The organism is Siminovitchia sp. FSL W7-1587, from assembly GCF_037963795.1.
Taxonomy (GTDB): Bacteria; Bacillota; Bacilli; order Bacillales; family Bacillaceae_C; genus Siminovitchia; species Siminovitchia thermophila.
Window position 1 is genome coordinate 2299505 of sequence record NZ_CP150169.1, and the last position, 57671, is coordinate 2357175.

A 57671-nucleotide genomic window follows, 5' to 3' on the forward strand; every position below is an offset into this window, starting at 1 on the left:
CCCTTGGTTAACTGTCTCATTTTAGTTTACCGTTTTATTTGTAAAATGAAAAATAAAAGACAAGCCCGTTTGGGCTTGCCGGATGTCATTATAAAAAATGTATTCTAGTTCCTATTCGAAGTATTAATCTTCAAATTGATAAAGAGCCGTACTCAAATAGCGCTCGCCATTACTTGGAATAATCGCTAACACTTTCTTGCCCTTTCCAAGTTTCTTAGCCACGGACAAAGCAGCTGAAATGGCTGCCCCTGAAGAAATCCCGCCAAGAATTCCTTCCTCTTTAGCTGCTCTCCTTGCCTGTTCAAATGCTTCTTCCGTCGTCACTTGAATGATTTCTTCATAAACTTCCGTATTAAGAATAGATGGAACAAAACCGGCTCCGATCCCTTGAATTTTATGCGGGCCAGGCTTTCCACCCGATAAAACTGGTGAATCTTTCGGTTCAACAGCATAAATTTTAATGTCGGGGTATTTTTCTTTCAGGACTTCTCCGGCTCCTGTAATCGTTCCGCCCGTTCCTATTCCGGAAATGAATGCGTCCAACTGATCTCCCATTTGCTCCACAATTTCTTTTCCGGTAGTTTCTCTGTGAACTTTTGGATTTGCTTCGTTTTCAAATTGTTGCGGTAAGAAGTAGCCATGTTCTTTTGCAAGCTCGAAAGCTTTTGTTATCGCTCCGTTCATGCCCTCCGCTCCGGGAGTCAATACGAGTTCCGCACCGTATGCGCGCAACAAGTTGCGCCGCTCTAAACTCATCGTATCCGGCATGACAAGAATGGCCTTATATCCTTTGGCGGCCGCCACCATCGCCAAGCCAATTCCTGTATTGCCGCTTGTCGGCTCGATGAGTGTATCTCCTTCTTTTAATTTCCCTTGGGCTTCAGCTTCTTCAATCATCGCTAAAGCAATCCGGTCTTTCACACTGCTTCCCGGGTTCATATATTCCAATTTCAAGTAAACTTCTGCGCTGTCTTCTTCAACTATTCGATTTAGCTTGACGATCGGGGTGTTGCCAATAAGTTCCGTAATCGAGTTCGCTATTTGCGCCATTTCTCTCCACCTCTAATTCCGAGTAATTGTATTGGTTTATTTAAACTTACCATGTTGTTTCCCCAGTGTCAATGATGACATGCGCCTTTTCACCTATGCTTCAAGAAGTTTTCTTATTTCGTTGCCTCATGTAAAATGTCTTCCAAATCGGCTTTTGTAAAATGGTATTCGGCGTTGCAAAAATGGCATTGTGTATCCGCTTTGCCGTCTTCCTCTATCATATCTTGTATTTCCTCTTTACCGAGGCTGATAATTGCCCGGGCGAACCGCTCTTTAGAGCAATTGCATTCAAATTGAATGGGCAATTTTTCAAGGACTTTAACATGTTCTTTGCCAATTAAGCGAAAAAGTAATTCCTCGGGGGTCAATCCCTGTTGAATCAATTTGGAAACAGGAGGAGTTTGTTGGAGCCGCTCCTCAAGCTCTGAAATAATCTCTTCATCCGTTCCGGGCATCAACTGGATAATGAAGCCGCCAGCAGCCAAAATGGAGTTGTCGGGATTCACAAGAACACCCACTCCGACAGAAGAAGGAGTTTGTTCCGACGTGGCAAAATAATAAGTAAAATCCTCTCCAAGCTCCCCTGAAACGAGCGGCACCTGACCGGAAAAATGATCACGCAGCCCGATATCCTTTACAACCGTAAGTGTCCCGCTTGTTCCCACGGCGCGGCGAACATCCAGCTTGCCCAGCTCGTTTAAGTCAAAGTGGATTTGCGGGTTTGCCACATAGCCCCTTACATGGCCCTTTGCATTAGCATCAATGATGATGGGTCCAAGCGGGCCATCACCTTCCACCTTGATGGTCAGCTTCTCTTCCCCTTTTAACATTGTTCCCATCATCACTCCGGCAGTCATTGCCCGCCCTAGCGCTGCTGAAGCGGTTGGCCACGTATGATGCCGGGATTGGGCTTCGTTGACTGTTTCCGTACTGGCAGCAGCATAAGCCCTTACTTGACCATCATAAGCCAAGGCTTTCACGACATAGTCATTCATGAGAAGCTCTCCTTTTCAATCCAATAAATTTCTTTTGTAAATGAGATGTAAACCTTTTAAGGTTAAATCATGGTCAATGATATCGATCATATTCGTTTCTGAAGCAATTAGATTTGCCAATCCGCCAGTAGCAATGACCGTTGGCCTCTTTTTACTTTTCTCAATAATCCGCTTAACGATACCCTCTACTTGTCCAACAAAACCAAAAAGAATCCCTGCCTGCATCGCTGCGACGGTGTTTTTCCCAATGATTTCATCAACATGGGTAATTTCAATTCTGGGAAGCTTTGCGGCTTTCGAATACAAGGCCTCAGTCGAGATTCCTATGCCGGGGGCAATCACCCCGCCCGTATATTCAGCTTTATCATTAATATAGCAAAAGGTCGTGGCTGTTCCGAAATCCACAATTACAAGCGGACTGCCGTACACGTGAATTCCGGCAACGGCATTGACAATCCGGTCCGCTCCAACCTCCCGGGGATTTTCGTATTTAATGTTCAGGCCTGTTTTAATACCCGGGCCGACGATTAACGGTTTGACATTAAAATACTTTTCGCACATTTTCTCCAAAGTAAACATGAGTGGCGGTACTACGGATGAAATAATAATACCGTTAATATGCTCAAAACGAAGGCCGACATGTTCAAATAAAGACTTGATGACCATGCCGACTTCGTCTTCTGTTTTATGGCGGCTTGTTTCTATTCGCCAATGATATTTTAAATGGTCGTTTTCATAAACGCCAAGGACAGTATTCGTATTTCCCACATCCAAGACAAAAATCAACACTCTCACCACTTTTATGACAGACTTTTTTCTCACACATCATACCATAATTGTGATTTGGATGTAGATAGAGAATCACATTTTTCAGAAAAAAACTTCCCCTCTTACATTTCCGATCACATCCGCTCATCATGGTGATGAGAGTTGCTTTGGGCTCAACACGAATACGACCACTCGTTGCACAAAAAGACACCGAACCCAATCGGTGTCTTTTGTATTATTAGTCATCTTTGCGTGATGGTGGATCTTTAGGATCATTATGATCAGGCGGAGCAATCGGATCATCCGGCCGTTGTTCCTCAATGGCCAATGAATCCGTTGAATCGTCTTTCGGCTGGATCGTCACTTTTGGCTCCTCGCCTTCGGATTCAACTTTCTGGTCATCACTTTCCGGATCAATTGTCTTTTTCGTTGCTTCAGGCAATTTTCCGGTATCAAACAAGCTCCTGATTTGTTCCGCATCAAGCGTTTCTACTTTCAATAACGTTTGTGCGATCAGCTCAAGCTTATCTCGATGCTCAGTGAGAATGGCTCGCGCCCGCTCGTAGCATTCTTTAATAATCCTTTGAATTTCCTTATCAATTTCATAAGCGATTTCATCAGAATAGTTTTGCTCATTATGCAAATCACGACCAAGGAACACTTGGCCTTGCGGCTGGCCGAATTGAAGGGGGCCAAGCTTTTCGCTCATCCCAAATTCAGTGACCATCCGGCGGGCAATGTTCGTGGCACGTTGAAAGTCGTTATGCGCTCCTGTAGAAACTTCTCCGAACACAATTTCTTCCGCCACACGTCCGCCTAACAAGCCGACGATCTTATCTAAAAGTTCCGGTTTCGTCATAAAGTAACGATCTTCCTTCGGCAGCATAACCGCATAGCCGCCCGCTTGGCCTCGAGGTACAATGGTCACTTTATGGACCATCTCCGCTTCATCAAGGACAAGACCGATCACCGTATGGCCGCCTTCATGATACGCCACAATGTTTCGCTCTTTTTCCGAAATCACCCTGCTCTTTTTAGCAGGTCCGGCTATGACGCGGTCCGTTGCTTCATCCACATCGGTCATGTCAATTTTCTTCTTGTTGCGCCGTGCGGCTATAAGCGCAGCCTCGTTAAGCAGGTTTTCCAGATCGGCACCTGAAAACCCGGGTGTCCGCATGGCAATTGCTTTTAGATCAACCGAATCATCTAAAGGCTTATTGCGGGCATGGACTTTAAGTACAGCTTCCCGGCCGTTCACATCAGGGCGGTCTACCGTAATTTGCCGGTCAAAACGTCCTGGCCGGAGTAAAGCTGGATCCAGGATATCCGGCCGGTTCGTCGCTGCAATGATGATAATTCCTTCATTTGCGCCAAAACCGTCCATTTCAACGAGTAATTGGTTGAGCGTCTGCTCCCGTTCATCATGGCCGCCGCCTAGTCCGGCGCCACGCTGACGTCCGACAGCGTCAATTTCGTCGATGAAAATCATACAAGGTGCATTTTTCTTCGCATTTTCAAATAAATCACGTACACGGGACGCACCAACCCCGACAAACATTTCAACAAAATCAGATCCACTGATGGAGAAAAAAGGAACTCCCGCTTCTCCGGCAACTGCCCTTGCAAGAAGCGTTTTACCTGTTCCCGGCGGTCCTACAAGCAAAATCCCTTTTGGGATACGGGCTCCCAGTTCCGAGAACTTGCGCGGATCTTTTAAGAAATCAACAACCTCAACAAGCTCTTGCTTCTCTTCGTCGGCCCCAGCAACATCCTTAAAACGGACTTTCTTCTTTTCTTCCGTGTAAAGCCTTGCCTTGCTTTTCCCAAAATTCATTACACGGCTTCCCCCGCCTTGCGCTTGGTTGAGAAGGAAGAAGAACAAAATAAAGATGATGATAAATGGAATAATCGTCGTAAAGAACGAGACCCATCCGCTCGTTTCCTTGGCAGGCAATACTTCAACGTTGGCCGCTGCTTTATCAATGCGGTCAAGCATAGCCGGGCTGTTCATCACATACGTCGTGAACTGTTTATCTTTTTCAGTGCCTTTTAAATGGCCGATTATTTCATAAACGCCTCTTTCAGGCTGGATGGAAAACTTATCTATGTCCCCGTTTTCTAAATGATTGACAAATTTGTTATACGATATATTTTCTGTCGTCTCATTGGTATTGTTGAACCAACTGACAATTCCAATCAGAACGAGAAAGATGAGTAAATAAAAGATCGTATTTTTAAAGATCCGGTTCATCCCTAGCCTCCTCCCACGGTAAAAAAACTATATTCAATAGTATCATAGACATTTCAGACTTTACAACCACATTGGCTCGCCAAATTGCATCCTTATTCATTCTTTAACATTATTGCCATATACCTCTCTTTTCAAAACCCCTATATAAGGAAGGTTCCGGTATTTCTCTGCATAATCGAGTCCATAGCCGACAACAAACGAGTTTGGAACAACAAAACCAACGTAATCTGCATGTATGTCTGCTTTGCGGCCCGATGGCTTATCTAATAAAGTGACAATTTTGATCGAGTTTGCCTTTCTGTACCTGAATAGTTCCACAAGATAACTCAATGTCAATCCACTGTCAATAATATCTTCAATAATTAAAATATCCCTGCCTTCAACGGGTGTGTTCAAGTCTTTCAAGATTTTTACTTCTCCGGAAGAAGTGGTCGATCTGCCATAACTGGACACGTCCATAAAGTCCATCTCCAAATATGTATCCACTCTTTTTAACAGGTCCGCCATAAATGGCATAGCCCCTTTTAACACACCGATGGCCAACGGAAAACGGCCATCATACTCTTTTGTCAGTTGACTGGCAATTTCTTTAATTTTCGCCTCAATTTCTTCTTCGGTAATGAGTATTTTTTCAATGTCATTTTTCATGTACTTTGCTGCCTCCCAGGCTTTTTGCAATGCATATGTAATAGGATTCGTTCATTTGAGGAGAGAGATCATAGCAAGATTTTTTCACTCCGGGCACCCATAAAATACGGCCTGCGGCATCCGAGACAATCGGCCAACTGTCCCGCTTTGCCAAGGGAACCTTTTCATCAATAAAAATATCTTTGATTTTTTTGCTCCCATTCATGCCTTTCAGTCTCATTCGATCACCGGGAACCCGTGTCCTGACCATGAGCGGAAGTTGGATAGAAGCCGGATCCAGAATGACAAAGTCGTCCTTTTCCTGAGTACGCTGGCCGCTGACTTTATCCAATTGAATGGTGAATTGGCTCGGGATGTAAACCTTATCCCCGGCATGTAGATGATAGTGATATTCCAAGGGCAGTTCCTTTTTGTCAAATGTAAACCGGCACTTTTCGTAAGACCGGATGATATGCAACCCAAGGGGAAGTTGTAGCGTTGCAGATGGGTGATCTCCTTTTAATAAACGGTCTATTGACGATAAATGGCGAGTTGTAATCAGGCCGATTTTTTTCTTGTAAAGATAGCTTAATATTAGATGAATACCTCTTCTTTGTAAAGGCAAAGGCACTTTTAAAAAAGCAGGAATATTGACAAGAATTTCTCTTTTATCTTTTTTTAAAACGGTCTCCATTTCCCGTTTTGCAAGCTCTTCCAGAAATTTCTCATCTTGTAACACTTCTTCGCTGAATCGCTGAAAATGTTCATGCGCTTTTTCGTTTTCTCTTTTCAAAACGGGGAGCACATCCAGTCGAAAGCGGTTCCTCGTATAATCGGGGTGGTTATTGCTTGGGTCCCTCCTGGGCTCCAACTGGTAAAAAATACAATATTCTTCAATTTGTTCTTTCGTTACACCGAGGAGCGGACGTATGAGCATTCCCGGCGAAAAGGGGCGCATAGCTTGAATCCCTGCGCGAGCTTTGCCGCTGCTTCCCCGTGTCAATCGCATCAAAATGGTTTCCATCTGATCGTCAGCATGTTGTCCAACAGCCAACTTATTGGCCTGGATTTGCTTCATGACATCCGCCAAAAACAGATAACGATATTTCCTGGCCGTCTCTTGCATGCCTGCGCGATCTTGCTCCATTTTTTGTTTAATATCGATAGAGGCTGAAAAAAAAGGGATGTTGTTCTTTTCGCAATACGAGCGCACATATTCAAGGTCCGCCTTGGATTCCTTGCCGCGAAGCATATGGTCTACATGGGTTGCTGCAAGTTCAATTTGAAACTTGTTTCTTCTTTTTACCAAAAAGTGAAGGAGCGCCATCGAATCGGGACCGCCCGAAACAGCAGCACACACTTTGTCACCATATGTGATCAATCCATGTTTTTCAATAAAAGCGAGCGTTTTCCTTTCAAATTCCAGCATATTACCTATTCCCTTATTTAGATTCAAAAAACAATTCCCTCTGCACATAGTTTAACACTTTTGGCCAAAATAAGGTATGAAACTGCTGTTATAATAAAAATAAATATATGTACAATCCGTAGAGAAAAGAAGTGACAAAAATAACTGCCGCTGTCTCCATGAGGGAGCCCTTTTTTCGACTTCTCTTCTGTTTGACACGCCTGTTTTTCATGGCGGTCCGGCTCATGATGGATAACATTTCCTTCTTCATTTGTTCGGCTGACGCATATTGCCCCGTTAATGCTTTTTCCAATATCTCTTGGTAGCGGGACAGTTCCGCCGACTTTTGAATGTATGCTCTTAGCTGGTGAATCCCGCCGCTATTTTTCTGGAAGCGATTTGGGTAAAATAAATTAATCATCACCATCGCTGTTGAAAAAAGATCGTAAGACGGTTCGGCCTTTCTTGATCCCAGACCCCAATATCCCCGGTCAAAAAATTCAGTGAACTCTTTTACAGCACGCCCCCTTCTAGTCGTTCCTCCAACATCGATACAGCGGATTTTTGCCGGGTTGACGGATACGATTAAATTTTCCGGTTTTATATCACAAAAGATCCAACCTAGACGATGCAGCTGCTCCAAATGATGCAGTAGTTGAACAATCATCACGCCTGCCCAAGAAGTCCCCTTTTGCCGAATAAATGATAGCAAATTTGGGCCGTTTATGTATTCCATCGCATAAAAAGGAATGCTTTTTTCACGCGGCTGTTCCCAATCATCAACATCCAAAAGGGAAGGTCCAAGGACAGATCCCTGGACCTTTGCAAGTTCCTTTAAGACATTGACCTCCGATATGATTGACATACTATCGTCACTCATCTTTATGGCGGTATAACCGCCTGCGCCTTCAGCAAGATAGACAATTCCGTTGGCACCGCTCCCCAGTTTTTTTATAATGACGTATCTGTTGTGATGCCACTTCCCTCGTATGACCGTGCCCGGAAGGACATTACATCGATTCGTCCAGGATTTGTTCGTCATCATCTCTGGCGAACAGCCCCCTTAATGAGCGTTTTTTCTTGAACATGCCAATCGCTTCTCGGACGGCTGGACCTGTGGGTGTGATGCCGCCAGCCGTTAATTTTGGAAACACACTCGTCAGCGCATCCAGCTTTGGCGTCCAATCCACCAATTGTTCTGTGTCAACTCGTTTCCCGGGAAATATACAGACAGAAAATTGATTATTTCCTGTCCGGGCATTCAAACTTAAAGATAAATCGAGCAGTGCTTCCTTTACGGTTGGCAATTTGAATTTCATGCTTGCACTCGTATCAATAAGAACAGCCACTTGCAGTTCGGCAGTTTCACCAAGCTCATCAACCACATCCATGACTTCTCCTCTTTGCTCCGGAGGAAGCTCTTCAAGGGAAGTTTCTTTGCTCAATATTTGTCGCAGTTCCCGATTTACTACTCCTTGCAATGTTTGTGTCATCGCTTTTCTTGTTACCATTTGAACGGTTTCGGATAGGTTTTCCGAATAAACGATTTGGCTGATGCCCCCACCTGCTTGGGCAATGCCTTCAATTTCCGTAATCCCTTTTTCATCGATCGAGTCATTTTCAAGCACGCCGATCACATTGACAGTGATCCCATGCTCTTGGGCCAAGGCTGCCATGGCAACCGGATCCTCGCCCTTATTGGAACAGCCGTCCGTGATCAAAAGCATTTGTTTTAAAGTGCCTGCTTTCACAATTATTACCTCCATTTTCGGCTCTTATCATGCCTGATAACTTTTACCAGCGTCGCCGGAAATAGGGGTTTTTATACTAGCTGACACTTGAAATCTTTCTTGTTGCCTTGTTGATTGGAATGGCTGCCCATTTTGGTGTGTTATGCTTAATTTTTGCAGTGATAATCGTCATATCATCCGGAATGGCACCGGAGCGGGTTCTGATCACCTCTTCCATGATTAAATCTGCAATTGCCTGCGGTTCATCAGTCTGGATCTCCCGCAACTTCCTTTTCATCCATAATTCATAATTTTCTACATGCTTTGGCCCTTCAAAGACACCATCACTCATCATGACGAGCAAGTCGCCCGGCTTCAATTGTTCATTGACAATATCAACATCAAAGTCATCCAGAATCCCTATCGGCAAGTTCCCGGCCTCTATTTTTTTAATTTTATTCCCCCTTTTGACAAAGCTTGGAGCAGAACCTACTTTAATGAATTTTGCTTCTATCGTCTGTAAGTCGATCATGGCCAAATCAAGAGTGGAAAACATTTCGTCATCTGTCCGTAAAGAAAGGACAGAGTTGATTGATTTGATCGCCACTTTTTCTTCGATTCCGGACTGCAATATCTTTTGAAGTAATTTCAATGTTTCATTGCTTTCCTGATGGGCTCTTTCGCCATTGCCCATTCCATCGCTGATCGCAAGGGCAAATTTTCCCGAACCAAGCTCAATTGTTGAGTAGCTGTCTCCTGATAAGAACCCACCGCCCTTTGCCGCATGGGCCACACCAGTTTCAACCGCATAGGCTTTTGCGGACCTAAGCGTTACGTAATGAAACCCTTGCGGGAAGTCAGCCGTTTCCCGATGTTTCACGATAATGGTCTCGTTAAAAATATCTGACAAAAGTGGGGCGATGATTTTCTCCGCCTCCCCGTTTCCGTACCAGCCGGGGATCATAAGATCAATATCAATCCCACCCGGTTCCAAACTGTATATTTCAACTTGTTCAATATCGATCCCAAAGTCCTGAAGAGATTCCAAAAGAAGTTCTTCCTGTCGATGATGATTGTTTTGCTCGCGTTTCATCTCTTTTGCAAAATCAATCATCACCTCTGAAACGCCCATTAGCTGCTCGGCCACAAGCTTCCGGCTCTCCTGCACCTGCTTTTGCAACCTCTTATTCGCTTGATAAAACACAAGTTCCTGATGGATCACATCCCTTACCTTTCCAGCCTTGCTGCAATGCTTTTCCAGCGGCCGATACACTTGTACGGGGATAAAACCGGTTTTATCGTCCATTTCATGCATAACTTGCTTCATTAATTCATATGTTTTATCAAACTGCGCTCCCCAGCATTGGGATTTTTTATGACAAGTTTGGCATGTCTTTTCTGTCACCTTGCTTAAAAACAGGTCATACTCTTGTTCTTCCTTTTCAGGATCAGCCCATTTCTCGGGTTGCGAAAAACTGGTTGACAGCGCTTTGAACACAGAGGAAAATTGCTCCACCCTGCGAACAGTTATGTCCCTTACCTTTCGGGCGTATTGTTGTTGATGAAGCGCATGTTCCGCAGTACCGGGGATATGGCGCGCCAATCGTTCTGTGAAAGGCAAAGGGGTTAAAAATAACAACAGCACAGCTAGAATGGACTCATACATGGAAATGCTTAACGCGCCTCCTTGGCTTCCGTACATTCCTAGAAGCAACGTGGCAATCATGAGACCAATGGCGGTTCCAGCCCGTTTCCCTTCCTTCAAAAGGCCGCCGAGCAGACCGGCAAAAGCAAGCAAACTCATCTGATAAAAGCTGGACATGTCCGCCAAGCTGAAAATCAGCCCTGTTACAACACCGACGGTCGATCCTACCGCTGCCCCCGCGGTAAAAGCAAAAACCAAAACAAGATAACGCGACATAATATGTTCAATGGACAAGTCATATATCGTCCAGCCAATCGTCCCGGTCATCACAGAAGCAAGCATAATCATCAAGCTGATCACTTCTTCCGTTTTTAAAGCTTTCGTCTTCCTTAGTGTCGTCAAAAATGGAATGCTTTGCATGAATATAAAAACGAGCACAAAGGCTAATCCCGCTTCCACGCCAGCCATCATGAGATCATAATTTTGTAAAATTTGTCCGTTCTGGAAATATGTAACTGAGCATTTGATCAAAAAAGAAATACAGAACACATAGTAAGGAACAGCCTTTATAGGTGCTTCGTGGATTTTTTCCATCATTCTGAATGAAATTAAAAATAGAATACTTGCTGTAAAAATAAAGATCACATTGCTGAGGGATATGGTCAATGCCCCGGCCATCAATCCCAGCAGGACAAGCGGCGATCTTCGCCTTCGCAACATATAGGCACAAGCGAAAAACGGGAGGGCAAATGGGCTGAGCTGCGATAATATTAAAGCTCGTCCAAGCAAAAAGCCGACCAGCACCATAGCAATCCCTTTATCCAAAAAAACGTATTCCAGCTTTTTCCGAACATTTCTTAGTCCTTTAAAAAGATCGAAGTCCGCTTTCTCCAATTCCATATTTCCAACAGTTCCGATCAGCATCTGTTCTCCCTTACCCATCTTCATCTCCCCCGATTCCAAATATTGAAGCCCATTATATAGCGGCGATGAATAAAAGTTTGTCATTTTTATGGATAACAAAGACAGAATCGTTCGACTCTTTCAGATACAAATATCCGACATTATAAAAAACCCTTTTGTCTTCTTAATGGCGCGGTTTTTTGGCTGATTTTCCCATCAAGTTTCATACGATCCTTCCGTTGTTCCGCCAAAATATGTTGTACTTTTGCCGATAATGAACACGAATTATTAAAAATAAGCAAGAAAGCAAGACAACCTTTGCCGAGTGAGATAAAGAGGAGTCGAAACAGGTTATGGAACGTAGCCGCTCACCTGGACTTCACGCCGGCATTCCACCGCCAGGCTTTCTTCAAGGGTTAAAAGGCATGATCGCAACACATGAAAGTGAATGGTCGTGGGTGAATGGGCATTGGTGAATGGATTTGAGTGGAACATATTCCAGTGTCAAAACCTATCCTCAGAATGAAAACATTTAAAAAATTTCTGGAGCATGGGGATCCAATATCGATTGGATTGAAACTCTTCGCTTTCATGTTCGTATAAGTTACTAAGATGGAAAGTGACAAGGGGATTGAAAATATTGCGAGATACAAGAGAAACAGTGATCAGTATGTCTATGGCGGAAAAGATCATATGGTACGTTATTTTCTCTGTCGGAGGTATGACGTTAGGCTATTTTTTCACTAGAATTGTACATTGGCTGATAGATTTAGAATGGTTTATGAAATGGATCGGTGATTCTAATACATTTGTGTTCCTGATGAACCTTCTTGAAAAAATACAAAGCTTTACGGGAGATTGGTCCAGTGTATTGCTGTCCGTCATAGGTTTATTATGTGGTTTGTTTCTTGTTCATTGGCTAATGGAACAGAACATTTCAATTAAGATGACAGATGCAACAGTCACTGTTCAAAATAAGTTACTGAATATGGAAATCCTTCGAAAAGACATCCAGCATGTTTTCCTTGATAATGGAGAATTGGTTATTGTCGGATTTTCGGGACATGAACTTTTACGTGAGCCGCATGATACGAGCAAACACAAGATTGAACAAGCTTTTAACAAGCATGGCTATCCTTGGAGAAGTGAGGGAGATCCGTATAAAGATCACTATCAATTATGGTTTGAGGATTCTCCAGATTTATTAATACCTGAAAACGCGCTTATGAAAGCGAGAGAAAAAGCGATTGAAAACGACGATGAAGAAGCAATGAGAGATTTGAAAAGTGAGCTGGCAAAACTAAATATCGTTGTTCGCGATGAAGATGGTTTACAATACTGGCGCAATGTTTGAGGAAGATATCGTAGATGAGCGCTTGATAAAATCAAGCGGGAGCATCCGATCAGAACCGTTGCCGTTTCTCCTTCAATTGATCGGCCAAAATGGATTGGAATGGCTTGAACAATATTCATTAGCGGAACAGGGATAACAAAAAACCCCATGGATATTATTTACATAGATCATGCTTCGCTCCAATATTTACCATAAAAAAATAGGAGGATCTCCAAGAGATTCTCCCATTTAACGTCCGTACCTGCTATATGGAAAGTGACAGCAAGTTATTAGCCACGCCTTGAGCCACGGCCGCCCCGTTTGGACTCAGTATGGCGTTTTAACGATGATAAACGATCTTCACTTTCTTTCAAAAAGCGATTCATTTTTTGTTCAAAACTTTCTTTGGTGCGAAAATCATTCATCCTGCCATGACGCGGGCGTTGACCGGAGTGAGATTGTGACTGGGGCTGATCTTTCGCTTTGCGGATAGATAATCCAATCTTTCCGTCCTTCTCAACATTTAAAACCCTGACAAGTACTTCATCACCGACTTTTAAATGCTCATTAATGTCCTTCACATAATTATCGGCCACTTCACTTATGTGGACAAGTCCGGTTGAGCCTTCGGGCAACTCCACAAAAGCCCCAAAATGAGTAATGCCTGTTACCTTACCTTGTAACTTGCTGCCTACCTCGATCGACATAAAAAAATTTTTCCTCCTTAAAGTGTATAAAAAAATAAAGCTTTACTTTATATTATAGCTAACTGCAAAAAAAAGTGTCAATATGAGCTCTTTTTCTCTTTTTCTTTCTTTTCGGAATTTGGGATATTAAAGATGATTTCTCCTTTATCAGAGAGGAAGTATTCGCTTCTGGCGAGCTTGGCAATATATTCGTCATCATTCAATTTGGCAATTTCATTTTCAAGTATGAGTTGCTCTTTTTCCAGCTTGGCCAATTTTTCTTCCATTTGCACCTTTTCCATTTTTTTTTCCGCTAAACTTTCTTCTCGTGACATCAGCGTAGAAATTAATAAGGCGCTGACTGCGATGGCCATGACAAAGAAAACGGTAAGCCGCCGAAACAATAACTTTCTCCTTCTAGCTGCCGAACGGGCTGCAACCTCCTGCTGTTTTGTATAACTGTTTTCAAGAGAAGCAATAGCCTGTCTTTGCTTGGTTCCCATCCTGTCTCTGTCGCCTCCTATCTCTTTCTACGAAGAAATTCTATGATTTTACTTACTTTATTCTTCGTGTTTTGAAAAAACCCTTCTAAAGAGCTTCCCATTTTCACGACAAACTTTTCCACTTTTTTTGGAACGATCATCTTTCCGATCCATAATATTGGTCGAAAGACAGTCGTTACCAACCATTTTAACACTTTCCCAACTGTTTTTACAAGCGCTAATCCAACTGAAAGGAGAGAGATCACGATATATTTGATCAGTAAAAACAGGCCCCTGACCGGTTGATAGATGAGGAGATGAACAAGCTTTTTTATGATGTGAACGGCTGCTTTGACAAGGCGAATGACCCATTCAAGCAAACGTTCATAACTCTGCTTGAACAAAGCCTGGTAAGCGGCAAACCCAAGACAAAGGGCGAGGAGCAAATAAATCCTCAATTCACCCGAATTGACCAAAAAAAGAATGTAAAAAATAAGGATGCCTTGAATAAACCAAAATAGCAAATCATTAATAAATACGATCCAACGCTTGCGGTTTACACGGTTTAAAAAGCGCTGGTACGTATCAAGCATGGCTCCAAATAGACTTCCCATGACAATCATGGCAAGTAATGTTTGGAATTGGACGGATAAACTCATTTGAATAACTTGCCAAAGAACCCTTTAGCTTTTCCTCCGTCGTGATCATCAAGATATACGATGTCATACACTTTGCCCTTGATGGATACGACCCCTTTGGTCACATCGAGATTTTTCATTTGCAAGTTTTGACCCCGAATGGCCAGAAATCCCATGACGGTTTCCAGCAAAAATTCCTCATTATCAAAGCTTTCAACTTGCTTTACACCCGTTATATCAATCAATCTGCGGCCGCGCATAATCAAATCATGCTCTGGAGCCGGCTTCGTTCCGGTTTGCGTTGAATCATAATATTGGCTCATCTTCATCCCCTCTTTTTCATACCGTTTGTGATAAATGTATGTATCGGGGGAATGAAATAGAACAAGCCTTCTTTCCAGTTTCTACAGGTTTTTTATTGTTCCAGCCGTTCTTCATTTACCAATGTGTACATGGCGGCGGCATCTTCTTTTTTCGTAGAATCCTTTAATTCTTTCACTTTGACAGTGACAAGCTTCTGCCCGAAACGGATCGTCAGTTCATCACCCGCTTTTACGCTTGAACTTGCTTTTGCCTGCTGATCATTGATGTGGATCCTGCCCTTATCGGCCATTTCTTTCGCTACAGGCCTTCTTTTGATAAGTCGGGAAACTTTAAGAAATTTATCTAAACGCATCTCGGTCAAACCATTCACCTGCCTTGTTTTTTGGCTTCATCCCAATACTGGTCAAGTTGTTCGAGTGATACATCACTATGTGGACGCCCGCTCTCTTTCACTTTGGACTCCACATACGTAAACCGGCGATAAAACTTTTCGTTTGCCTGCTGAAGGGCTTCTTCCGGATGAATGCCGGCCAGCCTTGCTGCATTGACAACCGCAAAAAGCACATCTCCCATTTCATCAAGCTGAGCCTCTTTGTTTTCTTTCGCCAATTCATCCGCAAATTCCTGCACTTCTTCCTTTACTTTTGTTAAGGCATCTTCAGCACATTCCCAGTCAAAACCGATTTTTGCTGCCAGTTTTTGATATGTATAAGCGCGAAGCAAGGCGGGAATTCCCTTTTCAGCATGATCGAGCAAGGAAGCCCCTTCGTCCTGAGCGTTTTTTTCAGCAGCTTTAATTTGCTCCCAGTTGGCTGCAACAGCTTCAGATGTTTCTGCGTGGACATGACCAAAGACATGTGGATGGCGGCGAATCATTTTCTTGGAAATACTTTCAATGACATCTTCAATGGAAAACATTCCATCATCTTCCCCTATTTGAGCATGCAGCATCACTTGGAGCAATACATCACCAAGTTCCTCCACCATGTCATCTATATGATCGCGGTCAATCGCATCGAGCAGTTCATATGCTTCTTCAATCAAGTATTTCTTTAAAGACTTGTTTGTCTGCTTTTTATCCCATGGACAGCCATTTGGACCTCGAAGTTCGGCTATTATCTCCCTTAATGACGAAAATTCTTTTAATGTTTCCTCCCGGCACGTCAGCGGAGGGACATAAAGACTCGTCAAGTTGTCCACGGCTGCCTGCCTGTCCAATTCGTAAAGAGGAATCTCTTTGAGACTTTCCCGGCTGCTGCCCCCTGCTGTAACAATAATCACGCTATGATCATCCGGGTATTTTTCCATAAGGGTCAGTTTAACTTCGGAAGCAACGAACTGGTCGTATACTTGAGCGATGATGACATGCTGCCCGATGTTAATATCATCCCGGCGAAGCATTGTCGCATCAAGCAACTGAAATCCTGTAATCGGGTCGATTTTAACAGCTGAAAAAAGGCTATCAAGAAAGCTTTGCCCGCCGCCGATCGTAATTTGAATCCCTTGTTGCGGACCGTTTTGAAGCAACATTTGGACAGTCTTTTCGGCCACAAGCGGATGTCCCGGCACAGCATACACCAGTTCTTTTTTCCGGGCTTCATCCAGCAGCTTTTCGGTGATTTCTTCATAAACCGCCTCAAAGGTGTCATGTTTTTCATATACGTCATCAAATGCTTGAAAAACGATTCCTTCCGCTTTCAATTCATTTACAACGGGATGCTCCTTTGTTCGAAAGAAAAGCCGGTCTGTTTCTTTCAACTTTTTATAGACACCGAGCGGAAGCTGGTCAAGCTCTCCCGCTCCCAAGCCAACGACAAATATTTCGTTCATTTCCTTCTCCCTTCTTCTGTTGTTCTCCATCGGAAAGCAGTTGCTTTCGCATAAAACGGAACATGCTTTAATTCCTCATTGTCGAACAGGTTACTGTAAAGTAAAAACGATATATAAATGAATCCGCCGACTAACACTCCGCCAAGTGCCGCTACAGTACTCCACAGCCTTCCTTCAAGCCCACATACTTCAAAAAGAAACAGCCATACCTGAAGTACAGCGGTCATGGCGGTACAGGCCATCAACAATCGGGGCAAGGTTTTGAATATGACCATGTGTACAGGAAACCGTTTTTTTAACTCGTTTAACAGTAAAATGAAAATGACGCCCATCCCTATATTGGTAGCCAAAGCGGCGCCAAATGCTCCATATTGTGGAACAAGCCATGTGTTTAATACATATTTGCACGCAATTCCTACGAGTAAATACTTTGCCGGAACGAGCGCCGCTCCCATCCCTTGCAATATTCCGGTAAACGTCATAACCATAGATGCGAAGAAAATGGCGGCGGCAAGTATACCAAGTGTTAAGGAGCCATCCTGGTTTTTAAAAAGCATCATGTTGGTTGGCTTAATAATGTTCATTAACCCGATTGCCGCCCCTGCCCCTATAACAGCACTCAGTTTTATAGTTGATTCCATCTTTTTTTGGAGGATTCCTATATTTCCTTGGGACCAGGCGGCGGCTATGGCTGGAACAAGGGCTAACGACATTGCCCCTACGATAGTCGTTCCAAGCTGTATAAGCGGCTGCCCCCGGTCAAAAACGCCTTTTAACACTTTTGCATCCACACTCTCCATACCGGAATGGAGCAAAAGAGAATACATATTCAACGAATCAACAAGTTGAAATAAAATAAGCAGAAGGCCGCTAAAACAAATCGCCGTCCCGTGTACAAGAACCAATTTTCCCACCGCAACAAACTCATGAAAAGGAAGGCGGACGGCATTTATGAAGATTCTGATGTTCCTTCCGGCAAATATAGCCAGTAAGACAGCACCCGCCGCACTTCCTACAACTGCGCCTGCCCAAGTACCCCGCCCCACTTCATAAAAGGAATATCCTTTATCCACTAAAAGAAAGGAGATGAGTAAAATGGCCGCGACCCGGAAGACCTGCTCTATCACCTGGGCTAAAGCAGTTGGCACCATATTGCCGTTCCCTTGAAATATCCCCCGCCACAGAGACAGAAAGGGAAGCAGCAAAAAAGGAAACGCGGTTACTTGAATAACGGGTCCCAACAGAGGATCGCCCATCCAGCGAGCAATCATATTTGCGCCAAAGAAAAAAAAGGAAAACAAGCCGAGTCCCACAAACATTAAAACGATAAATGCGGCTTGAAGCTTATTTATGACACTTTGTTTATTTTGCTGATCTTTTGCAGCGACTATTCTTGAAATAATAACAGGAAAGCCGGTTGAAGCAAGCACATAAGCGATTCCGTATAGTGGGTAAACTTGCTGGTAAATATAAAAACCCGTGTCACCAACGATATTCTGAAAAGGGACGCGGTACACGGCACTCAATATTTTAATAAACAGCGCTGCTGCCGCCAATATAAAGGCGCCTTTGATAAATGGTCTCGTTTCTTCTGGCAAGCTACCTCTCGCCTTTCTACAAAAAATCTCCATTTATTATAGCATAAGAAAAAGGCTTGGCGGACGCCAAGCCCTCTTCCAATATTGTTTTATGAGCATTACGATTCCATTTGTCGAGCCAAAAAGCTGGCTGCCGTTTCGGCAGATTTTTGTTCAATTTCACCGATTACCTTATCTTTGGAAAAAATAATTACAGCGCCGATCGGATCGCCCCCCGCTATAATAGGGGCAATCGTATAAGAGGAAAGTTCTTCCTCATGCCCCTCGACAAGCGAAACGGAGCCCGGATTCGTTTCCAGTTTGGCCGAACGGTTCGCCATAGCCTCTTCAATCATATCGCTATTATTTTTATTCATATAGTCCTTTTTCGGCCCGCCGGCGACCGCAATAACTGCATCCCGGTCACAAATAAGGACGGGGCTCCCCAGGCTGTCAAATAAAGCTTCTCCGTATTCTTTTGCAAAATCGCCCAATTCGTTAATCGGGGAATATTTCTTTAGGATAACTTCCCCTTCGCGATCCACAAATATTTCCAGCGGATCACCTTCCCTGATTCGCAATGTTCTGCGGATTTCTTTTGGTATGACTACTCTTCCCAAATCATCAATACGACGAACAATACCTGTTGCCTTCATCATAGTTGCCTCTCTTTCATCAGATGACTGAGTTTTTTAAGTAAATGCTACTTTGTATAGGTTCCCACAAAAACGTTTTTCAATTCATTTCCATATGTGATTGAAAATAGTATCTTTCAAAATCAGGGTTTTATTCAAATGATGTGCATTTTTTGGATCAATTTCATAAAATCTTGATCGGCTGGAGAGCGCTTTTATTATGGCTGGGGAACTTTTTTGGCCTCTCCCAGTTCTTTAATCATTTCAAGCGCGATGGCAAACCACTCGTCCGTTTTCATCCGGCTCGTTTGAATCGTGATTTTCAGACGGGTTCCTTCCATGCCAAGACCCACGTTCCTTCCATGTTTGGTTGTTGCCTGGAGAACGCGCCTGCCTTCCATTTCACTTGTTCCTTCTTCCGAAAAATAAATGGAGACTTCTGTTTTAGATTGTTTTATGGCTTCCAATTTGATTTTTCGTGCATACACTTTCATTTCCGCAACTTTAAACAAGTATTCTACCTGATTGGGGTAGTCGCCGAAGCGGTCTATCATTTCTTCGCGCAGCTCTTCAAGCTCTTCCATTGTCTCAATGTTTCTAAAGCGCTTATACATCTCAATTTTTTGCTGTCCATCGGCAATATATGCATCCGGAATATAGGCATCCAATTCAAGTTCCACTTCAAACGGCGGCGGAACATTTTCGAGTAATGTCCCTTTACGCTCTTCAATTGCTTCTTTCAGCATTTGCGAATACAGATCAAAGCCGACAGAGTCAATAAAGCCATGCTGCTGGGCCCCCAGAAGATTTCCCGCTCCCCGGATAGACAAATCTCTCATGGCAATTTTAAAGCCTGATCCGAGCTCAGTAAATTCCTTAATGGCCTGCAGTCTTTTCTCCGCTACCTCTGTGAGGACTTTATCTTTTCGATACGTAAAATAGGCATACGCCACCCGGTTTGAACGGCCAACGCGCCCCCTCAACTGATACAACTGAGACAACCCCATTCGATCAGCATCGTAAACAATTAATGTATTGACACTCGGGATATCGACGCCCGTCTCAATGATCGTTGTCGTCACCAGCACATCAAACTCACCATCAAGAAAGCTCAATATGACGGCCTCAAGCTCCGTTTCCGCCATTTGCCCATGCGCGTAGGCAACACGCGCATCAGGGACAAGCATCGAAATTTCCTCCGCTTTCCTTTCAATATCTTCCACCCGATTGTAAAGATAATAAACTTGTCCCCCGCGTGCCAGTTCCCGTTCAATCGCTTCTTTCACAAAAACACCATTATATTCCATCACATACGTTTGAACCGGAAAACGGTTTTCCGGCGGCGTTTCAATGACAGACAAATCACGAACCCCAAGCATCGACATATGCAATGTCCGCGGAATGGGTGTCGCGGTTAACGTTAATACATCCACGTTTGTTTTTAACTGTTTTATTTTTTCTTTATGTGTTACACCAAAACGCTGTTCTTCATCTACAATGAGAAGGCCAAGGTCCGCAAATTGCACATCTTTTGACAAAAGTCTGTGAGTGCCGATCACAAGGTCGATCGTGCCGTTTTTTAATCCTTTGACCGTTTCGGACAATTGTTTCTTCGTGCGAAAACGACTCATAATGCTAATATTAATCGGATAGCCATTAAATCGTTCCTTAATCGTCTCATAGTGCTGTTGAGCCAAGATCGTTGTCGGAACAAGAAATGCTACTTGCTTGCCGTCCATGATAGCTTTGAAAGCAGCACGAATGGCAACTTCCGTTTTCCCGTAACCGACATCACCACATAATAAGCGATCCATTGGTCGTTCCCGCTCCATGTCGCGTTTAATTTCAGCAATGGAACGAAGTTGGTCTTCAGTCTCCTGATATGGAAAAGACATCTCAAACTCACGCTGCATATCGCTGTCGGGAGAAAACGCATACCCTTTCGTCGCTTCACGCTCTGCGTATAACTTGATTAAATCGTCCGCAATATCCTTGACAGAAGACTCTACTTTTTTCTTGACCCGCTTCCATTCACTGCCGCCGAGCTTGTACATTTTCGGATCTTTGCCCTCGGCTCCGACATATTTTTGCACAAGATCGATTTGATCAACCGGAACGTATAATTTGTCATTGCCTTTATACGTAATGTGCAAGTAATCTTTATGCACCCCGTTGATCATCAATGTTTCAATTCCCAAGTATTTACCGATCCCGTGATTTACGTGAACAACATAATCACCGGGACTCAGCTCAGAATAGCTTTTAATCCGCTCGGCATTGGAAAGTTTTTGCCTGCGCCGTGCCTTCCGTGTCTTTTTATTGAATATTTCTTCTTCTGTCACAACAACCAGTTTCAGGGCCGGAAGTTCAAAACCCGTATTCAGCGAACCCTCAATGATCTGAATCCCGGAGAAGCTTTCTGAATCACCAGCGATTCGAGCTTCTATTCCATAATCCCGCAATACCGACTCCAATTTTACACTGCGTTCCTGATCTGGTGCTAAAAACAGCACTTTCATATTGTTTTTTCGCCATCGTTCCACTTCAGACGCAAGCAAATGCATCTGTCCATGAAAGTTTTGCATGAGCTTACACGAAACATTTGCAATGTTTTGAGGATTTGTATTTGGGATATGCCGCAAAAACAAGGACAAATAAACACGTGGAAGATTGGATTCCGCCAGTAATTTGTTGAACGAATGAGCAATGGCAATATCATGGGGAATCTCCCCGTGTTCAAGAAGCGTCATAAACCATTCAGCCTCTTCTTTTTCAAGGCGTTCATTCATTTCCTGGATTCGGCTTAGTTCATCAAACACAATGAGTCCATTATAAGAAACATAGTCTAATAAACTTGTACCCGGTTTATAGGCAAACTGGAGGTATTTGAAAAATTGTTCAGGTTTTTGTCCATTTCGGAGCAACTCAATATCAGCCTTCACATTTTGAACGAGCAGTTCTTTTACCGCATCCTTTTTTATTTTCTTTAAAGAGGCGGATAAATGTTCTTCCAAACTGTCCGCAGCATCGAGCAAATGTTTCGATTCGACGGGAGACTCGGTTGCAGGACCGATCGTCACTTCTGATAACTTTTCTTTTGAGCGCTGGTCATCAACTGAGAAGGTCCGGATGGAATCTATTTCTATATCAAACAATTCGATACGAATCGGGTCAATTTCCGTTAATGGATAAATGTCCAATATTCCGCCGCGCAGACTGAATTCCCCGGGGGCGCTTACCATATCAGTCCGGTTATATCCCATTTGGATCAACCGTTCTAAAGTGTCCTCCAAATGTAATTCAGATCCTACTTTCAAATTAATCTGGTATCTTTTCCATAAACTTGGCGGAGGAAGCACTTTTCTCAATCCTGCCATTGGAACGACAAAAACACCCTGTCGTCCAGACACCATGTGATTCAGCGTCTCGATTCGTTGAGCCTTCAGCTCCGGACTGGCAATTCCCATCTCGGAAGCGATCAGCTCATTCGCAGGGTAGAGAAACAATTGGTTTTCATCAATTATTTGTAAAAGGTCTTCGTGAAGCTTTTGCGCCTGCAACAAATTATGGGTGACAATGACGACGGACTTGTTTGTATGTTCCGCCATCGCGGCCGTAAAGAGCGCCCTTACTGAGCCTGATAAACCAGCAACAAGCTGTTCGCGCAATCCTTCCCTTATTCCTGTAATGACAGATTGCAGTTCGCTCTGCTGTAATATTATATCTCGTAGACCATGCATGTCTTTCTCCTCTTTTCAAGAAATGGGGGTAGAAATCTGCCCCTCACCGTACAAACTAATGGATCAGATAATCATATTGGTGCAATTCGGGGTTTCGGGACAGTGCCTCATGGCAGTCCTCACAAATTGCTTTAATATGAATATTCCCATCCGATTCATATATTACCATTTCTTGCCTTTCTTCTTCTGTTAATTTATGCAATCCCAGCTCCTCGGAGTGCACAGAAACATCTTCTATTGTACCTAATTGTGCCGAACAGTGGCGGCAAAAATAAGAAATCAGCATAACACTCTCTCCTCGGCTTTGTAAATACACTTTATAGTATAAACGCCGAGGCCCGTACTTATTCATCCATTGGAATTAAAACGATTCATCACTTCCAAAAATGGTTTTTTCAACCATTCTTCGCAAGCATCAGCACACGTTTGGATGACGGATTGCATTGTGCCCCATTCCTCTTCCGTGAATTTTCCCAGTACATAATCCGGAACGGACATTCCGGAAGGCGGACGGTCAATTCCAATCCGAATCCGATTAAATTCATTTGTTCCAAGATGTTGAATCGTTGATTTCATCCCGTTATGTCCACCAGCAGAACCTTTTTGGCGAAGTCGGATTTTTCCCACTGGCAAATCCAAGTCATCATAGATGACGAGGAGATTTTCAGTCGGAATCCGATAGTAATCCATTATGGGCCGTATACATTCGCCTGAAAGGTTCATATAGGTAAGCGGCTTAACCAATAAGGTCTTTTCACCGTCATGATGTATTGTTCCGTACAAGCCGTTAAATTTTGATGACTGTAAGCTGATGTCAAGTCTTTCGGTCAGTTCATCAATCACTTCAAATCCGACATTATGTCTTGTTTTTTCATATCGAGAACCGGGATTTCCCAAGCCGACAATTATTTTCACTGCCTACCCCCCAATCGCACTTTTCCCAATCCTGCTGAACAAGCGGGGAAAAAGCGCAACCTTGTTGGCTGCGCCTATATTGAATCTATTTTTACTCTTCCGATTCAGTTGTTGCATTCCCTTCATCCGTTCCCGAAACCTCAGCAGCTTCACCTGCTTCTTCCGTTTCTTCTTCCGTTCTTGGTGTCAGTATTGTTGCAATTGCTTCGTCATCCTCATGATTGATTGTAATCGAGTACTTTCCGCGAATTTCGCCGATAGAAATTGTTTCTCCTATACCTAGATGAGATATATCAACCTTGATTGCTTCCGGAATTTCATCCGGTTTTGCCGTAACATTTATCTCGTGCATGATTTGCTGGAGAACGCCTCCGTCCTTGAGGCCTTCCGCATCTTCCGACAATTCTACACGGACGCTCGCTTCAATCTCCTGTGACATATCAACAGACAAAAAGTCGGCATGGATCACTTCTTTCCTGATCGGATCCTCTTGGTATTCATGCAGAATCACATTGAGTTTTTTACCTTCCAAATCAAGATCGATTACTCCGTTCCGGCCAACTTCGCGCATCGTTTTCATGAAATCGCCCATGTTGATTGCGATTGGCGTATTATCAATTCTGTAACCATACACAACAGCCGGAATGCCTCCCTGCTCGCGCAACTCCCTTACCTGTGAGCGGCGTTCGCTTGTCCTTTCTTTTGCCTTCAATACGTTAACCATAAACACCTTCTCCTGTAATAAGTAATAATGAAATAATCACTATCCTTATCTATACCTTATCATACAATAACTTAAACCTCTATTTTTGTATTTTTTCACGATCAATCAAACAAAGTGCTTACTGACTTGTTTTCATTAACGCGGATAATGGCCTCGGCAATCAAAGATGCGACGGAAAGCTCTTTGATTTTGTCGATTTTCTTTTCTTCGGGAAGGGGGATCGTGTTTGTTACGACAAGCTCTTTCAGACTGGAATTTTGAATCCGCTCAATGGCAGGTCCGGATAAAACAGGATGCGTACAGCAAGCGTACACTTCTTTGGCTCCTGCTTCCATCAATGCATTTACAGCCAGCGTAATCGTTCCGGCAGTATCAATGATATCATCAATCAAAATCGCCGTTTTTCCTTCCACGTTTCCAACGATATTCATCACTTCTGCCACATTTGGACGAGGGCGGCGTTTATCGATGATAGCGATCGGTGCTTTCAAGCGGTCAGCCAATCTTCGCGCCCGCGTTACGCCTCCATGGTCCGGCGACACGATCACAAGCCCGTCCTCCACTAACTGCTTGCTTTTAAAATAGTCCGCTAAAATCGGAACACCCATTAAATGGTCAATCGGAATATCGAAAAAGCCTTGAATTTGCGGAGCATGAAGGTCTAGTGTAATCACTCTTGTCGCGCCTGCCGTTTCGATCAGGTTGGCGACAAGCTTTGCCGTGATTGGTTCCCGGGCTCGCGCCTTCCGATCTTGGCGTGCATATCCATAATAAGGCATGACAAGATTGATGTTCTTGGCCGAAGCACGCTTTAACGCATCAGTCATGATTAACAATTCCATTAAGTGCTTGTTGACCGGATCGCTCGTTGACTGGATCACATATACATCACAGCCGCGGATGCTTTCCTCAATATTGATTGAAATTTCACCATCGCTGAACTGACTGACCGTACATTTGCCAAGCTCCACTCCGATCGTTTTGGCGATTTCTTCCGAAAGGACACGGTTTGCGTTCAATGAAAAAATTTTTAAAGACGAGTCAAGATATTCGTTAGACATGGGGAGCCTCCATTACTTTTTTAAATTTAACTTTTTAGTATAATTTTCTTTATTGACTTGCCGGGCCCGTGCAATCGCCAAAGCATCTTGTGGAACATCATCCGTAATCGTAGAACCGGCGGCAATATAGGAGCCTTTCTTAATCGTTACCGGGGCTACAAGGTTTGAATTGCATCCGACAAACACGCCGTCCTCGATCTTCGTGAGGTATTTGTTTTTCCCGTCATAATTGACTGTGATGGAACCACAACCGATGTTGACGTCTTTGCCCACTTCTGCATCCCCGATATAACTTAAATGCGATGCTTTGCTGCCTTTTCCGAATATCGATTTTTTTATTTCTACGAAATTACCTATTTTTACATCGTCATGGATAGTGGATTCAGGCCGGATATGTGCAAATGGACCAATATTTACGTTTGCCCCAACCGCACTATCGAATACAGCAGACTGGCAGATGGTCGTATTGTGAGATATTTCACAATTGTTGATTTCAGTATTCGGGCCGATCTCGCAGTTTTCCCCTATCACCGTTTTTCCACAAATGCTTGTTCCTGGAAAAATAATTGTATCCTGGCCGATGAGTACATCTTTATCAATATAAGTATTAGCCGGGTCAATCAATGTAACTCCGTTTCGCATATGGGCCTCATTGATACGCTTTCTCATAATGCGCTCTGCTTCTGAAAGAGCCACACGATCATTCACCCCAAGAGTTTCTTCGAAATCCTCCGTTTGAAAAGCAGTAATCAATTCCTTTTTAGACTTTAATATCTCAATGACATCGGGAAGATAATATTCACCTTGAGAATTGTCATTGGAAACATTTTCAAGCGCCTCAAATAAAGCTTCATTGTCGAAGCAGTATGTTCCTGTATTAATCTCATGAATGCGAAGCTCTTCTTCATTCGCATCTTTATGTTCGACAATCCGTTCGACAGCGCCTTCCGCATTGCGGATTATGCGTCCGTAACCATGCGGGTTTTCCGCAAAAGCCGTCAAAACAGTGGCTTTGGCGCCTGTTTCTTCATGCTGCTTAATCAATGCTGACATCGTTTCGGACTTAATGAGCGGAGTATCGCCGCAAATGACAAGGGTCGTTCCTTTTTTATCCCCCAAAGCATCTTTTGCCTGCATAACTGCATGGGCTGTGCCAAGTTGCTCCTCCTGAATGACGAATCGGCTTTTTCCACCCAAGTGTTGCCTGACCATATCCGCTCCAAATCCTACGACTGTAACAGTCTCGTTAACTTGAAGCTCGGATATATTGTCAACGACATGTTCAACCATTGGTTTTCCACAAACTGGATGGAGTACCTTATAAAGCTTGGATTTCATCCTTGTCCCTTGCCCCGCAGCCAATATTACCGCGAATCTATTTGACATAAACGGTCCTCCAATTATTTTTTTCCATAATGAATATAGCCTAAAAAGAGGTTTTTTTCAAGAAAATAAGAAATGCGGAGGTGCCCGGATATGTCCCGACAAGCATAAAAACACTCTCATGGAGGGAGTTCTTCGGACAAGCGGCTGCTCAATCAAACGTGATCAGCATATAGAATAAGCCCCATGTCGGATTCCCATAAAATTCCACCATTTTCTTGCCATGTATGCTTCAAAAAATGTTCACAAGAACGCCAGGGGAAAAAAGGATAGAACCGAAAAGAGAAAACATGAAAAAGAGCCTTACTATTCAGTAGGCTCTCGATGTAATAATGAGTTATATGGTTAGGAAGCGCCAGCTTCTTCTAATTCCGGCTCCTCGATGTCACCTAGACGGTGGTATTCTGCCAAAACCACTTCCTGAATTTTATTTCTGGTGTTTGAATTAATTGGATGAGCAATATCCCGAAATTCCCCATCTGGTGTTCTTTTACTTGGCATGGCTACGAACAGCCCATTGTTTCCGTCAATGACACGTATATCGTGAACAACAAATTCATCGTCAAGGGTTATTGAGGCGATTGCTCTCATTCTTCCCTCGGTGTTGACTCGCCGCAGCCTCACATCAGTCACTTCCATTGTTTGTTCACCACCTTCTCGCTCTAATTAGGTACCATAATGTAGTTATTCAACGTAACTTGCTATTCTCCTTCTAAAATTGATAACTTTTTTGAATTTTTTAATATATGAGCGATTTATTTTTATGAAGGTGAAAACGACAACCCTGAAGGGCTTAAGAAATCAAACGGCGGCCCTCATTTTATTTTACAAGTGCAATGACTTCTATTTCCAATAGGACGTCTTTTGGCAGGCGGGCAACCTCCACACATGAACGGGCCGGCTTGTGATTGGAAAAATATTGGGCATAAATATCATTGATCGTTGCGAAGTCGTCCATGTTTTTGATAAATACAGTCGTTTTTACGACAGTATCAAATGATGCTCCTGCCGCTTCTAATACTCCCTGCAAATTGCGGAACACCTGATGGGTTTGCTCCACGACACCGCCCTCAACAAGTTCCCCCTGCGGCGTGAGCGCAATTTGTCCCGAGCTGTAAAACATATTGTTTACCACGATGCCTTGAGAATAGGGGCCAATCGCAGCAGGTGCCTGATTCGTTGAAATCGTACGCATCTTCGTTCTCTCCCTCATAGAAAGTTTATTTTTTTGGAAAAATAGTTCCCTGTCACCACATTGATCTTTTTTTCTTTCATATTGACATCAGTCAATTTTACTAAAGAAATATAATCATCAACAAGCCTTTCCTCAACATGTTCGGATTCAACCAATACGGCGATCCCCGCAACAGACGCATTAAATTCCTCGAGCAAATTGATCATCCCGTTTACCGTTCCGCCGGCCTTCATAAAATCATCGACAATCAGCACGCGCGCGCCTTCCTTCAAGCTGCGCTTTGAAAGAACCATTGTTTGAATCCGTTTTGAAGAGCCGGAAACATAATTGATCGTCACGGTCGGTCCTTCGGTGACTTTCGGGTCACGTCTGACAATAACAAAAGGGGCATTCAATTGATTCGCTACAGCCTGTGCGATCGGAATGCCTTTTGTGGAAACAGTCATGATAACATCAATTTCCCGGTCTGCCACTGCGGCTGCGAGCAGCTTTCCTACTTCATTCATCATTTTTGGATTTCCCAGCAAATCGGTCATAAATAAATATTCGCCGGGTAAAAGGCGTTCTGGGTCTGCAATTAGTGAACAAAGCTTGTTGATAATCGCTTCTGCCTGATCCTCTTTCACCATTGGGTAAAATTTTACTCCGCCTGCGGCGCCGGGGATGGTTTGCAAAACGCCAATGCCCTGGTGTTTAAAAATGTCATTAATGATGACAAGATCTTCGCTGATGGATGATTTTGCAGATTGATAACGCTCGGCAAACCAAGTCAAAGAAACGAGTTCGCGAGGATGATTCATTAAGTAATGCGTCATATCAACAAGCCGCTCGCTACGGCGAAATTTCATTCTGTAACCTCCAGTAATATGTATAAGCGAATATTTTAATGCAAATATACACAATTGTACGTATTTAGGCAAGAATTGTTATGAACGGCCCAGCATCCTGACTGCAAAGACTTGATGACAGAAACCTCGCAATCCGTTATAAATTCGGTGTAGTCTTGACTCACGCCTTACGAGGCCAAAAACGGTAGGCCCGCTTCCACTCATCAGCACGGAATCTGCCCCAAATCGTTCCATCTGCTTTTTAATGTGCAATACCTCGGGATACTTGGAAAACGTGACACCCTCCAGAGCATTGCCCATATGCTGGCACACACCTTCATAATCCTTTTGCATAATGGCTTGGATCATCCCTTCCGTATCCGGGTGCTGAATACGGCTCATATCCAGATTGCCATATATTTCGGAAGTGGAAACCCCGATAGATGGCTTGGCCAAAATTACCCAGCAAGATGGAGGCGGCGGAAGCTTTGTAATTTTTTCGCCCCTGCCACGAGCCAATGCCGTGCCTCCGTGAACACAAAACGCCACATCCGAACCAATCTCCGAGCCAAGAGCAGCCAGTTCTTCCACCGAAAGACCGATCTGCCATAATTCGTTCAGACCTTTTAATGTGGCTGCTGCATCACTGCTTCCCCCTGCGAGTCCAGCCGCTACCGGAATCACCTTATTGATCGATATTTCAACGCCTTGGCGGATACTAAAGCGCTCTTTCAACAACTTGGCTGCCTGATAAGCCAAATTCCGTTCATCTCCTGGAACATATCGGCTATGGGAAAGAATCGCTATTTTGTCTTCCTTCACTTCGTTTAGTTCCAAGCGATCCGCCAGATCAATGGTTGTCATGACCATTTCTACTTCATGGTAACCATCGCTTCTTTTACCGAGCACATCTAAAGTCAAGTTGATTTTTGCCGGCGCCTTGATTAAAAGTTTCAAACTGCTTCACCTACTTCGCATTCTGACTGCAACAGACAGGAGCCTGATGTATTTGGCGCCTTTGTTCGTCTTTGGCGTATTACCGTATTTTTTCCATTTTACCATGATCTTTTCTGAAAAACCATTCGATCCATCACCCTTGATAAGCCGACCATTCAGCTAAGAAAAGCCGAAGCAAATGCTCCGGCTTTTTTCGCGGGTAGTTTATTTACTTCAGGCTAGAAACACATCATTCTTCACGATTGCCTTGATTGGCCGAGTTGCCGTTCAGCCATTTCAATGGCTCTTTTCACCATGTTTCCCGCATCGCGGGCTTTAATTCCGCCCCAACCTTCCTTCTGGACGACATCGTAAAATCCCAACTCTTTCGCCAATTCTTCTTTCAATTGATCCGACATGACTCCTCTTCTCCGTCCCAAAGCGAATTCCCCCTTCGCCACCCGCCTTTATATTTTGATACAAACGTGAACGATTATAACTGCCAATGTTTGCTGAACCGAAGGCAAGCCTATTGGTTAAATTACCAGAAAAAACTGAAAAATTATCGCGTTTTCCGAGAAAAGCTGTTTTAAGAAAAAACAAAAAGCCTGTAAAGAAAAACACCCGCTTTCTCTACAAGCTGAGACTGCATTACTGTTGTCCTATTGCTATATTACCTGTCGTTTCATCATAAAAAGTAAGTTCAACCGTTTCTGTCAGAACGTCAGCATAGCTGTAAGATACACGTTCAAATGCATTTTCGTCCTGATCCAGTTCAACAACGAAAACCGATGGATAAGTTTCTGCCAATACTCCGGAACGTTCGATTGTTTTTCTTCGGCCTCCATTGGCTTTTAACATCAATCTTTTGCCCAAATTAGAATCAAGGGCTTTCTTAATGCTCGCTAATGTTTTTGGCATTTTTTCGCTCCACCTCACTGTTTCCCATTATATCACGCCTGGTAAAAAAGGTCAAACAAATTTATTATTTTATCAATGAAAACCGGGTGTTGTCAATCAATTTTTTTCTACATTATGACCTATTTTACAACAACCTTAGTATTACACCACGATATAAATATATGTGCTGTGCAGCAAAAATTTTGTATAAGCAAAAAAAGCCTCTAAAATACAGGGGCCAACTTCCTTTATTGAAAATTGACCCGCTCACAAATGTATCGTTTATTCATCATCAACTGGCCTAAACGGCATGCCTGTACGGAGGACGCCTTTCGTTTCAAGGCCACCCAATCCTTTTTGACCTGTCAATGTATTCCGCAGGACATCCCACACGTTGATTCTCTCCATAAATGGCGTAAAGCTGATTTTGGTGACGATATAGACGGGATCTAGTGCATGGATGTTGACGCGTTGCGGCGAGCTGGCAAAATTGGCTCCAGCCAGAATTAAAGATTCAAAATGCGACTGGCAAGCACCGGCAAATATAACGAGCTGGTCAAGATTTGGATTTTTCCTCCGCGCGGCCCTGACAGCTTCTACAAAATATTTGGAATGCCGGTAAGCATTTAAATCCATTTTCTTTCCCTTGGCTCTTGAATAGGCATCATGGCCTGTAATGACAAGGATATGAGGGTGGTATTCATCGATGAGAATGGGAATTTTTCTATACATCTCTTTTTCATCACAATGAACTCCTCTGACAGATACCCCAAATTTTTTGTATAAGTCCAGACACCTGTTCAAATAATTCGGGTCTCCATCCATATGAAGGACACGTCCGGGTATTTGAAAATAATTATACTCCCTCTTATAGCCGTCCGTAGCCGTATATTCCTGCTTAGACCTAATCAGCTCCAAATCCTGTCGAAAAAGCTTCAACGACTGTTCCTCCAGTAAACGGACTGCCGATGATCTTGTCAGCCTTTCTTCTTCGGAAAATGGGACAAGATCTTCAATCGGCGCATCTGCCACCAGCCGATAATCCTCTCCATAGAGAACAGCTGTTGTTTGACCGTCAATCTCCATGATGTCAATGACCCGAAATAAAAGATCACATTGATAGGATAAGCGGCCGACAATCGTATTAATTGATATCACGGTCGTCAACTCCATAAACAGCGCAAATTAAATTCCTTTGCCATAGGCTATGCGCCCTTCCTGTTCAATGTGTCTGTTTATTGTTCTCCTTCGCCAAACTCTTCAAAGAGCGCGTCACTTAATACTCCAAACTCTTCGACAGACAGCGTTTCACCACGCCTTCCAGGATCGATTCCGGCCGCTGTAAGTGCCGCCAATATCTCCGCTTTTTTTGATTTTCCTCCCGGCAAACCGCCAGCCAAATTATTCATAATGGTTTTTCGCCTTTGTAAAAAACCCATTTTCACAACTTGGAAAAAGAATGATTCATTTTTAACCTCAACAGCCGGTTTTTCCCGCAATATCATTTTGACAACGGCCGATTCCACATTCGGTTGGGGCATAAACACCGATTTAGGCACGATCATCGCTGTTTCCGCCAACGTATAGTATTGTATCATGATGGAAAGTGAGCCATATTCTTTTGTGCCAGGGCGCGCAGAAATGCGGTCAGCGACTTCCTTTTGCAACATGACGACTATCCCGCGGATCGGCAAGTTTTCTTCAAGCAGCTTAAAAATGATTGGCGTTGTGACGTAATACGGCAAATTAGCAACAACCATTATTTCTGTTGACTCTGTAAATTTTGTCTGGATCATTTGTTGAATATCCGCTTTTAAAATATCTTCATGAATAATATGGACATTGTCATAAGGGGAAAGCGTGTCTTCCAAGATAGGAAAAAGCCGTTGATCGATTTCATAAGCAACGACTTTTTGGGCACTTTTCGCCAGTTGTTCCGTCAAAGCGCCGATTCCCGGACCAATCTCTATCACCCCTGTATCTTTCGTCAAACCCGCATGTTCAACAATCTTCCTTAAAATATTCGCATCAATCAAGAAGTTTTGCCCCAAACTTTTTTTAAAGGAAAACCCATATTTCCGCAAAATTTCTCTCGTCCTTATTGGGGTGGCAATATCTTTCTGCGTCATTGGCCTTCCTCCTGTCGCACCTTTTCCAGGGCTTTTAAAAAATCTTTACGGGACACTTGAAACATCATTAATCGTTTATGAAGCTGCTTACCGTTCGTGTAACCAATTTTAAGCAACTGACCAAGTTGCGCCCGCCGCCTTGCGGCATGCATTCCACCGATGAGCCCCGCATCGAGCAACTCTTTTTTTGTAATAACCTCCTTAACTTCTTCTGTCAGCGTGTGCGTTGCTTTTATGGCAAGGCAAATTGCTTCAGGAGAGGCATGCTCCACACCGACACCTTTCCCGCCTTTTCCCATTGCTTCTTCCTTATCGATAAAAGCATGCTTGCAGCCAGGCACATTGTCACTGACTGTTTTACGGATTTTTTCTCCCGGAAAATCAGGGTCCGTTAATATGATTACGCCCCTTTTCCGCTGGGCATGCCTGATTTTTTCAATCGTTTCCTTGGATACGGCAGAACCATTCGTTTCAATCGTATCGGCATCAAGCGCCCGTCTGATTGCCTTTGTATCATCTTTTCCTTCCACAACGATAATTTCTTTTATTTTCATTTTTCCTCCATATAGTGAATCGCCAAAGATCTTTTTATCTTAATTTTATTATAACCCGCCTTATGAGAAAAAAGAAAAAGCAGAGGATCGACTCCCCCGCTTAGTCCAAAATTTTCACTTTGACTTTTTTGCTTCCAAAGCTGTGTGCCTCGCCACTCGTTTGAACATGCACATCAATTTTATTCCCTTTAATGGCACCGCCTGTGTCGCCGGCCACAGCATAACCATAACCTTCAACCCAAACTTTTGTACCGAGTGGTATGACATTCGGGTCAACCGCAATCACTTTGGCACTCGGATTGGCCTTTAAGTCAATTCCAGTAGCCGTGACACCTGAACAGCCATTGCATGTTGCCGTATAGGCCGTTGCGCTCACGTATATTTCTTTTCCGCCGCTATCTTTTTCCACTGTTTGTATAATTTGTGGCGTTTTTTCCTTGGTGTTCTGTTTAGTGATCTGCGGGGGCGGGGTGCTCTGTTTCGTTCCCGTTCCGACAGCCACAACCTTTTGGACGCTTTCTCTTATTTTCTTTTCTGAAATAAGCGTCCGGTTCACTTCCTTGCCGTTTTCAACTGTCACTTCGTACTCTTTTTTTACAAGACCTTGTTTACCTTCCTGGATCACTTTCTCCGTGCCATTGGGCAAAGAAGGATCTTTCTGCGTAATAACTTCAAAATCAATCGGTTCTTCCACTACATCAGTGACTTTTTGACCGCGAATGATATGTACCTCGCTATTAGGAGAAATATTTTCTTCTAGCCGAGGCTGCACCTTGTCCAATGGTCCGAAAGTGATTCCTTGTTGTTTTACAAAGTCGGCGACTGTCGTTGAAGTAGTCCACACTTCTTTCACGTTGCCGCCATCATTGAGAACAAGAGGAAAAGCCCGTTCTATTTGAATGTCCATACCGGCAACAACGGGGGCGGTTAGAGACATGTTCACCTGATCTTGTTCTTTCAATTCAATCTGATTTTCTTCCAAAAGCTGTTTTACTGTTTTCGCAGTCGTCCAAACAACCTGTGAATTGCTGCCGTCCGTGATCTCAACTTTTTTCGCCGGTTCCCAAACAAGAGAGAGTTCATCAATTAAAGCTGTTTCTGGATGATGTGATAAATAGTCCGATTCTTTTATATCGATATTTAATTCATTTAGCATATCCTGAATCGTGTCGGCATGTGTTTTGACAACAACTTTTTCTCCGTCTAGAGTTAAAGCCACTGTTTTTTTTGTTCCCTCGTTAATCAAAGTAATGAGGGTTGCTGTAAAAACGAGAAAGCTCGCAACGGCGAGTCCCATTTTTTTTCGTTTTTCCATCTGCATGAAACTGGCCATGGAACGACTCCTCCTTTTCGTCTCATGAATGAGCGTTTTCTATATTTGAGCCATTCCTTTACGGGAATTGCTTCGATTTACTTTCATTCAATGTTTATCAGGAAGAGTTTGTAAAGTTTAGGGGTATGAAGGATTATTCATGTATGCCAAATAATTTTTTCGCATTTTCTGTTGTCGCCCGGGCGACTTCTTCATAGGATATTCCTTTTAATTCGGCAATTTGTTCAGCCACAAGCTTTACATACGCCGGTTCATTCCTTTTTCCCCGGTACGGATGCGGCGCCAAGTAAGGACAGTCCGTTTCGATCAGCAGCTTGTCCAGCGGAACTTGCTCGGCTACTCTCTTTGGTTTTTTGGCATTTTTAAACGTAACGGGACCGCCTAAAGAGATGAGAAAATTAAGTCTTAAACATTCTTTGGCAGATTCTGCGCTTCCGCTAAAACAATGCATAATACCGCCGATTTCCTTGGCATCTTCTTCCTTCAGGATCTGAATGATATCCTCTGTCGCTTCACGATTATGTATAATCAGCGGCAAGCGCAACTTCTTTGCGAGCCTGATCTGTTTGCGAAATACTTCTTGCTGAATATTTTTCGGCGACTTATCCCAATGATAATCAAGCCCAATTTCCCCATAAGCAACTACTTTCGGATGGCGGGCCTTTTCTTCAAGCCACACCAAATCCTCTTCCGTCATGTCGATGGCATCAACTGGATGCCAACCGATGCTTGCATATAAAAAATCATATTTATCAACTATTTGGAGAGCTCTTTCGATCGTTTCCCGATTAAAACCGACAACAACCATATGCTCTACCCCTGCTTCTTGTGCCCGTTTCATAACCTCTTCCAAATCATCGTTAAATTGTTCGTCATTTAAATGGACATGCGTATCAAATAACATAGGCTCTTCTCTCCTTTAACGAGTATAAAGTATTTAAAAGTAACATAAGTCACAACAAGATAACATTTATATTACAAAAAAAGAACATAGGGAGTCGGGCTGAAATAGGGACCTAATCAGCCTTTCTCTCTATGCCCCCAATACTTTGGTCATTTTCTGAATTTTTATTTACATTAAGTTTATTTTACAATAGCACCATTTTGTAATCTTTGATCAACAGATGCTACCGACAAAACACCATTTTCTTCTCCGGCCAAAATCATTCCCTGCGACAATTCGCCACGAAGTTTGACAGGTTTTAAGTTGGCCACCACAATCACTTTTCGACCGATTAAATCTTCAGGCTTGTAAAATTCCGCAATGCCGGAAACGACCTGCCGCTTTTCATATCCGAGATCCAGCTGTAATTTTAACAGCTTATTCGCTTTTTTAACCGGCTCACAGTCAATCACTTCCGCCACTCTTAACTCCACTTTCATAAAATCATCGATCGTAATTTCAGGTGATTGTTCCGGCTTTTCTACAGGTTCCTTTGCCGGCTGGGGTCCTCTCATTTCGCGTTGGATATAGCTGACCTCTTCTTCCAGTTCAAGCCGCGGAAAAATAGGTTCCCCCTTTTCAACAACTTTCGTCCCTTCCGGGATATTACCGAACGTTTCCAAGCTTTCCCACGATGTAAATTGGTCATCGGCGATATTTAATTGGGAAAATATCTTTTTCGGTGTTTCTGTTAAAAACGGTTGTAATAAAACCGCCGCCCTGCGAAGTGACTCGGCCAAATGCACCATGACACTGCCTAATTCCCGGCGCTTTTCTTCATCTTTCGCCAAAATCCACGGTTGTGTTTCATCAATATATTTATTCGTCCGGTTGATCATATGCCAGATAGACGAAAGGGCTACGGAAAACTCCATATGATCCATCGCTTTTTCATAATTTTGAATGGTTTCTTTATGCTCATCAAGCAATTCATTGTCAAAAGGAGTAATAGACCCTTCATAAGCTGGTATGACACCGTTAAAATATTTATTGATCATCGCGATCGTTCTGTTTAATAAATTTCCCAGATCATTTGCAAGATCGAAATTGATTCTTTCAATGAACCCTTCCGGAGTAAAAACGCCATCAGAACCAAACGGCACTTCCCGCAGTAGATAATATCTAACAGCATCGAGACCGTAACGTTTCACAAGCATAACCGGGTCGACGACATTTCCTTTCGATTTGGACATTTTGCCGTCTTTCATGAGCAGCCATCCATGGGCAAACACTTTTTTGGGTAGCGGCAAATCCAAAGCCATCAGCATAATCGGCCAATAGATCGTATGGAAACGGACAATTTCTTTTCCTACAAGATGTACATCTGCCGGCCAATATTTTACGTATTTTGAATCGTCGTCCGAGCCGTATCCAAGAGCGGTTATGTAGTTCGTCAACGCATCGATCCATACGTAAATGACATGCTTCGGGTCACCAGGAACGGGAATCCCCCAGTCAAATGTCGTCCTTGATACGGCCAAATCCTCAAGGCCTGGCTTAATGAAGTTGTTGATCATTTCATTTTTTCTTGATTCGGGCTGAATAAATTCAGGATTTTCCTCGTAATATTGAAGAAGCCTGTCGACATACTTACTCATTCTGAAAAAGTACGACTCTTCTTTCACCTTTTCCACCGGGCGGCCGCAATCCGGGCAATTGCCGTCTTCAAGCTGGCGCTCCGTAAAAAATGACTCGCAGGGCGTACAATAAAAACCTTCATATTCATCTAAATATATATCGCCTTGATCCAGAAGGCGCTTGAATATTTTTTGAACGACTTCTTTATGGCGCGGCTGTGTTGTGCGGATAAAATCATCATATGATATATCCAGCAACTTCCACAGCTCCTGGATGCCGCTCACCATTCGATCTACGTATTCCTTCGGCGTAATGTTTTCCTTTTCCGCCTGCTTCTGTATTTTTTGTCCATGCTCGTCCGTTCCCGTCAAATACATCACATCATAACCGCGCATTCTTTTATAACGAGCCATCGCATCTCCGGCCACCGTCGTATACGCATGGCCGATGTGCAAGTTGCCGCTCGGATAATAAATCGGTGTTGTTAAGTAAAAAGTTTTCAGTTTCTCCTTCACACTATTTTCCTCCCTCTCATCATTGCCTCTACTAATGGACTATATATTAAACGGTTTTTGCCATCATCATGTCCTCTTCTACAGTAAAAATATACGTGAAATATAACAATCCTGCAACTTGAGGGCTATTATAACAAATAGAAATTCTTATTTAATTACCAATATTGACAAAACTAGTCAACTTTTCATAGGCCATTATATTCAATAAATTTACAAATTCTTTATTTAATAATTGACGGATATGGGAAAGACTGGTACTATTGATGTAGCTACATAGGCTATAAAACACGATCGTTTTGATATAAATGGGTGAAAGAGAGAAGAGAAATTGGGGAGGGCAATGTAATGAAATCTACCGGAATAGTGCGAAAAGTGGATGAACTTGGACGGGTTGTCATCCCGATTGAGCTTAGGCGGACACTTGGCATTGAAGAAAAAGACGCGTTGGAAATATATGTTGATGATGAGAAAATTATTTTGAAAAAGTACAAGCCAACCATGACCTGCCATATAACAGGAAATGTTTCAGATGACAACGTGCTGCTCGCAGGGGGAAAATTGGTATTAAGCAAGGAAGGCGCGGACCAGCTCATCAATGAAATTCAGGAAGCTTTTAAAGCGAAAGAACTAGGAGTATAACGATAAAAAAGCCGCATCCTTAAGGAAACGGCTTTTTTCACGTAGTGATTCAAAAAACTTCCTTCCATTCATCTTTATGATCCAGCATCTTCCGAGCGATTTCTTTGGCGCCCTCCAAACTATGACTAGCAGCCCATCCGCATTGAACCTCGTTACAAGCCGGTACTTCTGTCGCTTCCAACACATCGTTCAATGTTTTCTCTAAAATGTGTAACACTTCTTCATAATCATCATGGTTCACAAGAGACATATAATAGCCAGTTTGACACCCCATTGGACTGATATCCACTATTTTGTCGGAATGGTTCCGGCTGTATTCGGCCATCATATGTTCCAATGAATGCAGTGCCGGCATCTTCATATGTTCCTTGTTCGGCTGACAGAAACGGATATCATATTTCTTGATGATATCTCCTTTCTCTCCCTTGATGACACCTGCAAGCCTGACATATGGGGCTTTCACCTTCGTATGATCCAAATTAAAACTTTCAACATTCATCTTTTGATTTGCCATCATCGCTCACTCCTTTTTAGTCGCTTCCATAAGCCATACAAAACGATTTTTTTGTGTAAAGGTTACAGCAAAGCCTGCTTCGCCAAATAGATGATTCATTGTGGAAATAGTCGGATAAAACTCTGTCTTCAAATCGGCTGCCAGGCGATTAAATTGTTTGCTTTCCGCTTCCTTAATCATATCCTGTTTCACTTCAATACTCACGAAAATTGTATCAGCAAAAACAATTCGGCCTCCTTCTCCGAGCATTTTTCCAAAGTTTTGAATGGCATCCGCTTTTTCCGCATCTGTCAAATGATGGAATGCATATGTGCTGACAATTGTATCCGGATTTCGTTCCGGCATTGGAAATTCGAGAAAATCTCCTTCAACAATTGTCGCCCCAGGCAATTTATGGCGAGCAATGTTTCTCATTCCTTTGGAAGGTTCAATGCCATATACCTCTTTCTCCATCTTGATCATTTTTTCTGTCAAGTTTCCCGTACCTACCCCAAATTCAAATATATACCCTTTTGCTTTTTTTGCAACCTCCAAAAGAATGTCATCATATCCTTCGAATACTTCTTTATATTCAATGTCACGGCCACTAACCGTTTGATCATATGTTTTTGACCAGTCGTCAAACAACTTATCAAATTTTCGCGTCAACCCCATTTCCCCCTTTTCTTATAAAAATACTATGAATTAATGTATAATTACTGTACCATCTGATTTTTAAAAAAGCAATGGGCCTTTAGCGTATTCTTCAAGCAAAAAAGAGACTGGAACATAAGCAAATACGAAATAGCAAAAGGGCCGGGACAAAACCCTGTGAAAATGAAATAAACCGCATGGAATCAAGTTTAAAAACCTTGATTTCACGCGGCTTTATTCTCACGATTTTTACGAATATCTATCAGCTTTTAACCTATGTTCCAGCCCTTATTTGTGTAAAAAAATCCCCATCATCGCTTTCCGCAGGTCTCTTCAGCTTCCTCGGAAAGCAAAGGTCGCTTTCCTGCGGGATCTTCAGCTCGAGCTATTCCCTCAGGGGTCTACCTATTTTGACTACGCTAAAAGCTTGCGTATGATACACTGGGACAATTTATCCCGCATATAAGGTGCCCAATTGGTTCAACTAACATTCAGTAGAAGCCCTACTGAATGAAGTTTCACTTTATTGTTCGTTTTTTCATTAGCTGATTTAGTTGTGTCCCAGCATAAAGAAGCTCGATGATCCAAATTTACATTTTTGAATCATCAAGCTTTTTTGTCATGCCTAATTTTCACTGAGAAAATGGATAGAATTCACCAATAACAGTATTGACTTTATATAGTTAGCCTCATTATGATTCACCGATATGATAAGCTTGATAAATTTCTCGTTTGGGCACCTTCCGGTCTTTTGCAACAAGTTTGATGGCTTCTTTGGCCTGAATTCCTTTCTCTGATATATACTGATTCACATGATCCTTTATCGTGAGTGGCGCCCACCATGATGGTTCTTCTTCTTTCTCTTCTCTGCTTCCTTCAACGACCAAACAAAATTCTCCGCGAATTTCTTCGGTTTTCGTCCAATCAAGCGCTTCTTGGATCGTCCCGCGCAAAAATTCCTCATACTTCTTTGTCAGTTCCCGGGAAAGGACTATTTTCCGGTTTCCCCATATATCCAGCATATGCTGGAGTGTTTCTTTCAAACGGTGGGGCGCTTCGTAGATAAGGATCGCTCCTTGTTGAAACTTCAAACGTTCCAGCGCTTTTTTCTTCTCTTTTTTCCCCCGCGGCAAAAAACCGAAAAAATAAAATGGCTGCGGCGGCAGTCCCGAAGCAATAAGCGCTGTAATCGCAGCATTGGCCCCTGGCAAAGGAATGACCGAAATTCCTTTTTCAATCGCAGCTTTGACCATTTCAAAACCGGGATCGGAAATGCAGGGCGTTCCGGCGTCGCTTACAAGCGCCACTTTTTCCCCTTTCATTAATCGATCAACGATCTGGCGGCCGCTTAATTCTTTATTATGCTCGTGATAACTTACGAGGGGAGTATCAATTTCAAAGTAATGGCATAATTTTTTTGTATTCCTCGTATCTTCGGCAGCGATGACATCCGCTTCCTTCATGAGCCGAATGGCCCGGAACGTCATATCTTCCAAGTTTCCAATCGGAGTAGGTATTAAATAAAGGATTCCTTCGACACTTTCATGATTGCTTTTCTGACTGCGCATCTTGTTCACCAGCCTTTAAAAATTGCTCTTTTTGGTGCCGCGACAGACGCTTGAAAGCATATTCGGCCCGCAATGCTTCCCCTTTTTCCCCAAACTCCTCAAGATAAATCATGCTCACCGGCACTCTTGTCCTTGTGTATTTTGCCCCCTTGCCAGCATTATGCTCCGCCAGCCTGCGCTTGGGGTCCACCGTATAGCCGCCATAATATGATCCGTCGCCGCATTCAAGTACGTAAAAATAATGTTTATTATTGTTCTCCATATAAAATCTCTCTAATTTCAGGCGTATATTCGTTATTTTCGTCATAGACAAACAAAGGAGGCAGCGTCTTTAAACCGGCATTCCCGTTTTTTGTCCCTTCCACCAAAATCGTATTCGCCTCTTTTCCGCTTTTCGGATATACAAAGCGCAGGCGCTTGGGCTCAAGCCGATATTGCCTCATCAGCGTTAAAATATCGAGCAACCTTTCGGGCCTGTGGACAAAAGCCGCCTTGCCCCCCTGGCGCAACAGCTGGCTGCTCACACGAATGACGTCTTCCAACGAACAAAGAATCTCATGGCGGGCGATGGCCAAATATTGATTTTCATTCATAACATGTGGGGAGGGAGAGGCGAAATAAGGAGGATTACATGTGACAACATCGAACTTGCCGTAACCGACTGTTTCGGTGATTTCCTTTAAATCACCATGAATCATTCGAATTCGATCCTCAAGCCGGTTGTATCGAATGCTCCTGACAGCCATTTGATAGAGGCGCTCTTGAATTTCCACACCTGTAATGGCGGCTTTCGTTTTACTGCTTAGTAAAAGCGGCACAACCCCATTACCACTGCATAAATCAATAATATTTCCCTTTTGAATCGGGATATAAGCAAAGCGGGCCAGCAAGACAGCATCAAGTGAAAAAGCGAACACTGTCGGGCTTTGAATGATTTTAAGATTTTCGGCCAAAAGATAATCCAGCCGTTCGTCTTCGTATAACTCTATCACGTTTTCTCACTCCATTACAGCAGACATCTTGCCGCACTTGAAAATAGCCTTCCCAAATATAGGAAGGCCTTTGTTCGTCTTTATTTTTTATTCAAGAAGGATAGGCAAAATAGGCAATCTTCATCCCTGCGCGGGCTTCCAAAATGGATATTGCAAATATGGAAGCCTTCCTGATACAAGCGGGCCAAATTATCATAGCCCTCACCAATTTCTTTCATTCGATCATATTCAACGTGCTCGTCCTTTTTTTTGTCGGCCGATAAGAAATTTTCCTGATCCATTTCTTGATTCAAATGTCTACGCAAATGGTCGTTTTCCAGTTTTAGGGCATGATTTTCTTCAATCAGCTCCCCCAAATACTGCTTTAATTCGCCAAGTTGCTGATATAACTGGCCGATTTGCATTTCCATATTACTGACTGAATCATAGAGTTCCTTCTTATCTTTCATCATACCACCCCATTAGTCCGAGGCCTGAACAGACGTCACACTCTTAGCTGTAATCTCTTCTAACGTATATTCTAAAATCCGCTCCTGACCGGACATTTCCACTTGCAAAATTCTTTCCAAAATATTTAAGCCAATCACTTTTCCCGAGCCATTCGGCGTACGAATAACATCCCCTACATCAGGAAGTTCTGCTTTAGCCGCTTCATATTCGTCGTTTTCATATTTCAAACAACACATAAGCCGGCCGCATAATCCGGAAATCTTTGTTGGGTTTAACGATAAATTTTGGTCTTTTGCCATTTTGATCGAAACAGGCTCAAAATCACCCAGAAAAGTGGAACAGCAGAGCATACGCCCGCACGGTCCAATCCCTCCAAGCATTTTGGCCTCATCTCTTACGCCAATTTGCCTCAATTCGATTCTTGTACGGAAAATAGAGGCCAGGTCTTTTACCAACTCCCGAAAATCAATCCGTCCGTCCGCGGTAAAATAAAAAATGACTTTGTTGCGGTCAAACGTATATTCAACATCGACGAGCTTCATATCAAGTTGATGCTCGGTGATTTTTTTTGAACAGATTTCATATGCTTCTTTTGCTTGTATTTTATTTTCTTCAACGTTTTGCTTATCTTCCTGATCGGCAATCCTGACAATTTTTTTAAGCGGCAACACAACATCATGTTCGCTTACTTGTTTCTTGTCTGTAACGGCTTTTCCAAATTCTATTCCCCTTGCCGTTTCAACAATGACATAGTCATTCCTGACAACAGGATGATCCTGGGGATCAAAATAATATATTTTACCGGCTTTTTTAAACCGGACACCCACTACATTATACAAAAGAAGGTCCCCCCTGCAAATTCAGCACAAGCTGTTCCATTAACAGCTGAGGATTCATATTTGCGTGTATTTTTTTCTTGGCTTCCAAAATGGCTGTTATTTGTTCCGAAATCCTTCTTAGCGACGTTTGCAGCGCATCTTTTTCCAGTTTTTCCTTTATATCCGGATAAACTAGTTGCCGATCCTTCCCCAAGTGTATATAAAACAAATCTTTATATAAAAGCAGTAAAAGCGATAAGCCTAAATCAAGCTGAGACCTATCTTTAAAATGGCTCAACCAATCATTTTGTAATGCGGTCATTGCATAGAGCGGATTTTCTTTTAAGATGTCATATAATTTTAACACTATCATTCGGGCTTGTGCAAACCAATCTTCGTCATTCAGCCTGACGGCTTCTTCCAAATCATTCGTTACAGCGGCCAACAGCACCGCTTTTGTTTCATGAACCCCCGAATGCAATAGCTTTTCCAAAAGCTGTTCCCGGCTTAATGGGTGAAATGGTACTTTTTGACACCTTGACATAATGGTCGGCAACATTTGCTGTGGCTGCTCTGTAACGAGGATTGCCATCGTTTGCACATGCGGCTCCTCCAAAAATTTGAGCAGACTGTTGGCCGCTTGTACGGTCATTTTTTCTGCATCAATGAGAATGTATATTTTCCTCTTTGATTCCATACCCGACTTGCTGAATTCAGTCCGCAATGAGCGTATTTGATCTATTTTAATGGAAGCACCGTCCGGCTCCACGACATGAACATCAGGGTGGTTGCTGCTTTCAATTCTTCTACAGTTGCTGCAGCGGCCGCATGGATTCATATGATCACGACTATCCTCACAGAACATGCTGGATGCGAGCAACATGCTTGCCGCGCGTTTCCCTGTGCCCTGTTCGCCTTCAAATAAATATGCATGGGCAATACGGCCGTATTGAATGCTATTTTTTAACAGTCTAGCCGCGACGGGCTGTTCGCGTGTAAATTGTTCCCAGTTTTTGGCCACCGGTAACTCACCCTTACGTGTATAAATGAATGAGCAGCCCTTTTATTTCGCCAATCTTATCCAAAATATAAATGGACTGCTGTTCTTCTTTCAGTATGTCATTCGTTAACTCAATCAATTTTTCATCTATCGTCTCAACAATCTGAAGCGTTCTTCCGTCAGAAAATCGATTCCAACTATGAGATTGTTTTAAGTTCATGCCGAATTCAACAGCTTCCTGAACAAACCTTTTAACAAGCTGTTTATATTTAGCCAAGTCTTGGAAACTCCGCGTCTTTCCAAGCCGTTCGCCAGCTGCGGATAAATCGGCCATTAACGTGGCAAGCTGCTCCTCTTGCAGTTTCATCCCTTGAAAGGAAATCATCTCGGAAAATCTGGGGTTGTCCGTACGTTTTATTTTTTGCCCGGTCACGAAGTGTCCTGATCTTGATTTGGATGTCTCGTTAATTTTCATAAGCTACCCTAAAATTGATGAAATTGCTCGATTGGCAGGACAAAAACCGTGGCTCCCCCAACGGACACTTCAACTGGATAAGGAATGTAGGAGTCGGCATTTCCTCCCATTGGTGAAACCGGAGCCATTAATTGCTCCCGAGATTTGCAATTTTCCCTAATGACTTCGAGCGCCTTTTCCACACGGATATCTTCTGTCCCAATCATGAATGTTGTATTTCCCGATTTTAAAAACCCGCCTGTCGTCGCAAGTTTAGTAGCTCTAAAATTATGTTCAACCAACGCGTTCATCAACCGGTTGCTGTCCTGGTCTTGAACTACGGCCATTATCAACTTCATGTATATCACCCCTTTAAAAAAGTGAAAAACAAATATTTGTTATTATCATTATTATATCAGTTAAACGAATATGTGACATCGTTATATGATCCATTATATCCAAACATCTTCTATTTCGAATCAACCATATTTCTACATTGTTGTTCAATAATATTCTTTGCAGCCATAAAAAGTACCATTACTTTGTTTCGTATGATTTCAATTGTTCTTCAATAATATTCTTTGCAGCCTCGTAAACATTATCCAGCGGTTGGCTCGCATCAATTTCCATCATACGCTCAGGAAAACGGTTTAACAGCAATTTATAACCTTCTCGTACTTTTTGGTGAAATTCAATCGTTTCCAAATCAAGGCGGTTAATCTCCCTTCCCGCGTGTTTGGCAATTCGTTTCAGCCCCGCCTCAGGTTCAATATCAAAATATAGCGTTATATCAGGCATCAAGCCATTGACGGCAAACTGATTAATCGCATATACCTCATCAATCCCAAGCCCCCTGGCAAATCCTTGGTAAGCAAGGGAGCTGTCAATAAAACGATCACATAATACAAGCGTGCCGCGTCGAAGTGCCGGTATAATTTTTTCCGTTAAATGCTGACGGCGCGCGGCCGCATATAACAAAGCTTCCGTTCTTCCGTCCATCATCGTATGTTCTTTGTCCAAAATAATCGTTCGGATCTTCTCGGCAATTTCTATTCCTCCCGGTTCACGGGTAGCAAGAACAGGTACCCCGGAAGCGGAAAAATCCATACGCAGTCTTTCAATAATAGTCGTTTTTCCCGCTCCCTCAGGACCTTCCACAGTAATAAACAATCCACACATCCCTTTACCTCCGCAAACTATATATGTCGTTTAGTATAACGTTCTTTTTACCGGAAATGAACCTTTTGCTGTTTCCCTTGAAACCTGTCATGATTCACACCAGATCTTTCATTGGTCACTCATCCCCCAGCAAGAAGGAAGCGAACTGCCTCCCCCGCATCATATTTTACTATAAAGCGAAACTTGTTGTTAGTTAAGCCATTTGGGCTTACTGATAGTTGATCCCCCGTACATTCTCAACTTCCAGCGATTTCTTGCAGTGGGGGCATACTGCCAGTTAATTCGGGGTGGAAAAAACAAAAAAAACCGGGCTGTATCCGCAAAAGCCTGGTTTTTATGTCACGATTTTCGTTTCTTTAATAACCTTCATTTGTTCAATGTAAAACTTATATTTTGGATCATCCGTGTCCGTTTTGACCATTTCTCTCTCACATTCCGTACAGATAAACGATGTATAAAGATGTATACCGATTTTTTTCGGCTGCTCGCAAATAATGCACTTTTCCATCTCTCCACCTCCACACAAAGTAGTGTACCCAGCTGGATAAATTGTATACACAATTTATAAGATTTGTTAGTTTTTAAAATCATTGCTTTGTAAATTCTATGCAGGGTAGACAGTTACTGTGTTTGTCTTTTAAAAAACAGAAAAAAACGAAACACCCGCCACGGTTTGGCGAATGTTTCATGGAATCACATATAGTTGAATGAGAGACAAAGCTGCAACACCCGGCAATCCTAGAAAACCTGAAATTGCGGCGGTGATCCAATTAATTGGGACGTACAAACCAAATTGATTGCCAAAGGCATTTAAAAAAAATAAAAATAGCGCTCCGATGACCAGCTTCATTGCTGATTGACCAATGAATCGAATCAGCCGACCGGGCCTTCCCGATATGAGCAAAAAAATGATAAGACCAGCCAATGATGAAATAATGATAATGGACTCCAAGCTTTCCCCTCCTGTTCTCCCGTCCTATATTATTTATTGTATGAACGGTCTGTCCAAAAAGAACGGCAGGCGGCTTGGTAGTTATTTTTTTATTGATACTTTTCTTAATTTCGCTTCACGTAAAAGATAAATATATTTTGCTTTTGCCATGAGCGCTTTGTATTTTAATTCATCATGCTCCCCATAACTTAAATGCATCAATTGTTTTAAATGAAGCCAATTATTTTTTGTCTCTTCAATCAGTTCAACAAATTTTTGATCATATTCTTTCCGGAGTTTTTTTCTCTGAAACATGCGGCGCCTCTCCTTACAAAACTTCTCTTCTGCCTTCCAATGCCTTTGATAAAGTGACTTCATCCGCATATTCAAGATCGCCGCCAACCGGAAGTCCGTGGGCAATTCTTGTCACTTTAAGGCCGGATGGCTTTAGAAGCCGGGAAATGTACATGGCTGTCGCTTCCCCTTCTATATTGGGATTCGTCGCCAAAATCACTTCTTGAACGGTTTCGTCTTGAAGCCTTTTAAGCAAATCCGGAATGTTGATATCTTCCGGTCCAATTCCTTCCATAGGAGAAATAGATCCGTGCAAGACATGATAAAGACCTGTATATTCTTTCATTTTTTCCATGGCAATCACATCTTTCGGCTCCTGAACAACACAAATGACGCTGCGGTCACGCCGTTCTTCTTTACAAATATAACAAGGGTCCTGATCAGTAATATGCCCGCAAACCGAGCAGTATCCAAGATCCCTTTTTGCATTGACCAATGCTTTCGCAAAATCAAGGACGGTGTCTTCTTTCATGCCAAGAACGAAAAACGCCAGGCGGGCAGCTGTTTTCGGCCCGATTCCCGGCAGTTTCATAAAGCTGTCGATCAGCTTGGATATTGGTTCTGGATAGTGCATGTTGTTAACCTCCTAAAAGCCAGGAAGGTTTAATCCTTTTGTAAATTGTCCCATCGTCTGGCTCGTTAATTCTTCGGCCTTTTTAAGCGCATCGTTTGTCGCGGCCAATACAAGGTCTTGAAGCATTTCAATGTCGTCGGGATCGACAACTTCTTCATCAATTTTGACTTCAAGCACTTCCTTATGGCCGGAAACAATAACGGTGACCATACCGCCGCCAGCTGTGCCTTCTATCTTCTTTTCACCAAGCTCTTCCTGGGCTTTCGCCATTTTCTTTTGCATTTTTTGCATTTGCTTCATCATGCCTTGCATATTTCCCATTCCTCGCATCATTAAAAACCTCCAAGATAGAAAATTAGTTTTTGATTTCGAGAAGATCTTCCCCAACAAGCTTGAGCGCCTCGGCAACGAGAGGATCTTCTTCATTCGTTTTCACCTGGTCGCCATCCGGCTTTTTCTTTTCTATGAATTCCCGGCGGATTTCCGACCATTGCTTTTCGGGAACCGCGATAATTTGATAAGCTGTACCGGCCAGTTCTTCCAACGTTTGAGACAGCGTTTGAAAATATGTTTCATTTTCCATGGCCATCCGGCAATGTATATCATGTTTAAATTTTAGTACAAACGCATTCGATGAAGCGGCGGATGGTTCTGCATCGTGGAGAAGTGCCGCCAGTTGCACCATTTTTTGACCGTTCAACGATTCAAGCAAGTCTCCCCAGCAGCTTTTAATGGCATTTAAATCCTGGCGTGTTGCATTCTCCAAAACCTGCATGATGGGTCGGGCATTGACCCGAAAATCTTTTGCATTGCTTCGGACCGCTTTTCTTGGAGCCGGATCGCTTTTTGCTTCTGCCGATCTTTTGGTTGATTGTTCTTTCAACAATGTTATCTCTTTTTCAAGCGCCTCGATCTTTTTATACAGTTCTGTCACTTCAGGCGCGTCATTTGGGAAAGATTTCACTTGCGTTTGGCATAGTTTCACAAGGCAAACCTCTAAATAAGTGCGTGCATGATTTGAAAATCGCATTTCCTGCTGTGTTTTGCTTAATATATCGATGTATTCATAAATCTGCTCAGGAAGCATTGATTCAGATAACTGTTTAAAATCCTCGTCCAATTGGGCGCGGACCATTGCTTCTTCCAACTCGGGTGCCGTCTTGTAAAGCAAAAGGTCGCGAAAGTATAAAATAAAATCTTCCGAAAACCGAGCTGGATCCTTCCCCTGCAAAAGCAACTCCTCAAGGGCGCCCAAAGCAACAGCAACTTCTTTCTCGTGAATGGCCTTCGCCAACTTGTTCAAACTGCTTTGGGAAATGGAGCCGGTTACCGTCAGTGCGTCTTCCACCGTTACCATATCCGTGCTGAAGGAAATCGCTTGATCGAGCAGACTCAAAGCGTCCCTCATGCCTCCCTCGGCAGCAGCGCCGATTACGTGTAATGCCTTTTCATCATATTTCAAACCTGTTTCATTTGCAATATGAACCATTCTTTTTACAATATCATGCGCGGTGATTCTTTTAAAATCAAAACGCTGACATCTAGAAATGATCGTTAACGGAATCTTGTGGGGCTCTGTCGTTGCCAAAATGAAAATCACGTGTCGGGGCGGCTCCTCCAATGTTTTTAATAATGCATTGAAGGCTCCGATGGACAGCATATGCACCTCGTCAATAATGTATACTTTGTAGGATACGGCATTGGGCGCATACTTTACTTTATCACGAATATCGCGGATTTCTTCAACTCCATTGTTGGATGCGGCATCAATTTCAATCACATCAGAGATGGACCCGTCCATGATGCCTTGACAGGCCGCACATTCATTACACGGTTCAGATACCGGCATGCGTTCACAATTTACTGCCTTTGCCAGTATTTTGGCCGCACTTGTTTTTCCAGTTCCTCTGGGACCGGAAAATAAATAAGCATGGGATATTTTTTGTTGGAGGAGAGCATTTTGCAACGTTTTGGTGACATGTTCCTGGCCGACTACATCTATAAAAGCCTGTGGGCGCCAAACTCGATACAATGCTTGGTAACTCAATGCCTCTCCCCCTTTCTTTGCCATTTTAGTGAATTTCGCTGTTTATATTATACCTTAATTAGGCAAGAAATTACAGAAACAATCCGTAATGACGAATGTCTTTAAAAAGCACCTGAGCCTCCTCCGCCGCCGTCAACGCCACCTCCGGAATAGCTGGTGTCGGAACTGTCAGCAGAAGCCGTATTCATTATATGTTCATCTGCTAATGCAAATGAAGAAGCAGTGTTCAACCCTGAATAGAAGAAAACGTCCACCGTAGAGTAGCTGGCCACGCTTGTTTCATTCTTTTGAATAACTTGGCTAAAATAATCCGCCAGACGGTTCTTTTTCGTCCCCATACTATATATTAGCAAACGCTTTTTATCATCCTCGCTTGATTGTTCCCATTCGGAGACAGGAATTTGCTCATACTCTTTTTCGAGCTTGTTCCACTCCTCCTTTAAAAGCATACCTTCATATGAGATAGGCTTATAAAATATAGCCAAACATAAGCTGGCGAGTCCCAATGCCCCTGCCTGGAACATGAGTCCATATAGGTCATAGATGATGAAAAAAGCAGAAGCAATAAGCATAGCCGTACCCGTCGTTCCAAGCGTCCATTTTAATAATGGATTGTTTTCATGGAGATTTGATTGATCGATCTCTTTTTTGATTGCATCTTTCCATCGGCTTATTTCTTCCTCATATCGATCATGGTTCGATTCCAACTGTATGTACTGTTCCAAATCATTCAGGGTAAATGTTTTATTCCCCCCCACCTTTTCAAAGAGCAAACGAAGCAAAATCTTTTCATGAGCTTTTTCCGCTTCCCCATCCAGCAGCAAAAACCGGTCCTCTGAAACCTGCCGGACATATCCTTTTCGTACAAGATCCATTAAAGCTGCCGCCAGCAGTTCCGGTGAAAATTGATATAAAAAATAAAGAATAGCCGGCATGCTCAACTTTTGTTTTGGAATCATATATTTCCTGCTATTAATTTCATTTTTGGCTGCTCGTTTTCTTTGTTTACTCTTCATTGCCTCAGATGCGATCACCCCAATAAAAAGAGCACCAAATATCAATAAGAACCATTTTCCAACTGATGAGGTTTTCTCCCTGTTTTCCGCAAATGTTTGTGCTTTGTCAATCAACTTTTGTTGCTCATCCAGCAATGTTTCGCGCATTTCTTGATCAGAGGTTTCAGTCAAGTCCGGAAATAATGCCGAATCATATGCCACCCGAATATCCCCATTTTCACCAGCTTCCACTTTATGTAACTGGAATGTAACAGCACCGCTATTTCCAACCTTCTCCTTACCGAACGATTCATCATACCCAAAGGCAATCACATCATCCGTTTCAGCAGGGGGATGGACCGTGATAGTCATGTTCCCATAATCCGCTTCATTGCGTTTATCAAAAAAAGGCCAATAAAACTCTGTTATATCAGGATGCTTAGAAAGACCGTTTTTAATCATATAATGGAGTTCTACACTAATATTCTCATCGCTCCCGCTTCGAGACACTTTATATAAATCTTTTTCTTTCTTTACTTTTAGCTCTTTTTCGCCTTCATTCGCTGTAAAATCGGTTATTTCCGCACCTTTCTTCGGAATTATTTCCCGGGTAATTCCGCGAAATTTGTCATCAAAAGAATAAGATTGGACTTCAGTCACTCGCACATCCCCATTTTTTTGCAAATAGGCATCGATGGTTACATCCGTTATCGAAAATTCCACTGCCATAGTCTGAATAGGCCATGCCCCAATCATAAACAAAATCAATATGAAAACAAGCTTTTTCTTCATCACAAACACCTCACTTTCCTCTTATACGGGATATAGGAGGAAAAAGTTTCAGATAGCAATCCCTCGAATCGAATACACATACACTCCGATATACTTTTTTTTCACTGAAAACTAAAAAATCCATCTGCCATTGCAGATGGATTTGATATTGAATGGATTGCCGTGCACCTTCCGTCGACAGTGTTTCATAAGTGTTACTCTAGCAGTTAGCTCGATCCAGGCTGCCCCGCGGCACATGGGATGGCCCACTTAATGCTGCTTCCTTCCGGACCTGACATGGTTCATGGGTTCCCATTGCGCAGGACCCAGATGTCCACACCACTTACTTGAGGCAGATCCTTACAAAACAACAGCCTCGGGAAGGGATTCAACCCCGCTGGAGCGGATTGCGGGTACAGGGCTCCGCTATTTCCCCGTCTAGCACGGTAAGAATTATTGTACCACTTTTTCAGCATAAAATCAATGTTTACTAAAGGAAAGTTTGTCCGGCATTAACTGGCAGTAAAATCACCTTTTTAAAAAATTGTGAGTGAAATGACATTGGATATCGACTGCCAGTATATGCCCGATTGGTTCTACTAACAATCAGTCGGATACAGTTAACTGGCAAGCTAAGAACATATCCTATGGCAATGTCTGCATGGTCCACCTTCTGTGGAACTATCCGGCTATTGAAGCTTCACTTTATCCCTTCTTTTTCCTGCGAAGTTCACGAAAAAATTGGCTTAGAAGCTCTCCGCATTCATCCGCCAATACTCCGCCGACCACTTCACTTTGATGATTAAAGCGGGCATCAGAAAGCAAATTCATAAGTGTTCCCGCACAACCGGCCTTTGGATCAGAAGCTCCGTATACGACTTTTTTTATACGCGATAAAATGATAGCGCCACTGCACATCGGACATGGCTCCAACGTTACATATAGTTCCGCATTTTCAAGACGCCATGTCCCTAGTGTCCGGCAAGCTTCCTGAATGGCGATGATTTCGGCATGCGCTACGGCATTTTGCTCCGTTTCCCGTCGGTTTGATGCTTTAGCGATGATTTTCCCATTTAAGACAATGATAGCCCCGATGGGAACTTCACCAATTGAGCGGGCCTTCTTTGCTTCTTCAATTGCAACATTCATATATTTCTCTTCATTTTCCATCGTTTTTCTCCTCATTTTTGCTACATATGATTGTACCAAAATTTTTTATTAGAGGTCTTTAATTTTCCTGGCATGCATACAATGGGACAAGATAAACGTTTGACTAAGGTGGTTAAGGAGGGTAAACATGCAAATCCATGTCGTCGAGCCCAATCAGACTTTGTCCTCGATCGCTTCCTTGTACGGGATAGCTCCAGCTATCATAACGGAAGCCAATGATTTACAAAATCCCGATCGGCTTGTGGTCGGGCAAGCGATTGTCATTCCGATTATCGGCAGGTTTTATTGGGTACAGCCTGGTGACAGCCTCTATACAATCGCGAGAAGATTTGGCATTTCTTATCAAGAGCTTGCCCGAATCAATGGGATTAGTGTCAACCAGCCTATTCGGGTTGGCTTGCGGCTCTATATCCCACAGGGACCAAAGCGAGAAGGAGAGTTTTTAGCTTATGTCGAGCCGAGGCGTACGGGGACCGTATCCCCCGTTTTGGAGTCGAGTGCGAGAGAAGCATCTCCTTACTTAACATATTTGGCTCCATTTGCTTACTTGCCAAAACGTGACGGAACATTAGATCCCCCCCAGTTAAATCGTTTTCCCGAAATTGCCCGCGCAAACAACACATCTCTCGCCATGGTCTTGGCCAACCAGGAAGAAGGACAATTTAATACTGAACTTGTTCATATTTTGCTTACAAATGAACAAGTGCAAACAACTTTTTTGGAAAATATTGCAACAGAAGCCAAAAGGGTCGGCTTTACCGATATTCACTTTGATTTTGAAAGGATTGCAGCGGAAGATCGTGAAGCTTATAACCAATTTCTTCGAAAAGCACGCGACCGTTTCCATGCGGAAGGCTATATCATTTCCACGGCACTTGCTCCCAAAACAAGTGCTACACAGGTGGGGGAATGGTATGCGGGGCATGATTATCGGGCGCACGGCGAAATTGTCGATTACTCTTTGATCATGACATATGAATGGGGCTACAGCGGCGGTCCCGCAATGGCTGTTTCCCCCATTGGACCAGTTCGGGATGTATTGGAGTACGCGCTAACCGAAATGCCTTCACGTAAAATCATGATGGGACAAAATCTGTATGGCTATGATTGGACGCTTCCGTTCGTCAAGGGAACGACGGCAAAAGCTGTAAGCCCCCAGGAGGCCATTCGGATTGCCCTTGAAAACAATGTAGCCATCGAATACGATACAACTGCACAAGCCCCTTTTTTTCATTATACGGACGGAGAAGGGAACAGGCATGAAGTTTGGTTTGAAGATGCGCGTTCCATCCAGGCAAAATTTGATTTGGTTAAAGAGCTCGATCTTCGGGGTGTCGGCTATTGGAAACTTGGGCTGTCTTTTCCACAAAACTGGCTCTTGATTACTGACAATTTTAATGTAGTGAAAAAATAAAAGCGGCTCATTTGAACCGCTTCTTTCAGTTAATGACTTCTTTATTTCTCATATAAGGGCGCAACACTTCCGGAATTTCAACACTTCCGTCTTCTCGTTGGTAGTTTTCCAAGATTGCCGCCACCGTTCTTCCTACTGCCAAGCCAGATCCGTTCAGCGTGTGCACATGTTGCGGTTTGGCTTTTGGTTCAGTGCGGAAACGGATATTGGCTCTTCTTGCCTGAAACGTTTCAAAGTTTGAACAAGAAGAAATTTCTCTGTATGTTTTATAGCTCGGAATCCATACTTCAAGATCATATTTCTTGGCTGCTGTAAAACCAAGATCCGCTGTACACATGCTCATGACGCGATACGGCAAATTCAAAAGCTGTAATACTTTTTCCGCGTGGTTTGTCAGTTTCTCAAGTTCGGCATAAGAATCTTCCGGTTTTACAAATTTAACTAATTCCACTTTATTAAATTGATGTTGGCGGATCAAGCCGCGCGTATCTCGCCCCGCAGACCCGGCCTCTGAACGAAAACATGCACTGTAAGCCACATAGTTAATCGGCAAGCGATCGCCGTCCAATATTTCATCTCGATGGTAGTTGGTCACTGAGACTTCCGCAGTCGGGATAAGGAAAAAATCATCACTTTCAACATGAAACGCATCCTCCGCAAACTTCGGCAATTGTCCCGTTCCCGTCATACTTGCACGATTCACAAGGTATGGCGGCAACATCTCCTCATACCCGTGTTCTTCCACGTGAAGATCCATCATGAAATTAATGAGAGCCCGTTCAAGCCTGGCTCCAAGGCCTTTATAAAAGACAAATCGACTTCCAGTAACTTTTGCCGCCCGTTCAAAGTCCAATATATTCAAGTCATCGGCCAATTCCCAGTGCGGTTTCGGCTCAAATGTAAATTGTGGAACATTACCCCATCTTCTTATCTCTACATTATCATCTTCCGTCTCTCCTACCGGAACACTTTCATGAGGAATATTGGGAATAGCTAAAAGTAATTGCTGCAACTCTTCTTCAATCACACGGAGTTCTCTATCCAATTCCTTTACTTGCTGGCTGACTTGCCGCATTTCACTAATCAAATGATCGGCATTTTGCTTTTCTTTTTTTAACTGGGCGATTCTTTCTGAAACTTCATTTCTGTTATTTTTTAACTGTTCCGATTGAACAATCATTTCCCTCCGTTTTTGATCAAGTTGTTCAAACTTATCTAAATCAGCCAAATCCTCGCCGCGATGCTGCAATTTTTTCTTGATTTCATCTACATTCCCTCGAAGAACCTTCATATCCAGCATACGATTACCTCCCAAAATATTTTATTTAAACAAAAAAACTCCCGATCCCAAAGGGACGAGAGTTTACCCGCGTTGCCACCCAAATTGAAAGCCTGAGCTTTCCTCTTTGCCTGATAACGGGGTGATCCCGAAAATGCTTACTTGCCCGAAATGATCGGCGGTTCGGCATTTTGCTCAAGGACGGATTCACAGGCAGTGCCGCCAGTTTTCACCAAACACCGGCTCTCTTAAAGGACACTGTTCCGCTACTATTTCCTCTCAACGCATTCGCTCGTATTTTGTTGATAATATACTACATATCCAAGTGGAATGCAAATGTACTGTCTTATCTATATAATTGTCATCTGTCCGCTTTTCTAAACCAACAGATATTTTTTAAAACCAACCTTTGACTGTTTTAACCGAGCTATCCCAAACATCGCCGAAAAAGCCGCCTATTCCGCGCATCATTAGAACAAACCAATTGGCTTTCTCCACTTTTTCTCCTGTCACCATATTGACAGATGCCGTTTTGCTTTTTGATAAAAAGCCGTAAGGATCTTCTCCCTCATATGCGGCTTCCAGAACGCCCACTTTTTCACCTTTTTTAATCGGTGCGGTCAATTTCCCTTCTTTATTCAATTTCTTCTTATCTATTTTAACACGAGGTTTGTACATTTTTTCTTCCCCGTTTTTCACTACCACTTTTAAAGGGGATTCAGACTGAATGGAGACAGATTTTTCTTTTCCGCTTATGACAGGTATCGTTTTATTATTTTTTACTTGATAACCTTTCGGATATATTTCTTTTACAGAGAAGTTTGTAAAAGCATAGTCCATCATTTTTTTGGATTCATTAAATCTGGATTTGTAATCACCTTGGCCGTTTTTTCCTTTCGCGTTCATGACAACCGTAATAACCCTTAAACCATCCCGTTTAGCCGTCCCGGTAAAACAGTACCCAGCAAAGTCTGTTGTCCCGGTTTTTAATCCATCTACGCCTTCATAGCTAAAATCTAGAGATGGGAGCATCCAGTTCCAGTTCACCATTTTTCCAGGCTTACCAGGGAATTCTTTCTCAGGTATGCTCGTTGTTTCCAATACTTCGGGATAATCATTCATCAGACGGGAAGCCAGTTTTGCCATTGATCGTGCAGACATGATATTTTCATCTTCTGGCTTGGTTCCCTCTGGATGTTTGCCTTTTAAATCCTTATTGTTTAGACCGGTGGAATTGACAAACTTATAGTTTTCAAGACCCAGTTCTTCCGCTTTTTTGTTCATTAAGTCGACAAACTTCTTCTCGGAACCGGCAATGGCTTCGGCAATGGCGATCGTGGCGCCATTTGCCGAGTAAATCGCCATCGCTTCATATAATTGTCGAATCGTATATTTTTTCCCCGCTTCAAGCGGTACATTTGAAAGATTTGTATCAATAGAAACCTGATGAACATAATCGCTGATGGTTTGTTCCTGTTCCCAAGATATTTTTTTATCCTTAATCGCTTCGAACATTAGATACTCAGTCATCATTTTGGACATTGAGGCAATGCCGAGCGCAGTATCTTCATTTTTTGCGTACAGTACCTTTCCTGTACTTGCTTCAACGAGGATTGCCGCATCCGCGTTAATATCGAGCGCATCCTCAGCGGAAGCACGTTCAGGAACAGTGATCATGCTAACGAACATAAGTAACGACAGAAAAAACGCTAAAAATGGTATCTTTTTCCGAATTATCACAAGTTTACCCTCCAAATTATATGTACACCTTTGTCATTTTAACATAGAAAAACATCGTTGAGTAGGCTGTCTTCTTTTCAGTTTCATAACAAAAAAAAAGCAAAGCCCATTCACTGGATTCATCAGGGCTTTTGCCATTTTTTTATGATAATGAGTAGTTTGGCGCTTCTTTCGTAATCTGCACATCATGCGGATGGCTCTCACGAAGTCCGGCACCGGTCATTTTGATAAATTGGGCATTTTCACGGAAATACTCCAAGTCGGCGGCACCGCAGTAACCCATTCCGGCTCGAAGACCTCCAGTCAGTTGATAAAGGGTATCTGCGAGCGGCCCTTTATAAGGAACGCGTCCTTCGATTCCTTCTGGGACAAACTTTTTCGCATCTTCTTGGAAATAACGGTCCTTCGATCCTTTTTGCATGGCGCCTTCCGATCCCATGCCACGATATACTTTAAAACGACGACCTTGGAAAATTTCTGTTTCTCCTGGACTTTCCGACGTTCCGGCAAGCAAGCTTCCGAGCATGACAGCAT

General features: G+C 43.0%; 61 protein-coding genes, 1 other RNA gene and 1 other annotated feature (1 of these 63 cut by a window edge). Of the genes, 4 read left to right on the forward strand and 58 right to left on the reverse strand.

The annotated features are described in order from the left end of the window. Nucleotides 1-123: 123 nt before the first annotated feature. The 9 genes from cysK to spoIIE all read right to left on the reverse strand — a co-directional run bounded on the left by cysK (nt 124) and on the right by spoIIE (nt 11416). On the reverse strand, nt 124-1050 hold the full coding sequence (gene cysK, locus NST31_RS10805; protein WP_077111846.1) for a cysteine synthase A: 927 nt from the start codon (nt 1048-1050) through the stop codon (nt 124-126). 113 nt (nt 1051-1163) lie between these two features. Further along, a complete protein-coding gene (gene hslO, locus NST31_RS10810; RefSeq protein ID WP_077111847.1) occupies nt 1164-2045 on the reverse strand; it encodes an Hsp33 family molecular chaperone HslO in 882 nt (293 codons plus the stop codon). Nucleotides 2046-2060: 15 nt separating this feature from the next. Next, a complete protein-coding gene (locus tag NST31_RS10815; protein WP_171973905.1) occupies nt 2061-2831 on the reverse strand; it encodes a type III pantothenate kinase in 771 nt (256 codons plus the stop codon). Nucleotides 2832-3051: 220 nt separating this feature from the next. After that, nucleotides 3052-5064 (reverse strand): ATP-dependent zinc metalloprotease FtsH, encoded by a 2013-nt coding sequence (gene ftsH / locus NST31_RS10820; protein WP_077111849.1) that lies wholly within the window; start codon nt 5062-5064, stop codon nt 3052-3054. A 96-nt stretch (nt 5065-5160) separates the two neighbouring features. Then, nucleotides 5161-5712, reverse strand: a complete 552-nt coding sequence (gene hpt / locus NST31_RS10825; RefSeq protein ID WP_339160577.1) for a hypoxanthine phosphoribosyltransferase — start codon at nt 5710-5712, stop codon at nt 5161-5163. Beyond that, on the reverse strand, nt 5702-7147 hold the full coding sequence (gene tilS / locus NST31_RS10830; protein WP_236017143.1) for a tRNA lysidine(34) synthetase TilS: 1446 nt from the start codon (nt 7145-7147) through the stop codon (nt 5702-5704). Before tilS ends, hpt begins: the two co-directional genes overlap by 11 nt. Before the next feature lie 61 nt (nt 7148-7208). After that, complete coding sequence (locus tag NST31_RS10835; RefSeq protein WP_077111902.1) at nt 7209-8141, reverse strand: serine/threonine protein kinase; 933 nt, start codon at nt 8139-8141, stop codon at nt 7209-7211. Continuing rightward, nucleotides 8110-8850 carry a hypothetical protein gene (locus NST31_RS10840; RefSeq protein WP_339160579.1) on the reverse strand — a complete coding sequence of 247 codons (741 nt, stop codon included), beginning with the start codon at nt 8848-8850 and terminating at the stop codon, nt 8110-8112. The genes NST31_RS10835 and NST31_RS10840 overlap by 32 nt, the downstream gene beginning before the upstream one ends. A gap of 76 nt (nt 8851-8926) precedes the next feature. Beyond that, nucleotides 8927-11416 (reverse strand): stage II sporulation protein E, encoded by a 2490-nt coding sequence (gene spoIIE, locus NST31_RS10845; protein ID WP_077111853.1) that lies wholly within the window; start codon nt 11414-11416, stop codon nt 8927-8929. A gap of 314 nt (nt 11417-11730) precedes the next feature. Between spoIIE and NST31_RS10850 the strand changes: the two genes are divergently transcribed. Further along, the gene (locus tag NST31_RS10850; protein WP_268921005.1) at nt 11731-11853 is read left to right on the forward strand and encodes a hypothetical protein; all 123 of its coding nucleotides are present in this window, start codon (nt 11731-11733) and stop codon (nt 11851-11853) included. A gap of 164 nt (nt 11854-12017) precedes the next feature. Further along, nucleotides 12018-12731, forward strand: a complete 714-nt coding sequence (locus tag NST31_RS10855) for a DUF308 domain-containing protein (RefSeq protein WP_339160582.1) — start codon at nt 12018-12020, stop codon at nt 12729-12731. Nucleotides 12732-13000: 269 nt separating this feature from the next. Here the strand turns inward: NST31_RS10855 and NST31_RS10860 are convergent, their stop codons facing one another. The 26 genes from NST31_RS10860 to metG all read right to left on the reverse strand — a co-directional run bounded on the left by NST31_RS10860 (nt 13001) and on the right by metG (nt 37615). Then, entirely contained in the window at nt 13001-13417 is a 417-nt protein-coding gene (locus NST31_RS10860) for a S1 domain-containing RNA-binding protein (protein ID WP_077111855.1), read from the reverse strand. Between the two features lie 77 nt (nt 13418-13494). After that, nucleotides 13495-13899, reverse strand: coding sequence for a septum formation initiator family protein (locus tag NST31_RS10865; RefSeq protein ID WP_077111856.1), 405 nt, complete (start codon nt 13897-13899; stop codon nt 13495-13497). 17 nt (nt 13900-13916) lie between these two features. After that, nucleotides 13917-14537 (reverse strand): spore cortex biosynthesis protein YabQ, encoded by a 621-nt coding sequence (yabQ, locus tag NST31_RS10870; RefSeq protein ID WP_339160585.1) that lies wholly within the window; start codon nt 14535-14537, stop codon nt 13917-13919. Next, nucleotides 14534-14839, reverse strand: a complete 306-nt coding sequence (gene yabP, locus NST31_RS10875; protein WP_077111858.1) for a sporulation protein YabP — start codon at nt 14837-14839, stop codon at nt 14534-14536. The genes yabQ and yabP overlap by 4 nt, the downstream gene beginning before the upstream one ends. 92 nt (nt 14840-14931) lie before the next feature. Then, nucleotides 14932-15192: an RNA-binding S4 domain-containing protein gene (locus NST31_RS10880; protein WP_077111904.1), complete on the reverse strand. Its 261-nt coding sequence runs from the start codon at nt 15190-15192 to the stop codon at nt 14932-14934. Nucleotides 15193-15206: 14 nt separating this feature from the next. Continuing rightward, a complete protein-coding gene (mazG, locus tag NST31_RS10885) occupies nt 15207-16670 on the reverse strand; it encodes a nucleoside triphosphate pyrophosphohydrolase (protein ID WP_339160587.1) in 1464 nt (487 codons plus the stop codon). Then, entirely contained in the window at nt 16667-18268 is a 1602-nt protein-coding gene (locus NST31_RS10890) for a polysaccharide biosynthesis protein (RefSeq protein WP_171973902.1), read from the reverse strand. Before NST31_RS10890 ends, mazG begins: the two co-directional genes overlap by 4 nt. Nucleotides 18269-18366: 98 nt before the next feature. Then, on the reverse strand, nt 18367-18903 hold the full coding sequence (gene spoVT / locus NST31_RS10895) for a stage V sporulation protein T (RefSeq protein WP_077111905.1): 537 nt from the start codon (nt 18901-18903) through the stop codon (nt 18367-18369). A 197-nt stretch (nt 18904-19100) separates the two neighbouring features. Continuing rightward, nucleotides 19101-22622, reverse strand: a complete 3522-nt coding sequence (gene mfd, locus NST31_RS10900) for a transcription-repair coupling factor (protein ID WP_077111861.1) — start codon at nt 22620-22622, stop codon at nt 19101-19103. A gap of 55 nt (nt 22623-22677) precedes the next feature. Further along, nucleotides 22678-22908, reverse strand: a complete 231-nt coding sequence (locus tag NST31_RS10905) for an anti-sigma-F factor Fin family protein (protein WP_077111862.1) — start codon at nt 22906-22908, stop codon at nt 22678-22680. A gap of 62 nt (nt 22909-22970) precedes the next feature. Continuing rightward, the gene (gene pth / locus NST31_RS10910) at nt 22971-23537 is read right to left on the reverse strand and encodes an aminoacyl-tRNA hydrolase (protein WP_077111863.1); all 567 of its coding nucleotides are present in this window, start codon (nt 23535-23537) and stop codon (nt 22971-22973) included. A gap of 91 nt (nt 23538-23628) precedes the next feature. After that, a complete protein-coding gene (locus NST31_RS10915; protein WP_077111864.1) occupies nt 23629-24261 on the reverse strand; it encodes a 50S ribosomal protein L25/general stress protein Ctc in 633 nt (210 codons plus the stop codon). A gap of 101 nt (nt 24262-24362) precedes the next feature. Further along, entirely contained in the window at nt 24363-25322 is a 960-nt protein-coding gene (locus NST31_RS10920) for a ribose-phosphate diphosphokinase (RefSeq protein WP_077111865.1), read from the reverse strand. A 12-nt stretch (nt 25323-25334) separates the two neighbouring features. Then, nucleotides 25335-26708 (reverse strand): bifunctional UDP-N-acetylglucosamine diphosphorylase/glucosamine-1-phosphate N-acetyltransferase GlmU, encoded by a 1374-nt coding sequence (gene glmU / locus NST31_RS10925; RefSeq protein ID WP_339160588.1) that lies wholly within the window; start codon nt 26706-26708, stop codon nt 25335-25337. 342 nt (nt 26709-27050) lie between these two features. Continuing rightward, nucleotides 27051-27344, reverse strand: a complete 294-nt coding sequence (gene spoVG, locus NST31_RS10930) for a septation regulator SpoVG (protein ID WP_077111867.1) — start codon at nt 27342-27344, stop codon at nt 27051-27053. Nucleotides 27345-27525: 181 nt separating this feature from the next. Beyond that, nucleotides 27526-27900, reverse strand: coding sequence for a RidA family protein (locus NST31_RS10935; protein WP_077111868.1), 375 nt, complete (start codon nt 27898-27900; stop codon nt 27526-27528). Nucleotides 27901-27914: 14 nt separating this feature from the next. After that, the gene (gene purR, locus NST31_RS10940) at nt 27915-28748 is read right to left on the reverse strand and encodes a pur operon repressor (protein ID WP_339160590.1); all 834 of its coding nucleotides are present in this window, start codon (nt 28746-28748) and stop codon (nt 27915-27917) included. Nucleotides 28749-28826: 78 nt separating this feature from the next. Further along, nucleotides 28827-29684, reverse strand: coding sequence for a 4-(cytidine 5'-diphospho)-2-C-methyl-D-erythritol kinase (gene ispE / locus NST31_RS10945; protein ID WP_077111870.1), 858 nt, complete (start codon nt 29682-29684; stop codon nt 28827-28829). A gap of 236 nt (nt 29685-29920) precedes the next feature. After that, nucleotides 29921-30103: a small, acid-soluble spore protein, alpha/beta type gene (locus tag NST31_RS10950; protein ID WP_077111871.1), complete on the reverse strand. Its 183-nt coding sequence runs from the start codon at nt 30101-30103 to the stop codon at nt 29921-29923. 211 nt (nt 30104-30314) lie between these two features. Further along, complete coding sequence (locus NST31_RS10955) at nt 30315-30584, reverse strand: Veg family protein (protein ID WP_077111872.1); 270 nt, start codon at nt 30582-30584, stop codon at nt 30315-30317. A 261-nt stretch (nt 30585-30845) separates the two neighbouring features. After that, on the reverse strand, nt 30846-31736 hold the full coding sequence (gene yabG, locus NST31_RS10960) for a sporulation peptidase YabG (RefSeq protein WP_171973903.1): 891 nt from the start codon (nt 31734-31736) through the stop codon (nt 30846-30848). 62 nt (nt 31737-31798) lie between these two features. Continuing rightward, nucleotides 31799-32692 carry a 16S rRNA (adenine(1518)-N(6)/adenine(1519)-N(6))-dimethyltransferase RsmA gene (gene rsmA, locus NST31_RS10965; RefSeq protein ID WP_339160592.1) on the reverse strand — a complete coding sequence of 298 codons (894 nt, stop codon included), beginning with the start codon at nt 32690-32692 and terminating at the stop codon, nt 31799-31801. Next, nucleotides 32689-33246, reverse strand: a complete 558-nt coding sequence (rnmV, locus tag NST31_RS10970) for a ribonuclease M5 (RefSeq protein WP_339160593.1) — start codon at nt 33244-33246, stop codon at nt 32689-32691. The genes rsmA and rnmV overlap by 4 nt, the downstream gene beginning before the upstream one ends. Before the next feature lie 100 nt (nt 33247-33346). Beyond that, entirely contained in the window at nt 33347-34579 is a 1233-nt protein-coding gene (locus NST31_RS10975; RefSeq protein ID WP_339160595.1) for a ubiquitin-like domain-containing protein, read from the reverse strand. A 133-nt stretch (nt 34580-34712) separates the two neighbouring features. Beyond that, a complete protein-coding gene (locus NST31_RS10980) occupies nt 34713-35483 on the reverse strand; it encodes a TatD family hydrolase (RefSeq protein WP_339160598.1) in 771 nt (256 codons plus the stop codon). 179 nt (nt 35484-35662) lie between these two features. Continuing rightward, nucleotides 35663-37615 (reverse strand): methionine--tRNA ligase, encoded by a 1953-nt coding sequence (gene metG / locus NST31_RS10985; protein ID WP_077111876.1) that lies wholly within the window; start codon nt 37613-37615, stop codon nt 35663-35665. 345 nt (nt 37616-37960) lie between these two features. Here metG and NST31_RS10990 point away from each other — a divergent pair, with 345 nt between their 5' ends. Further along, the gene (locus tag NST31_RS10990) at nt 37961-38254 is read left to right on the forward strand and encodes an AbrB/MazE/SpoVT family DNA-binding domain-containing protein (protein WP_077111877.1); all 294 of its coding nucleotides are present in this window, start codon (nt 37961-37963) and stop codon (nt 38252-38254) included. 49 nt (nt 38255-38303) lie between these two features. Here the strand turns inward: NST31_RS10990 and NST31_RS10995 are convergent, their stop codons facing one another. From NST31_RS10995 to tadA, 20 genes are all read right to left on the reverse strand, one after another. Beyond that, nucleotides 38304-38771, reverse strand: coding sequence for an S-ribosylhomocysteine lyase (locus NST31_RS10995; protein ID WP_077111878.1), 468 nt, complete (start codon nt 38769-38771; stop codon nt 38304-38306). A gap of 3 nt (nt 38772-38774) precedes the next feature. Further along, a complete protein-coding gene (locus tag NST31_RS11000) occupies nt 38775-39416 on the reverse strand; it encodes a class I SAM-dependent methyltransferase (protein ID WP_077111879.1) in 642 nt (213 codons plus the stop codon). 677 nt (nt 39417-40093) lie between these two features. Beyond that, entirely contained in the window at nt 40094-40969 is an 876-nt protein-coding gene (rsmI, locus tag NST31_RS11005) for a 16S rRNA (cytidine(1402)-2'-O)-methyltransferase (protein WP_077111880.1), read from the reverse strand. Beyond that, a complete protein-coding gene (locus NST31_RS11010) occupies nt 40944-41231 on the reverse strand; it encodes a GIY-YIG nuclease family protein (RefSeq protein WP_339160601.1) in 288 nt (95 codons plus the stop codon). Before NST31_RS11010 ends, rsmI begins: the two co-directional genes overlap by 26 nt. Further along, entirely contained in the window at nt 41218-41961 is a 744-nt protein-coding gene (locus NST31_RS11015; RefSeq protein WP_339160602.1) for a tRNA1(Val) (adenine(37)-N6)-methyltransferase, read from the reverse strand. Before NST31_RS11015 ends, NST31_RS11010 begins: the two co-directional genes overlap by 14 nt. An 80-nt stretch (nt 41962-42041) precedes the next feature. After that, nucleotides 42042-42410, reverse strand: coding sequence for a DNA replication initiation control protein YabA (gene yabA / locus NST31_RS11020; protein WP_077111883.1), 369 nt, complete (start codon nt 42408-42410; stop codon nt 42042-42044). Between the two features lie 12 nt (nt 42411-42422). Further along, nucleotides 42423-43250 (reverse strand): stage 0 sporulation family protein, encoded by an 828-nt coding sequence (locus tag NST31_RS11025; RefSeq protein ID WP_077111884.1) that lies wholly within the window; start codon nt 43248-43250, stop codon nt 42423-42425. Beyond that, nucleotides 43243-44250: a DNA polymerase III subunit delta' gene (holB, locus tag NST31_RS11030; RefSeq protein ID WP_077111885.1), complete on the reverse strand. Its 1008-nt coding sequence runs from the start codon at nt 44248-44250 to the stop codon at nt 43243-43245. The genes NST31_RS11025 and holB overlap by 8 nt, the downstream gene beginning before the upstream one ends. Nucleotides 44251-44263: 13 nt before the next feature. Continuing rightward, nucleotides 44264-44704 (reverse strand): YaaR family protein, encoded by a 441-nt coding sequence (locus NST31_RS11035; protein ID WP_339160603.1) that lies wholly within the window; start codon nt 44702-44704, stop codon nt 44264-44266. A gap of 8 nt (nt 44705-44712) precedes the next feature. Beyond that, a complete protein-coding gene (locus NST31_RS11040; RefSeq protein ID WP_077111887.1) occupies nt 44713-45042 on the reverse strand; it encodes a cyclic-di-AMP receptor in 330 nt (109 codons plus the stop codon). A 178-nt stretch (nt 45043-45220) separates the two neighbouring features. Continuing rightward, nucleotides 45221-45862 (reverse strand): dTMP kinase, encoded by a 642-nt coding sequence (tmk, locus tag NST31_RS11045; protein ID WP_077111888.1) that lies wholly within the window; start codon nt 45860-45862, stop codon nt 45221-45223. A 334-nt stretch (nt 45863-46196) separates the two neighbouring features. After that, nucleotides 46197-46370, reverse strand: a complete 174-nt coding sequence (locus NST31_RS11050) for a sigma factor G inhibitor Gin (protein ID WP_339160606.1) — start codon at nt 46368-46370, stop codon at nt 46197-46199. Between the two features lie 177 nt (nt 46371-46547). Beyond that, the gene (locus tag NST31_RS11055; RefSeq protein WP_077111890.1) at nt 46548-46814 is read right to left on the reverse strand and encodes a pro-sigmaK processing inhibitor BofA family protein; all 267 of its coding nucleotides are present in this window, start codon (nt 46812-46814) and stop codon (nt 46548-46550) included. 81 nt (nt 46815-46895) lie between these two features. Then, nucleotides 46896-47108, reverse strand: a complete 213-nt coding sequence (locus NST31_RS11060; RefSeq protein ID WP_077111891.1) for a YaaL family protein — start codon at nt 47106-47108, stop codon at nt 46896-46898. 13 nt (nt 47109-47121) lie between these two features. After that, nucleotides 47122-47721 (reverse strand): recombination mediator RecR, encoded by a 600-nt coding sequence (gene recR / locus NST31_RS11065; RefSeq protein ID WP_077111892.1) that lies wholly within the window; start codon nt 47719-47721, stop codon nt 47122-47124. 12 nt (nt 47722-47733) lie between these two features. Further along, on the reverse strand, nt 47734-48054 hold the full coding sequence (locus NST31_RS11070; protein ID WP_171973904.1) for a YbaB/EbfC family nucleoid-associated protein: 321 nt from the start codon (nt 48052-48054) through the stop codon (nt 47734-47736). A 22-nt stretch (nt 48055-48076) separates the two neighbouring features. Then, nucleotides 48077-49768 (reverse strand): DNA polymerase III subunit gamma/tau, encoded by a 1692-nt coding sequence (gene dnaX / locus NST31_RS11075; RefSeq protein ID WP_339160609.1) that lies wholly within the window; start codon nt 49766-49768, stop codon nt 48077-48079. Nucleotides 49769-49869: 101 nt separating this feature from the next. Further along, complete coding sequence (locus NST31_RS11080; protein WP_339160611.1) at nt 49870-51555, reverse strand: DUF2207 domain-containing protein; 1686 nt, start codon at nt 51553-51555, stop codon at nt 49870-49872. A 160-nt stretch (nt 51556-51715) separates the two neighbouring features. Then, an RNA gene (gene ffs / locus NST31_RS11085) (signal recognition particle sRNA large type) lies at nt 51716-51981 on the reverse strand. 258 nt (nt 51982-52239) lie between these two features. After that, complete coding sequence (gene tadA / locus NST31_RS11090; protein ID WP_077111895.1) at nt 52240-52704, reverse strand: tRNA adenosine(34) deaminase TadA; 465 nt, start codon at nt 52702-52704, stop codon at nt 52240-52242. A gap of 127 nt (nt 52705-52831) precedes the next feature. On the opposite strand from tadA, the gene NST31_RS11095 reads away from it, so the two are divergent. Then, nucleotides 52832-54118 (forward strand): glycoside hydrolase family 18 protein, encoded by a 1287-nt coding sequence (locus NST31_RS11095; RefSeq protein ID WP_077111896.1) that lies wholly within the window; start codon nt 52832-52834, stop codon nt 54116-54118. 25 nt (nt 54119-54143) lie between these two features. Here the strand turns inward: NST31_RS11095 and serS are convergent, their stop codons facing one another. The 3 genes from serS to guaB all read right to left on the reverse strand — a co-directional run. Further along, a complete protein-coding gene (gene serS / locus NST31_RS11100) occupies nt 54144-55418 on the reverse strand; it encodes a serine--tRNA ligase (protein WP_077111897.1) in 1275 nt (424 codons plus the stop codon). A 48-nt stretch (nt 55419-55466) separates the two neighbouring features. Beyond that, nucleotides 55467-55689, reverse strand: a binding site (T-box leader). Between the two features lie 104 nt (nt 55690-55793). Further along, the gene (locus NST31_RS11105; protein ID WP_077111909.1) at nt 55794-57086 is read right to left on the reverse strand and encodes a serine hydrolase; all 1293 of its coding nucleotides are present in this window, start codon (nt 57084-57086) and stop codon (nt 55794-55796) included. Between the two features lie 193 nt (nt 57087-57279). Then, nucleotides 57280-57671, reverse strand: the final stretch of a protein-coding gene (gene guaB / locus NST31_RS11110; protein WP_077111898.1) for an IMP dehydrogenase. It continues 1075 nt past the right edge of the window; 392 of the gene's 1467 nt are visible here — the last part of the coding sequence; the start codon falls outside the window, past its right edge; it ends in the stop codon at nt 57280-57282.

What these genes read in the sequence shown, in the direction of transcription:
- NST31_RS10920 (WP_077111865.1), bottom strand. Translation starts at nt 25,322, where the DNA reads ATGTCTAACGAATATCTTGACTCGTCTTTAAAAATTTTTTCATTGAAC.
- tmk (WP_077111888.1), bottom strand. Translation starts at nt 45,862, where the DNA reads ATGTGTGGATTGTTTATTACTGTGGAAGGTCCTGAGGGAGCGGGAAAA.
- NST31_RS10865 (WP_077111856.1), bottom strand. Translation starts at nt 13,899, where the DNA reads ATGGGAACCAAGCAAAGACAGGCTATTGCTTCTCTTGAAAACAGTTAT.
- spoVT (WP_077111905.1), bottom strand. Translation starts at nt 18,903, where the DNA reads ATGAAGGCAACAGGTATTGTTCGTCGTATTGATGATTTGGGAAGAGTA.
- NST31_RS10995 (WP_077111878.1), bottom strand. Translation starts at nt 38,771, where the DNA reads ATGATGGCAAATCAAAAGATGAATGTTGAAAGTTTTAATTTGGATCAT.
- serS (WP_077111897.1), bottom strand. Translation starts at nt 55,418, where the DNA reads ATGCTGGATATGAAGGTTCTTCGAGGGAATGTAGATGAAATCAAGAAA.
- yabP (WP_077111858.1), bottom strand. Translation starts at nt 14,839, where the DNA reads ATGAGCCAATATTATGATTCAACGCAAACCGGAACGAAGCCGGCTCCA.
- NST31_RS10980 (WP_339160598.1), bottom strand. Translation starts at nt 35,483, where the DNA reads ATGTTATTTGATACGCATGTCCATTTAAATGACGAACAATTTAACGAT.
- NST31_RS10850 (WP_268921005.1), top strand. Translation starts at nt 11,731, where the DNA reads ATGGAACGTAGCCGCTCACCTGGACTTCACGCCGGCATTCCACCGCCA.
- glmU (WP_339160588.1), bottom strand. Translation starts at nt 26,708, where the DNA reads ATGTCAAATAGATTCGCGGTAATATTGGCTGCGGGGCAAGGGACAAGG.
- cysK (WP_077111846.1), bottom strand. Translation starts at nt 1,050, where the DNA reads ATGGCGCAAATAGCGAACTCGATTACGGAACTTATTGGCAACACCCCG.
- NST31_RS11070 (WP_171973904.1), bottom strand. Translation starts at nt 48,054, where the DNA reads ATGATGCGAGGAATGGGAAATATGCAAGGCATGATGAAGCAAATGCAA.
- NST31_RS11050 (WP_339160606.1), bottom strand. Translation starts at nt 46,370, where the DNA reads ATGGAAAAGTGCATTATTTGCGAGCAGCCGAAAAAAATCGGTATACAT.
- NST31_RS11040 (WP_077111887.1), bottom strand. Translation starts at nt 45,042, where the DNA reads ATGAAGTTGATAATGGCCGTAGTTCAAGACCAGGACAGCAACCGGTTG.
- NST31_RS11035 (WP_339160603.1), bottom strand. Translation starts at nt 44,704, where the DNA reads ATGAAAATTAACGAGACATCCAAATCAAGATCAGGACACTTCGTGACC.
- NST31_RS10915 (WP_077111864.1), bottom strand. Translation starts at nt 24,261, where the DNA reads ATGGTTAACGTATTGAAGGCAAAAGAAAGGACAAGCGAACGCCGCTCA.
- yabA (WP_077111883.1), bottom strand. Translation starts at nt 42,410, where the DNA reads ATGAAAGATAAGAAGGAACTCTATGATTCAGTCAGTAATATGGAAATG.
- NST31_RS11095 (WP_077111896.1), top strand. Translation starts at nt 52,832, where the DNA reads ATGCAAATCCATGTCGTCGAGCCCAATCAGACTTTGTCCTCGATCGCT.
- recR (WP_077111892.1), bottom strand. Translation starts at nt 47,721, where the DNA reads ATGCACTATCCAGAACCAATATCCAAGCTGATCGACAGCTTTATGAAA.
- spoIIE (WP_077111853.1), bottom strand. Translation starts at nt 11,416, where the DNA reads ATGGGTAAGGGAGAACAGATGCTGATCGGAACTGTTGGAAATATGGAA.
- NST31_RS10990 (WP_077111877.1), top strand. Translation starts at nt 37,961, where the DNA reads ATGAAATCTACCGGAATAGTGCGAAAAGTGGATGAACTTGGACGGGTT.
- NST31_RS10975 (WP_339160595.1), bottom strand. Translation starts at nt 34,579, where the DNA reads ATGGCCAGTTTCATGCAGATGGAAAAACGAAAAAAAATGGGACTCGCC.
- NST31_RS10935 (WP_077111868.1), bottom strand. Translation starts at nt 27,900, where the DNA reads ATGCGTACGATTTCAACGAATCAGGCACCTGCTGCGATTGGCCCCTAT.
- purR (WP_339160590.1), bottom strand. Translation starts at nt 28,748, where the DNA reads ATGAAATTTCGCCGTAGCGAGCGGCTTGTTGATATGACGCATTACTTA.
- tadA (WP_077111895.1), bottom strand. Translation starts at nt 52,704, where the DNA reads ATGGAAAATGAAGAGAAATATATGAATGTTGCAATTGAAGAAGCAAAG.
- NST31_RS11010 (WP_339160601.1), bottom strand. Translation starts at nt 41,231, where the DNA reads ATGGAGAACAATAATAAACATTATTTTTACGTACTTGAATGCGGCGAC.
- hslO (WP_077111847.1), bottom strand. Translation starts at nt 2,045, where the DNA reads ATGAATGACTATGTCGTGAAAGCCTTGGCTTATGATGGTCAAGTAAGG.
- NST31_RS11060 (WP_077111891.1), bottom strand. Translation starts at nt 47,108, where the DNA reads ATGTTTCAGAGAAAAAAACTCCGGAAAGAATATGATCAAAAATTTGTT.
- ftsH (WP_077111849.1), bottom strand. Translation starts at nt 5,064, where the DNA reads ATGAACCGGATCTTTAAAAATACGATCTTTTATTTACTCATCTTTCTC.
- mazG (WP_339160587.1), bottom strand. Translation starts at nt 16,670, where the DNA reads ATGAACGAAATATTTGTCGTTGGCTTGGGAGCGGGAGAGCTTGACCAG.
- mfd (WP_077111861.1), bottom strand. Translation starts at nt 22,622, where the DNA reads ATGCATGGTCTACGAGATATAATATTACAGCAGAGCGAACTGCAATCT.
- yabG (WP_171973903.1), bottom strand. Translation starts at nt 31,736, where the DNA reads ATGGAGTTGACGACCGTGATATCAATTAATACGATTGTCGGCCGCTTA.
- rsmA (WP_339160592.1), bottom strand. Translation starts at nt 32,692, where the DNA reads ATGACGCAGAAAGATATTGCCACCCCAATAAGGACGAGAGAAATTTTG.
- NST31_RS10955 (WP_077111872.1), bottom strand. Translation starts at nt 30,584, where the DNA reads ATGCCAAAAACATTAGCGAGCATTAAGAAAGCCCTTGATTCTAATTTG.
- NST31_RS10905 (WP_077111862.1), bottom strand. Translation starts at nt 22,908, where the DNA reads ATGCTGATTTCTTATTTTTGCCGCCACTGTTCGGCACAATTAGGTACA.
- NST31_RS10835 (WP_077111902.1), bottom strand. Translation starts at nt 8,141, where the DNA reads ATGACGAACAAATCCTGGACGAATCGATGTAATGTCCTTCCGGGCACG.
- rnmV (WP_339160593.1), bottom strand. Translation starts at nt 33,246, where the DNA reads ATGAAAATAAAAGAAATTATCGTTGTGGAAGGAAAAGATGATACAAAG.
- hpt (WP_339160577.1), bottom strand. Translation starts at nt 5,712, where the DNA reads ATGAAAAATGACATTGAAAAAATACTCATTACCGAAGAAGAAATTGAG.
- NST31_RS11105 (WP_077111909.1), bottom strand. Translation starts at nt 57,086, where the DNA reads ATGTTCGTTAGCATGATCACTGTTCCTGAACGTGCTTCCGCTGAGGAT.
- rsmI (WP_077111880.1), bottom strand. Translation starts at nt 40,969, where the DNA reads ATGCGCAGTCAGAAAAGCAATCATGAAAGTGTCGAAGGAATCCTTTAT.
- spoVG (WP_077111867.1), bottom strand. Translation starts at nt 27,344, where the DNA reads ATGGAAGTGACTGATGTGAGGCTGCGGCGAGTCAACACCGAGGGAAGA.
- NST31_RS11080 (WP_339160611.1), bottom strand. Translation starts at nt 51,555, where the DNA reads ATGAAGAAAAAGCTTGTTTTCATATTGATTTTGTTTATGATTGGGGCA.
- yabQ (WP_339160585.1), bottom strand. Translation starts at nt 14,537, where the DNA reads ATGAGTTTATCCGTCCAATTCCAAACATTACTTGCCATGATTGTCATG.
- NST31_RS10880 (WP_077111904.1), bottom strand. Translation starts at nt 15,192, where the DNA reads ATGCGTTTAGATAAATTTCTTAAAGTTTCCCGACTTATCAAAAGAAGG.
- NST31_RS10860 (WP_077111855.1), bottom strand. Translation starts at nt 13,417, where the DNA reads ATGTCGATCGAGGTAGGCAGCAAGTTACAAGGTAAGGTAACAGGCATT.